The organism is Natrinema sp. LJW11 (genome assembly GCF_056135975.1).
Genome location: NZ_JBWBDM010000010.1, coordinates 1 through 56199, shown reverse-complemented (window position 1 = coordinate 56199; position 56199 = coordinate 1). Strand labels below are relative to the sequence as shown.

Sequence of the window (56199 nt, the reverse complement as noted above, 5' to 3'; positions counted from 1 at the left end):
CCCGATCGCGCGGAAGCTGTGCGAGGATCGCTTTCCCGACGCCCACACAGTGTAGATGTGTCCGATCACCGGCCTTGGTAGAAAACCGAATGTTGGGGTCTCCCTGCTTTCGATAGAGGTACACCGCCTCCCCGTTTTCCTCGGAACAGAGATTGACTAGGCCCTCGACCTCCTCCGCCAGGCTCTCGAGTTCCGGTCTGGCGAACTCGTACAGCGGCGTTCGGTATCGCGTTTCCTCGCCGATTTCCAGAAACCGGTAGCCGAGGTGATACTCGTCCTCGAGCTTGACAACGTATCCCCGTTGCCGGAGCGTGCTCAGGTGATTGTGAGCGGTGCTTTTCGTCGTCTCGACGTGTTTGGCGAGTTCGGTCAACTGCGCACCGTCGAGCTCCCGTAGCCCCTCGAGGAGATCCAATAGCATCAGATCCGACTGGATCGGATTTTTTGCCTCTTTGGCCATGATACTGAGTCTCGTACGACACCACTTAAAGATTTTCACGATGCGAAACGCGATGGGGGTGCACGGATCGTGGCAGGTGGAGTTATTGGTCCGGGTGGTTCACGCGATACCCGTGGATGCCATAATATTAATTACAGCGGTAACCGAAGCTCTTCATGCGATCTCAATACGACAACAAAGCAGTGCTGAGTACCTCGTCGACGGTGTACTTCCGCCAATTATTACCGCGTGCAATGACGACGAAACGATTAATTACGATGCGACGGCTGCTCATGCCCGATTCGTCGTCGATCGAGGTGTTCACGGCGTTTTTCCACTGGGTACCAACGGCGAGTTCCCGATGCTCAAACCCCGAGAGAGAGCGGACGTCATCGATGCAGTCGTCGACGAAGTGGGTAGCGACGTTCCCGTCATCGCGGGAGTGAGTACACCCAGTACACGAAACACCGTCTCGTACGCCGTCGACGCCGAAGACAACGGTGCCGATGCGGTCGTCGTCGGAATGCCGTACTACTATCCCATAGAGAGCCGAGCCATCGTCGACCACTATCAACGGGTCGTCGATGCCGTCTCTATTCCTGTGTTCATCTACCACTACCCCGCTAGGATTGGGAATAAACTCGAGATCGGGATGCTCGATCGATTAGCCGACATCGACGGTATCGTCGGCGTCAAAGACTCGAGCGGCGACGTCGGGTGGCTCTTTCGGGCGATCGATCGGAACCCCGACCTCGAGTTCTTGGCCGGAGTCGATACGCTCCTCTTCGCCGAGTTAGAGATCGGTTGTACAGGATTCGTCAGTACGGTTTCGAACGTGCCCCCGGAGATCGCGGTCGAGCTGTACGAGGCGTTCGCGGACGGTAACGACGAGCGAGTCCGCGAGCTACAGAGCACAATGCTGGATATCTGGACGGCGCTCGACGAAGGCCCCTACCTCGGCGGTGTCAAATCCGCTCTCAGCATTCATCCCGACGTATCATTTCGGCCCGGGCCCATGCGGAGTCCGCTCCATCGAATGGACGCGTCCAGTGAGGAACGCCTTCGAGAGACGCTGGCAGAACTCGGGCTGTTCTGAGACGACCAATACGGACGGATGTGGCGGATCGAAGGACGCTCTCGCGTACCCGATCGGGCGGCTTCGCCGTCGATGGCTCGATCGTCGGAGCACTCGATCTCGGGTTTTCTGAATCGGCATTCACTCCAGCGAAAACAGGTGATCGGGAGACAGCAAAACTGACTCGATATGACCGCTCACGACCGACTCTTTGACGAGAGCGTGGAAGCGATTGACACGTTCTGTCGAGGCGAACGAGCGCTCGCGTTCGAATTCGCTCCGAATCGGTTCGCGTCTATTCACTCCGACACAGCGGACGAGCGGGCGCTTACGGCTCCACGACGATGTTCCCGACGTAATCGCTCCGGGTGAAGTGACGTTGCGCTTCGTGGATTTCGGAGAGCGGGTACGTCTCGGCGAGTAACGGCTCGACGTCGCCGTCCTCGATGTAGCGGACCAAGTCCTGGAACTCGCTTCGCGTCCCCATTGTCGACCCGACGACGTCGACTTGCTTCAGATACACCGTCCGAAGGTCTATCTCGGTGACGGGGCCGGCGACGGCACCGGCGGTCACTACGCTGCCGCCCGGCCGAAGCGACTCGAGGAACTCCTGAAACGATTCGCCGCCGACGACGTCGGCCACGACGTCGACGCGTCCGTCCTCGGTCCAGCCCTTGAGTACCGTCGAGAGCTCCTCTTCGTCGCGTGCGACGATCTGGTCCGCGCCGATCTCGCGAATCGAGTCCGCCTTCCCGCTGCTCGTTAGTCCGAGCACGCGTGCGCCGCGTCGTCGCGCGAGTTGGACGAGTCCCGTTCCGACGCCTCCCGAGGCGCCGGTGACGAGGACGTCGTCGCCGGCGCCGACGCCCGCCCGATTCAGCATCCGTTCTGCCGTCACGTACGCCGTCGGGAAGGTCGCGAGTTCGGCGGCAGAGAGGGAACTGTCTATCCGGTGTGCGTTTTCGGCCGGGACGGCCGCGTACTCCGCGTACCCTCCGTCTCGTTCGCTTCCGATGAGGTCCGCGTCCACGAGCGCCTGAAACTCGTTCGGGGCGTCGGCGTAGAGCGCGTTATCGACGAGGACCCGCTCGCCGATTCGGCCCTCCGAAACGTTCGAACCGACGTCGACGATCTCTCCCGTAATGTCCGCTCCCTGGATGATCGGAAAGTCGAGTTCTCCCTTCCAGCCGGTATCGTCGTCGCCGTACGCCGCCTTCCGGGTCCAGATGTCCGTGTTGTTCAATCCGCACGCTTCGACCGCGACGAGCACGTCGTCGGCTCCGGGTTCCGGAACCGGGACGTCTTCTCGATACGCTAACTCGTCCAGCCCACCGTGTCCGGTGAGTAATACTGCTTCCATGGTCTCTGGTACCATACGTGTCGGCTAACGCGGACGGGAGTTATTAAAATTATGATGGAGGAAGAACGCGTTCTCCGTCGGATGGGCACATCACCGAGGCGAAATTCGACGCCCGATGGTGGTCTACGAGTACGACGCCACCGGATCACCGAGAACGTCTCGGTCGACGCGTAGTCCCAGGCCGGGCGTGTCGGACAGCGTAACCTCGCCGTTGGAGACGTCAGCGTCGAACTCCGCGGTCTGTGTGGTAACCATCTCACTCGAGTCGAGAACGCACCGAAGCAATTCCGGTGGAACGGTCTGACCCAGATGAGCGAGCGCGGCGAACGCGATCTCCGACCCCGTCGTCGCCTGAACGCTGAGAGGGATGCCCGCGGTGAGACACATGTCCCGGTGTCGACACCCGCGCGTCAGTCCGCCGCTCGTCGATATCTTCAATCCGATGCCGTCGACCGCGTCGTCGGCGACCGCCCGCAGTACCGACTCGTCGCCGTCCGCCAGCTCGTCGAAGTACATCGGAACGTCGCTGCGCCTTCGGAGCGAGAGGTTTTCACGCCACGTTTCGCAGGGGTTCTCCAGGACGAAATCGAGATTCGACGGCAGGAGATTGAGTACGCGTAGCGCGTGTTCGGACGTCAGTCCACCGTTGCCGTCGACGATGAAGAACTCGTCGCGTTCGGCATCCGCTAACGCTCGCTCGATGCGAGCTGCGTCCAAACCGGGACCGCCTTCCGATCTCGATGCACCGATCTTGACCGAGTGGCCCTTGTATCCTCTGTCACGGTATTCGGCAACCCGCTGGCGCATCGCTTCCGGGTCATCGGCGTGGATCGAGGAGATGAGGGGCTGACTCGTATCCGTGCCGCCACCCAGGAGATCGTACACCGGCATGTCGGTCGCTTTTCCGAACAGGTCCCAGCACGCCACGTCGATCGCGGTCTTCGCGTGATTGTGCCCCGCTAACGACCGGTCCATCGTCTCGTTCACGCGATCGACCTGACGAGGGTCGCAGCCGAGTACCGCGTCCGCCATCTCTTCGATACCGGCCCGGACGCCGCGCGCGTGAGCGGCGACGTAGTTCGGACCAAACGGCGTCGACTCTCCCCACCCTTCCAGACCGTCGTCGGTCGTGAGTCGAACGATCGTCGCGTCGAACTCGGAGTACGTCCGGCCGCCGGAGAGGTGGTAGACACCACCCGAGTAGGGGAGATCGACCTGATAGACGTCGATCGATTCTATCTGCATACACGGCCTCCCACTCGAGCGCTATTGGAGGTGTTCATCTGAATGCTTCGTCTCTTCGTCGAATTCGTGGTATACGTTTTCATCATCTTCGTGTCTCTGGCTTCGCTCGATACAAGGGGCTTCTGCCCTTATCGAGTCGACCGTTACCAGCCTACACGATTCGTATCGGAGAGGCTCGTATTAAATCCTCGGCCAGTTTCCATCGCACCGTGTTCGAGCAACGAATCGGAAGTACAAGCTTCGAGTCACACGTATCACCGCTTCTCATCAACGTTCGCTGTACTTCGCGATCTCGCTCGATCCCCGTAACCTGATTCACGCAATAGCAGATTCAAAGCGGGATTTTCACGGCGCCGATCACCTTCCGGAGAGCGAATAATTATTGTGCGAGGATAGTAACGGTGTAACGTGAGAACTGATAGCGACTTCCAGGTGGGTATCGGAACCTGGTATCCCGACCAGCGAGAGAAGTGCGTCGACAGCATTCTGTCGGCGCTAGAGCGCGGCTACCGCCACGTCGACACCGCACAGCAGTACGGGACGGAAGCGTACGTCGGCGAAGCGATCGACCGCTCTGACGTCCCGCGCGAGGACGTCTGCGTCGCGACGAAGGTACTGCCGCAAAACCTCGAGTACGACCGCGTCATAGAGACGACGAAGGAGAGCCTCGACGAACTGGGCCTCGAAACGATCGACCTTCTATACGTCCACTTTCCGCTGAAGGCCTACGACGCCGAGGAGACGCTGGCCGCGTTCGAGGAACTCCATGAACAGGGCTATGTCGAACACGTCGGTCTGAGCAACTACACGGTGGAATTGCTGGACGAGGCGCTCGATATTCTGGATGTTCCCCTGTTCGCTCACCAGGTCGAGATGCATCCGCTGCTCCAGCAGGATCACCTACTGGAACACGCGCAGGAACACGACTACTGGCTGGCCGCCTATCGGCCGCTCGTCGGCGGGAAGGTGACGGAAATCGAGCCAATAGTCGAGATAGCCGAAGAACACGACGCTACGCCAGGACAGGTGACGCTGGCGTGGCTGCTGAGCAAAGACCGGGTCGCGGTGATTCCGAAGGCCACCGGCGACCACGTCATGGAGAACTGGGCCGCGCGGGACTTGGAACTCACGACCGAAGACGTCGCCAGAATCGACGCCATCGATCAGGAGGAACGGACCGTCACTCGCGAGTCGAGTCTGATGATTCACGACGAACCGATGCCGTGGGAAGAGGTATAGCGGAATCCAGCGGCAGTTACAACATTCAGTGACAGCGCTCACTATCCACAATCTCTCTCCGAAGAGCGTATGGCCGTGTTTAGCTGTGAACGGACCGAGTTGAGAGCGAACCCACTCGAGAGAGACAGTCCGTACCGACGGTTCTAACAGTCAGAACCTGGAAGGTAGTGGAACGCCCGGTCGAGATCAATCCGCTTGAAGTCTTGCTCGAGCGGTTGATTCGCGAGTTGGTTCCGCCAGTAGTGGGCGCGCTCGTCCCGCACGCCGTCGGGGTCAGCGTCGACGGTCGCCTCGATCCACTCCTCGAGGGAGTCCGTTTCGATCCGGATGGACGTGTCCGGATCGTCGAGATCGCCGTCCGGCGAGTACAGATAGCAGCTCTCGATTCGTCGCGCCGCGCTTTCCCGTGTTTCTGGGTGCAGTGACGGCGGCGACGGCGATTCGTTCGGTACCAGCAGCGTGGTGGTCGCTCGGTCGTTTATCGCGCGGAGCGCGGGTTCCGGGTCCGTCTCGACGCGAACCTGCTTGTGGTCAGGCCAGATATCGAACCAGCGGTAATCGACCGGTTCCGCTGCGGCTTGAAACGTGTAGAAGTCCGGATACGCGTAGAATCCGTTCTCCTCCAGGTACTCAGCTACTCTCGTATCGTCGTCGTCGATGGTGTCCGCGACGACCGACGCGGTCGAAACACGATCCTGCCGATACAGATCGTAAAATGCGCCGACACAGGAGCAGACGAAGGCGATCGCTCCGAGCGCGTCGAACTGCCGCCGTTCGACGACACCGAGACGGCTGTGCGCGTCGATCGACGGCATGACGTCCGCCCGTCGAACGGATCGACCGTTCTGGACGTAGTCGAACGATTCGTCGTCTAGTTCTGCACTGCTGTGCATGATACTGTCACACTAGTCCTCTCGAAGCGTAACGCTTGTGGTGTCTCGAATCGCTCCCGATAATCGCCTTTCGTATGGAGGATGAGAGCACGAAGCGTCGTGCCGGGGAGTTCCATAGAGACGCTGTCTCCGGTGTCTGAACGGGTCCAATAAACCTATAGACAGAGGGCCGTGGGAGGTGCGGTCAGTAGTTCATGTAGACGGTTTTCGTGCTGGTGAAGAAATCGATTGCGGCGTCGCCCTGTTCCCGGTACGTGTTCGTCGACGAGTTCTTGTAGCCGCCGAATGGGACGTGGAGTTCGAGTCCCGTCGTTTTCTCGTTGACCTTCGCGACGCCCGCTTCGACGTCGTCGACGAATCGGTTCGCTTCGGTGAGATCCTGCGTGACGATACTCGCGGAGAGACCAAACTCGACGTCGTTGGCGACCTCGACGCCCTCCTCGAAGTCGCTCACCTTCAAGACTGCGAGCACCGGACCGAAGACCTCCTCCTGAGCGATTCGCATCTCGCTCTCGACGTCGCTGAAGACGGTCGGCTCGACGTAGTAGCCGTCGTCGAACGCTGCGCCGTCGACCTCGCTTCCGCCCGTTTGCAGCGTCGCCCCGTCCTCGCGAGCGATGTCGACGTACTCGAGCGTGCTCTCGAGTTCCGATTTACTGACGTGCGGGCCCATATCGGGATCGTCGAGCCCCGCACCGACCTCGAGCGATTCCGCGTAGTCGCTGATCGCGTCGACGAACTCGTCGTAGATCTCTTCGTGGACGATCGCTCGAGAGCAGGCGGTACACGACTGGCCTGTGGTTCCGAACGCCCCGACGCCGACGATGTCGACAGCCTCGTCGACGTCGGCGCTGGGCATGACGACCGTCGGATTCTTCCCGCCCATCTCACACTGGACGCGTTTGAGGTCGTCCGCCGCGGACTGAGCGACCGCCGTTCCCACCGACGTGCTGCCGGTGAACGAGACGCCGTCGATGTCGTCGTGGGACGCCAACGGGGCTCCGACCTCGCTGCCGGATCCCGTAACAAAGTTCGCAACGCCGTCGGGCAGCCCCGCGTCGTCGAGGCATTCGAAAATAACTCGCGTCATATTCGGCGCCTGGGTGGCCGGCTTGATGACCAGTGTGTTTCCGGTGACGAGTGCCGGTGCGAGTTTCCAGGCCGGAATCGCGATGGGGTAGTTCCAGGGCGTGATGAGCCCGACCGTCCCGAGCGGTTCACGCTTCGTGTGGAGTTCCTTTCCGGACGCGCTCGGCGCCTTCGACGTTCCGCCGATATCGCGGGCCTTCTCCGCGTAGTAGTAGAAAATGTCGATTGCGCGTTGGACTTCGCCGGCGGCCTCGCTCCGGGTCTTTCCTTCCTCGCGAACGAGCGTCTCCGTTACGTCGTCCTTCCGCGTGTCGAGGCGCTCTCCGGCCTCCTTGAGGATCTGACCGCGGCTCGGTCCAGGGGTGCCGGCCCAGTTGTCCTGAGCGGCGACCGCAGCGTCGATCGCGGTTTCGACGTCGTCGCGCGTCGATGCCTGATACCGTGCGACGATCTCGGCGGCGTTCGCAGGGTTTCGAACCTCGAACGTGTCGCCGCTTTCCGATTCGTTCCACTGTCCGTCGATATAATTCTCGTGCTCTGTTGCCATTCCATCTGTGTGTTCTCTCTGCTGGTATACGTTAGTTGCGGTGCCGCGGGTATTCGCCCCTTCTGACGCCGGTGAATCGCTAGACTACCGTGTTCGGGCGCGTTCGAAACGCTCGCCGCCGCCGATACAGCGACATGAGCGTTCCCGTCGATCACCGTCCGCTCCAGAACGCTCACAGCAGTCGACTCGGCTGCCAACTCTCCTGTCGCAATATGGATGATGAGTACTGAGCCGTCGGTACCGCCACGAAGCTGTCTGTGATCGCCGTTTCGGCGCTCGAGCGCACGCTCGGTGTCGCCGTGCGCGAAGCAGAGATTCTGTGAAAATGTCCTGCCGTGTCCTGTCTCTAACAACTGCAATGGCCTAGCTGCATCCGTGTCGGACGGCGATTCGCAACGGCCTCCCGCCGCGACTCGTATTCGCCTCTAATTCGCCTCAGTCTGCGCTATGGGGCGGCATGAATCCGCAACTCGGACAGCCATTATGCTTCGTGGTCTTGTAATCCAGCTCTGTGCCGCAGTTCGTGCACTCGTAATGGGACGCTGCCATCAGACGCCTGTTGGTCGATTCCACATATATACGTTTTGCAGGCTTTCCCGCGAAAAACGGCACTGTGTGTGTTAGTAATCGCGGATATTCACTTCGATTCGGTTCTTCGTTGCACGTAATCGGTCCGGAAGGGTTTCCCGATACCACTCCCCTTTCATGTCGGCTGCGGGTCCCGAGAGACTAATCGCGCCGATTACCGCGTCGTCGGAACCGAACACCGGAACCCCGACGCACCGGAGCCCGGGGCCGTACTCCTCTTCGTCGAACGCGACGCCGCGATCACGGATCCGGTCGAGTTCGTCCAGCAACTCTCCCTTCTCGGTGATCGTGTTCTCGGTGTGACCGACCAGTTCCATCCGTTCGAGGAGCGTCTCGAGCCGATCCGACGACGCGTGAGCGAGAATCGATTTTCCGGTAGCCGTACTGTGTAAGTCGTGTCTCTCGCCGGCCCGCGTCGAAAATCGGATGTCGTCGCTTCCGCGGGATCGGTACAGGTAGACGCCTTCTCCCTGCTCTTCGACGGTGAGATTACCTACTAAGTCCAGCCCCTCGACAAGGGCTTCGATCTGCGGTCGCACGATATCGAACAGGTCCGTCTGCATCCGCGTCGTCTCGCCGATGCGAAGGAAACGGAGCCCAAGTCGATATCGACCGTCCTCGTTCACGACGTAGCCTTTTTCGCGAAGCGTCGTCAGATGGTTGTGCACGGTGCTTTTCGAAACGCCGACTGAATCGGAAATCTCGGTCACACCCGCCTCGTCTGCCTGCTCGAGGTATTCTACCACCGATAAGAGGGTGGTAATTGATTCAACTGGAGCGTTCGTGCGGTCCATGGTTGAAGCGTAATCACCGGGTGCACTTGTAGTTGGCTCCAAAGCGTTCTGCATTACAGAACACTTACCTCATTTTTCGTTTCCGCTACCGTAGTGCCGTCAGTATTTCTCTCTCCAATTAGCTGCGAGTCCCAGAACAGTCGCTCGTATGGAGAACAGTACTATCCGACCGTTCCGTTCTGTTGGTCAGTACCGTTTCTATCGTTCTTTCTTTCGCGCGAGTCGCCCTCTGGCTGAGCTATCCTCTGTGCGGAATTTGAGTATTGGATTACGGTAGTATGATTGTAATTCAAATGGCTTCCACAGCAACGGGCGTTCCCTCGTTCTGCCAGACAGAACTACTGTTTTAGGAATCAGCACACGGTCTACTGCGGAGCCACTCGAGAGGATCACTCTCGGTAACAGAAAATCGACTTGAAAGTAATTTGAACGACGAGAGCCTGAACCGCCTGTTCGGTGGCTGTGCTGAAGGACGGTAGAGATCGCGGAACGACCGATCATTGGGACGATCACGGGGACTATTTCCGGCGGTTTTGACTCAATTTAGGTGGTCGCATCACTCGAACTGTAATTCAGTTCGATTATGTTTCTGGCCGAGAGGAGTTCTTTTTGGAGTTTCTCCTCAACACCGGGCTCTCGCAACTGATGTGCAGGACCAGTAATACTGAGGCCGCCTAGCGCGGTTCCGGCCGAATCCTCGATAGCCGTCGAGATCGATGCCATCCCCATCCTGTATTCTTCGCGGTCGAACGAGACGTCTCCCTCGCGGATTTGCTCGAACTCCGCCTCGAGTTCATCACGGTCCGTAATCGTGTTTTCCGTGTGTGCGGGCATTCCATGTCTGTCAAGTATTTCGGTTACGCGGTCGTCAGGGTGCTGCGCGAGAATCGCTTTTCCGACGGCCGATGAGTGCATGTGAAAGTGCGTCCCGTCGGTGAAGTCGTACGAGATGCTGAGATCGTTCTGGACGACGTCGAGCGCGACGCACATTCCGTTTTGTTCGACGGACAGCGTGACGAATTCGCTGCTGGTTTTTTCGGCGAGGGTGTTCACCTCCGGCTTCGCCACGTTGTACAGCGTTACGTCGTCGCGGACGCATCCCCCGAGCTCCAGGTATCGGAAACTAAGTTCGTACGCACCGTTGTCGTCGTCTTGTACCACGTACCCCAATTGCCGAAGCGTGCTCAGGTAGTCGTGGACGATACTAGGCGGTCTGTTGATCGCCTCGGCGATCGCTGTGACACCCCGCTCACCGTCTTCCTCGAGCGTCGTCACGATATCATCCATCGTCAACAAGGCCTTGATCGGACGATTTGCTTCGTCAACCATATCCCGTCTAGCGGCGGCACCACACATATACATTCGGAATTGTCGAATATAGTGATCAGAGGATCGGCTTTCACCCAGGATCTATCGTTACAATTATGATTGATAACTATGTTCTCGCCGATTCATTCGATAATACCGAATGTAGCGGCTATTTTTAAGTAGGATCTGAATCGCTCTTCTGACGAATCTCCTCTATTGAAGCGTTCATACGACTGATTTCACCATCTAAAATAGGGAAAGGCTTATCTGGGGTCGTGATGGTATGTATACTTGGATCATGGCACAGGATACCCAGGGAGCGAGAACGGACTGTCGCTCAGAGTCGGAGCTAACGTTGGTCGATGCAGACATCCACCAGCGGTGGGCGGACGACGAAGCAATCGCCCAATACCTCCCGGAACGCTACAGAGACGATGGCCTTGTACTGCCGGAGTTGTTATACCGAAACCCCGGTGAGTTTCTTCGCCAAGACGAGAAAACGGAGGACGGGAATAAACCGGGAACGGATCTCCAAAAGATCTGCGACGATCATCTGGATACGCATGATATCGACTACGCGATGCTGACCGGGAATTCGTGGTTCAATCTCGCGGCACTGCCACACCGCGATTACGCTAACGAACTAGCGCGAGCGTTCAACGAGTGGTTGGTGAACGACGTCCTTCCGGTCGACAACCGGTTTATCGGGTCGATGTACGTCGCGCCGAAGGCACCGGAGAAAGCCGCGGATCTCATCCGCGAATACGGCGATCATCCACAGATTCGTCAGGTGATGCTGCCCGGCGGAGCCGAAGTACCGTACGGTCGGCCCCAGTACTGGCCGATGTATGAGGCCGCCGAAGAACAGAACCTCGCAATGGCGGTCCACCCGTTCTCAGAGGGACACGGAACGAGCAATCCGCCGACCGGTGCCGGTCACCCGAACAGCTACATCGAGTGGCACACGCTCCTCGGCGCGTACTACATGGGACAGCTCGCCTCGCTCGTCACCGAGGGCGTCCTCGTCGAGTATCCCGACCTGCGATGGGCGTTTCTCGAGGGTGGCTACGGGTGGGTCCCTCACTTCATGTGGCGACTCGATAAGAACTGGAAGGGGCTCCGTTCGCAGGTACCGTGGCTAGAAGAGAAACCGAGCCACTACATCCGAAACAACGTCTGGTTCGCCAGCCAGCCCGTCGAGGAGCCCGAACGGCCGGAATTCCACGACCAGATCCTCGAGATGATGCACGCGGACGAGATGCTCATCTACGCGTCGGACTATCCGCACTGGGACGGCGACGACCCCACGTGGGGGCTGCCGCCGATGGACGACGACATGGAGAAAGCGATCAAACACGAGAACGCGGCCGAGCTGTGGGACCTCCCGACGGACGGAAGTAAACTGAAGTGATTCCAATGACGAAAAAGCGATTCGAGATCTGTCCGGCTGCCGAATTCGACGCCGGCGAGCGGCGTATCGTCGACCTTGACGGATTCTCGGTCGGGGTTTTCAACGTCGACGGGGAGTACTATGCGATTAAAAACGACTGTCCACACCAGCGCGCACCGCTCTGCGAGGGGAAACTCGGCGGCACCACGGAATCGACCAGCCCCGGTGAGTACGAGTGGGTCCGTCCGGGACGGGTCGTTCGCTGTCCGTGGCACGGGTGGGAATTCGACGTCACGACGGGCGAATCGGTCTTCAATCCGCACGAAGTGAAAGCCAAGACGTTCGAGACACGAGTCGAACCGTCTGAAGACGAGGATACCGTCGCCGACGGCGGCTGTGAGGGCTGTAGTGCCGACTTGGATGGAGACGAACCGCCGGTCGAGACGTACGACGTGGAAGTCGAACAGGGAACAGTTGTGGTGTACCTATGAGTACCGATTCAGACAGCGCCATCGCTGCCCTCCGCGACGAGATCGATCCGTTCGTCTTCCTCGGCGGAGCGATCGCTACCTTCCTCGCCATCGGCTACATCGCCGCCCGACCGGGAGCAGCAGGGGAGTTCCTCACGAACGCGAATAACTTCCTCTGGAGCGAACTCGGCTGGGTGTTCCTCTGGGCGATGTTTCTCGCCGTCGCGTTCTGCCTGTGGCTGCTGGTCGGACCGTGGGGCAAAATCAAGCTCGGCGGACCCGACGAGGAGCCGGAATTCTCGTATTCCTCGTTCCTCGCGATGCTGTTCTCCGCGGGGCTCTCGACCGGGTTGGTCTTCTACGGCCCGGCCGAAGCGCTGTTCCACTACTCTTCGGGACCGCCGTATTTCGGTTCCGAGGCGGAGAGCGCTGCGATCGTCCCCGACGCGATCCAGTACACGATGCTCCACTGGGGTATCTCCCCGTGGTCGGCGTACCTGATCGTCGGCGTGACGATCGCCTACTACGTCCACCGCAAGGGTGCCCCGATCAAACCGTCGACCGTGTTCGCACCCTTCATCGGCGTCGAGAACCTCGATAAGAAATGGGTGAAACCACTCGACCTCCTGATGGTGATCGTCTCGGTGGGCGGCGTCGCCGTCTCGCTCGGGTTCGTCGTCACCCAGTTCCTCGGCGGGATCTCCTACAACTACGGCGTCGAGGTCGGAAACGTCGGAACGATACTGGTGACCGTCGGCCTTACCGTCGGGTTTACTATTTCTGCGGCTTTAGGTGTCAAACGCGGTATTCGTCGCGTCTCGACGTTCAATATGTACCTTTTCGCGTTCCTCCTCCTGGTGGCGTTCGTGTTCGGTCCGACGTCGTTCTTGCTCAACACCGGATCGGAGGCACTCGGCGGGTACGTCAACAGCTTCATCGATATGAGTCTCTATTCGAACTCGGCGAACGGCGGCGAGTGGGTCGGTAGCTGGACCATCTTCTACTGGGCCTGGTGGTTCTCGTTCGCGCCGATGATCGGTATCTTCATCACGCGGATCTGTCGCGGTCGAACGATCCGGCAAGTCGTCTTCGCGGGGCTTATCGGAACCACCGCTGCCTCGTTCCCCTGGTTCATCGTCATGGGCGGGTCGTCGCTGTGGGTGCAGACGAGAGGCTCCGTCGATCTGCTCTCCATCGTGTTCGCGCAAGGCCGCGAAGTCGCTGCGTTCCCGCTGTTCGAGACGCTCATTCCCTTCGGAGGCGTCTTCTCCGCCGCCTACCTGCTGCTCGTGCTCACGTTCCTCATCACGACTGTCGACTCGACGACGCTGAGCCTCGCGATGTTCACCACCGACGGGAGCGAGCATCCCTCGACGATCAACCGCGTCATCTGGGGCGGACTCGTGGGCTTGCTCTCCTCGCTTCTGCTCATCACCGGCGGTCTCGACGCACTCCAGAACTTCGTCGTCCTGCTCGGGTTCCCGATCGCGTTCATCATCGGACTGTGTTTCGTCGGACTCACCATCGAACTCGAGCGGACTCACCCCGTCTTGTTGACCGAACGCTACAAGAAAGCCGACCGCGAGAACGAGGATCAGCAAACGGTCGTCGATTATCTCTCGAATCGCCGTCCTGGCTGGATGGGTGGTTCCGACGACTGAGGTTCGGTTCACTCAGCGGTCTTTCCCGTTCCGTTCTCGAGACTACGGGTCGACAGTATCCTCCCTCGGTACGACCGCCTCACCGGAGATAGTGCGTGAACTCCGCAGCTGTTCCGCGAGAATCAGTCGAGGGCGACGTTAACGACCGGCGCAGGCGATTCGAATATCACCTTCTGTGTCACGCTTCCGAACAGAGCCTTCCCGGTCGGCGACCGCTGCCGTCCACCGATGACGACGTATCGTGCATCCTGCTCCTCGGCGTATGCCGTGATCTCGGCCGCGGGATCTCCGACGCGTACCGATACGGTTGGTTCTGGTAGCGTCGAATCTTCCGTCGCCCGGGACACGATATTCTCCCCAATTTGTTGAACCTCGTAATTATCGGTCAGGTCCTGTCCGTCGACGTCTTTCTCGAGGACTTTGACAAGTTCTGAGCGTTGGAGGACGTGAACCGCGTGTACCGCTTCGTCGAAATTGGCCGCTATCGTCTGGGCCTCCTGGAGAACGGGTGCTACTCTCTCCGAATCGTCGATTGCTGCTACGATCGCCATACACTGATGCCGTAGTCGATTGATAAAGAGATTTCGGGAGAAGATGCCCGCGAGTAGCGCCTCACGGATACGCGGCAGGTAGCGACCGAACAGCTCTGCGTCTCCCCCTAGTTTTAAGCCAGTCCGGGTCGGTTGTTAAATCGCTATATGAGTAGCAAGACTGTCGTACTAGGCGGTTCAGGAGCGATGGCAGCGGGCTGCGTCTACGACCTCCATCAGACGAGCGACTTCGACGAAATCGTCGTGGCGGACGCCGACGAAGAAAACGCGCGTCGCCTCCTCGAGGTCATCGACGACGATCGATTTCGGTTCGAATCCGTCGACGCGACCGACACGGACGATATCGCGCGAGTTCTCGAGGGCGCCGACTACGTCGTCAACGGCTTGCCCTATCCGTTCGAAGAGAACGTCCTCGATGCGATGCAAGAGGTGGGCGACCTCACGGGCGTCGATCTGAACGCGTTCGACTTCGAGGAGGTACTCGACCGATCCGAGGAGTTCGCCGAGGCGGGGAACTCCCTCTGGTTCGCTAACGGAGGTCTCGTAAGCACTATCGCGCTCGGAATGGCCGCCTGCGAACGGTTCGACGACGTCGAAGACGTCAATTTCTACTGGGGGATGTGGCGTCTCCTCACCCAGACGACGCCCGGACTCACGGACACGGTCACCTACGAACACGACCCCGACGTCGACGAACGAGCGAAGTGGGAAAACGGCGAGGTCATCAACGATCTCCCGGCGTTCAGCGAGCAGCGGACGTTCGAGTTCCCGGATCCGATCGGCGAAGCAGAGACGTACGTCATCTCTCACCCCGAGCCGGTCACCTTCCCGGAGGCGCCGATCGCTCAGGAAAAGAACGTCGACAGCATCATTACGCGCGGTGCGTGGCACGAGGAATGGAAGAGCTACGAGCGGACCCTTCACGCGTCGAACGCGTTCGAGACGGACAGCGTCGAGGTCGACGGAGCGGAGGTCGATCCCGTCGAAGTCATGCAACAGCAGGTGAAGAACCAGGGACTGGAGCTCGAAACGCAGTGGAAGCCGCCAGAAGAACTGTCACCCGAGACGGAGTGGACGCCCCAGACCATCCTTTCGGCGGAGGTAACCGGAACCGTAGACGGTCAGGACGACCGTGCCGTTTTCCACTTGGAGCAGCCGTCCCCGTTCTTCGACGTGGACGAGATCACCGTGATGCGCGAGTACGGCTGCTACGTCGGCGTCCCGCTGTCCGTCACGCTCCAGCTCATGGCCGACGGTGCCGTCGACGAGGACGGCATCTTCATTACCGAGACTAGTGGTCTCGACACGGAACGGTACCTCGAGGAGATGGAGGAGCGAGGCTTTGACTTCGTAACTGAAGAAACGCCCAGCAAGTCGATCGCAGCACAGAACCAGTAATTGATAGGACTTCGAACCCCAATAAGTGGAGAGTTCAGAAGATAGTTAGACGGAGAACGGCCTGACGCGCGTCGCTGTCCGCTCGCACTCTGAGACCCTTCTCAATCCCATAGCGTTTTCTGAGCAGAGCCGCGAGTATCCGCTAGACGCAGTTTCGTGACGGCTCTCGTTTAAAATGACCTCAGCCGGTAAGTAACGGAGTGGACAGTCCGTGCCACCATTGAGCTATGATATCACAGGCTCCGCAAACTGTTTATTTGAGCCACTGATAGGAACGGCGTCGACTGTGAAACCAGCTACACACTGCGCACTGACACGATGACAGATCTAGAAGACGCGTTGCTGTTCGGCGCGCTCGCACTCGTCTGGGGAACCGCTTTTACGGCGATCGAGGTCGGGCTAGAAACCCTGCCGCCGCTCCTCTTCGCAGCGGGCCGATTAGACGTCGCTGCGTTCATCTTCGCCGGAATCGTGCTGCTCAGGCGGCTCCAGTGGATCCCCCAGTCGAAAGCGGACGTCGCTCTCATCCTCTCGAACGGAATCCTCGTCATTGGTGCTCAGTTCGCGTTCGCCTTTCTCGGCCAGAGCTACGTTACCAGCGGTGTCGCCGCGATCGTCATCAGTTTCACACCGATCATTACCCCCATTATCGCGATCCATATCCTCCCAACGGAACGCATCTACATCACGGACGTTATCGGCCTCTGTACGGGGCTCGCGGGCGTAATCGCTATCGCAATTGCCGGCGGGTCCTTCGACGGACAACTCCTCGGCGTCGGACTGCTGTTGGCGGCCGCAGTCGTCTTCGCGCTCGGGTCTGTACTAACGGAACGCTGGACAGCGGTTCTCCCACCAATGTCTCTCTACGCGTGGTCAATGGGTACCGGCGCGGTATTGCTTCACGCCACGACCTACGCCTATTCAGGGGCATCATTCCGAGATGTGACGTGGACGCCATCGTCAGCCGTCGCAGTCGTATATCTCGGTATCTTCGCTACAGCCGGAGGATACCTGCTCTACTTTACCTTGCTGAGTCGAATCGGTGCAACGAGTGTTACCCTCATCAACTACGCATCGCCCGTTGTGGCGACGATATTCGGTGCGACCCTCCTCGGCGAACAAATCACCGCGACGACTGTCATCGGATTCGCGCTCATCATTGTCGGATTCGCGCTTTGCAATATCCGACCGCTCTGGCAGCTTTTCCGGTCCATCTGGAACGCAGACGCCCGCAATCAGTCGCTTGAACGCGATGAAGTTTCCGTCCGAGGTAGTGTGTACAAGAAAAAGACTGAGTCACAGGACTACCAGCTGCCAAATGATTAATCGCTTCCTAGACGACGTCAGTTCGTTTAGGAGTGACGCAAGCCCCAAGATTCTCAAACGAATGGAGCCGAGGAAACGTCCTCGAAGCGAGGAGAGACGACGTCGATCGAGGGCAGGGCCGATCGGATTGCTCGGAAGTACAGGGACGCCGTTCAACGAGACGGAGAAAAACAGCGATGAGTGACGACAGAGAGTCGTCTCTTTTTGATGTTTCGATCCTGAACGATCTTCAGATCGAGAACAGCTACCCGCCGAACAGACGCTTATCGAGGACAAGACGCCACCCTCACAGCACTAATCTCTCTCCAAGCGCAACCGACTGAACGCGAAGAGAGGACGCTCTCGTGGTCGTATACGTCGCCACGGCTATCGGATCGGACACGGACGTCGCCATTGAGGCCACCGACATCATCCTGATGTGCGACGATCTGGTTGACGTCGTGAAGGCGGTTCGCATCTCGGCCGCGACGCTCATGAAGGTCAAACAGAATTCCGTGTGGGCGCTGGGGTACAACACGGCGATGATCCCGCTGGCCTCGTCGGCCTACTCCAGTCCGTGTTCGCCGACGTCGCGATGGCGTTCTCGAGCGTGTCGGTGCTGTCGAACAGCCTGCTGTTCCACTGGTACACTCCCGACCACGACTACACGCTGCTCGGCCGCCTCCGCATACAGAGTACAGAGCGGGGACAGTCACTCCATTGCGGGGATACCCGAGACAGGGTGAAGCAGAATAACAGTACCCTTTTGCCGTTCCTTTTGTAAGTTCGATTAATGACGGAGCAGGACTCGTCGGAGACTGAAGACCGAAAAGATGATCATATCCAGATCGTTCAGGAGCGAGACGTTGAAACCACAGGAACGGCTTCGAAGACGTACAACTCGTCCACGAAGCACTTCCGGAACTCAATTACGACGCTATTGATCCGTCCATCGAATTTCTGGGACAGGAGTTATCTGCTCCGATCTTCATTGAGAGCATGACTGGTGGGCATCATAACACCACAGAAATCAATCGAGCACTGGCCCACGCTGCCAGCGAAACGGGCATCGCTATGGGAATTGGAAGTCAGCGGGCCGGCCTCGAACTCGACGATGACGGCGTCCTCAGATCATATACTGTTGTCCGTGATGCCGCGCCTGACGCATTCATCTACGGAAATCTCGGCGCTGCACAGCTTCGGAAGTACGACATTGGAATGGTCGAGCGCGCAGTTGAGATGATCGATGCAGACGCACTCGCAGTCCACTTAAACTTCCTCCAAGAAGCCGTTCAACCTGAAGGCGATGTTGATGGCCGCGACTGTCTAACTGCGATCGAACGCGTAGCTGCGGATCTCTCGGTTCCGATCATTGTCAAAGAAACGGGCAACGGGATTTCTGGGGAAACTGCCAGAAAGCTGTCCGCGGCAGGGGTTAGCGCGATCGATGTCGCTGGAAAAGGCGGCACAACGTGGTCCGGGATTGAAGCCTACCGTGCCGCTACCGCGAACGCACCGCGCCAGCAACGAATTGGCACCCTGTTCCGAGACTGGGGAATACCAACCGCTGCAAGCACGATCGAGTGTGTAGCCGAACACGACTGCGTGATTTCGAATGGCGGTGTGCGGACGGGATTAGACGTGGCAAAGGCGATCGCGTTGGGTGCCTGTGCCGGCGGGCTGGCGAAACCGTTCCTGAAACCGGCCATAAACGGACCAGATGTCGTTATCGAACGAGTCGAGGATCTAATCGCCGAACTACAGACAGCAATGTTCGTCACTGGTTCGAATTCGGTTGAAGACCTTCAACAGGCAGAATACGTATTACATGGAGAAACACGCGAATATGTTGAACAACGGACCAGTAGCGAGCAATAATAATAATTATATTGTAAGCTATAGATGGAATTGTTTTATACCGTGTCTTCCAATGGTAGAATATGAGTATCGGGATGCTGCTTGTCTCTTTGGTAATCGGTGGTCTAATTGGATATTACTCACCGTTTTATCGAACTCAGAAGATCGGTGACGGCATCAACTTTACCGGCCTCGCTATCCTCCTCATTTCGATCGGTGCACAACTCGGTAGTGATGACCAAATCCTTCAAGATTTGAACACGATTGGTGGATCTGCACTTGTGCTGTGTGTCGGAAGTGTCATCGGAAGTATCATGTGCGTTTACCTGCTCACCGCGATCACGTCGATTGTCGATCCGCTATTCGCCTCGCCCGATGAGAGTACAATCGCTCGTCAAGGCTCACCGTCGGAACTAGGAGCTGATGGCTTTGATTGGCAGATCATTATTCTCATTTTCATCTCGCTCGTGGTTGGTCTTGGACTCTCAACCATCGGGCTTCCAGAGCACTTCGTCATGGGTGTTGTATCCCTCTCTGATTATGCTCTCTTGGCGCTGCTATTCGGCGTTGGCGTTACAGTCGGAGGCGATACTGAGGCTTTGAGCCATATCGTACATTTCGGATGGGGCGTACTCCTAATTCCATTGGCTGTGGCTGTCGGGAGTATTCTTGGTAGCGTGCTGTTTGGAGTAGTTATCGATATGCCAGTCACCCACGCCGCAGCAGTCGCAGCAGGGTTTGGGTGGTACAGTTATGCGGGGGTTGTCGTGTTTGATCTCGGCGGGATGAGACTGGGCACGATTGCGTTTCTTGCGAACCTCTTTCGAGAGATTGTTACTTTCTTCGTGCTGCCAGTCGTCGCCAAGTACTTCGGTGGGGTAACAAGTATCGCGCCGGGTGGCGCAACGACAATGGACGTAACGCTTCCTTTGATTCAGCGTGTTTCTGGTGAGGAGTTTGTGATTCCAGCGCTCATTAACGGTCTCGTGCTAGCGGTAGCTGCGACTGTTCTCATTCCGTCCATTCTGGGAATATAGGCGCTGCTAAATCATGGCTGAAGGTGAGGGAGTCATCTGGTTAGTGTTATGCTTGAAGAACTCCCGTTCGAAACACGTCGGTAGTCGCATTCGCCGGTATATGTGCGCTCTTTTTCGGGCATTACTACTGGAGCTACTGGCGATAAGTCTACGACCTCTACTGGTCAGATGATTCATACATAGATATGTCGTAAATAAGCCACGCATCAAAATCATCCTCCGAGGTTGTGGCGACCCACAGTTTCGGATCTCAAATTCTGATCTTTGTGTTTCGCGCGCACGCGCGAGCGAGTACGAGCTCTGAGCAGAATCAGATTCCGTACCTAATTCTCACACGAAATGAATTTTAAAGATGCCCATACCCTTTGCGTTCGAGTTCTGCTTCCAGTTCGACATGCATCGCTTCGACAGTCTCCTCGTCGAAGTGCTGTCCCGTCACTGCACCAGAGATCTCCGCGATTTCAGCGTGCCACTCACGCACTGCATCCGCAAGGGCTGCTAGAAGTTCTTCCTCAGTCTTGTCTACTCCATCAACTTCCTCAACGATCTGCCATCCCGGCTGAAAGTTTTCGATGACGTACCCTGTGTCCTCAAACTGAATTGCGAACCGCTCGCAGACTGTCCCAAACCCAGTTTCAAGACTGAGTAGTAGAATAACGTGGACGACACGATCGCGCTCTTCCAGCTCACGAAGATCCGCAACAGGGACAGCGGTTTCGGGGAGAACTGAATAGAGTGGTTCAGGAAGGGGAGGATCGCTCTCACCGGTTTCCGGCGGATTGTACTGGTCATTGATCGGATCGCCTTTCTCTTTCACGATGGCCGGCTCTTTGTCACTCGGCTCGTCGCTGAGGACCTCTTTCAAAATGGCGTAGAACCGCCATTCATCGCCGTAGTCATACAGATAGCATATGCGATCGTACTGTTCGAGCCCAAGTTGGCGGGTCATCTCGCCGATCGTCACGTCTCCAGCGTTCTCGATCCGCTCGGTACGCAACAGTGGGTCGCCACTGAGTGACTCCTCGTATTCCTGCGGACACTGGTATTTGACAGCACTGTCCCAGTAGTCCTCATCCTCTCCAACGAACCAGAGATGGCCCTGATCAAGTCCGACTGCGGGGTTGATCGCCGACTGCAACTCGGTGATCGTTCTGTCTGCGCCGACGACGATATCCCGCCACAGCGATGTAGGATCCGGATTGAATTTGATGCGAAAGCGGTAGGCAGTCATCCTTGGAACTCTGTTCCTGTGTGGAAACTGGTGAGATCATCGATACACTGTTCTGAGTCTGCGATTTCATCAGAGAGCGTGTGCCAACTGATAGTGAAAGACATATGACGTAGTTGTACAGCATCTGGACTAAACCTTGCTCACGGAGCCATCGGTACAGATACTATTGGGTAGTGATTTATGAATAGGCATTCTGATAGATAACCTCTGTCAACTACAGATATGGCTGAAACATATACACTCTGTATTCAGATTGAGTCACATGAGTACTATGGCGAGTTCTATTTCGTAGGCGAGGGATATGGAACCCCAGCAGAGGTGCTGGACAACATCGCTGCCGATCACCTCTTGCGAATCTCGAGCGCGTCGCGTATCGAAGAATACCTGCTTGATGTGCTGAAGCAAGGAGAGAACGCAAGTGAGGGCGAGTATGACTCGACAGACGCTGACATCGAATGCTGGATTCACGTCGATGTCTCCTACCAGAGATACGTCTTCGGTGTAGGCGATAGAGTTGTCGAGTTTACCGACGAGCCCACCAAAAGCGAAATCGCCTCAACTGCCACGCAACTCCAGTCATAGATCGATCACTATTACTTATGGATCGAAATGGTAGATGAAGGATAGGCAGCCTTCCCTGTGTGAATAATTTCCTAATCGTGTTCTCAGGAAGGCATTCGATTAGACTAGTTGGTTAGGCCATTTCAATAGTCCATCCAGATGGTTTTTCTTTTTTAGGATTATGGTAACATAGAAGCAAACCATTCAGATAGGATAATCGGTTAGGCCAACTCATTAGCCCATCTATAAAACTTCATTTTTAGCAGAGGCGTGTTAGTCAGTTCCAGATGCAGTCTGTTCTACATATGAGTGCTCAAAGAGGCAGTAGAAGCAGTCTTGGAACAATATTCGGGGAGTCAGTTGGACAGAGACCCGTCAATTGAAGCCATTATCTATGCCGGCGTCTGAGTAAAGAGGTATATTTAGATAGACTAATCGGTTAGGCCAATCAATAAGCTCAGCTAGGAGGACTAGCGAAAAACTATAATCAATCAGTTCATCCGATAATACATGCTTACTTATGCCACGTATTCGGAGGCTGGCGGTGTTGGAAAGACAACACTTGCTGCATCGCTCGCTGACGAACACACCCGCGTCGGTCGCAACGTCCTGACAGTTGACCTTGATCCACAGTACGGATCGCTGACTCACTTGCTCGGCGTCGATGCCCCACGAGACAATGGCGGCGCAGACAACTTGGCTCGCCATCTGATTGACCGGTCGAAAGGCGACTTCAACGAACTCATCTTCGAGACTGATTTCGGATTCGATGTCGTCCCAAGCCACAACATGATGGAGCGACTCGGTGATCTCCTGACTCGAGCTGAGCAGATGGCCGCCGATCTCGATGAGGACTTTGATCCAACCGACCAGTTGCGGCGTGTCCTCCTCGAAGCTGGGGTCCCCAACGAGTATGACACAATCATCATTGATCCGCCAGCAACTGCGGGACCTCACCTCTACAACGCAGTGAACGCGACGCGATCGCTAGTGATCCCAATCGAACCGACGGGGAAAGGGATGCAAAGTATCTACGGCCTCGAAGAGCTCGTCGACGGCCTTGAAGGCACCATCTCGAACAGCGATGAACAGGTCGAGATCGGAGTTCTTGCAGGAGTCCCGAACGGCATCGGTCGAACAAGTGACCAACAGGAGTACCTCGAGGAAATCCGTAACCGCGGCTATCCAGCACCGGTCGCGATTCGTACACGGGAGTCGCTATTCCAAGGCTGCTGGAAAGAGCAGTGTACTCCTCGCTACTACGTTGAGCACCACCGTGATCGGAAACGCGACCATGAGATGGAGACGCTCGAGAAGTTAGAGCAACTGGCTGTAGAGATCACAGAGGTCGGTGAACGATGAAGAAAGGTGCTGGCAGCGATCCGTTCAGCGATAACGTCGACGACACGGATGACCAGAACGTGGAGGAGGACATCGACGACGTTGTCGATGATGCCCTTGAAGAGGAGCCTGAGGACGAAGCCTCCTCTAACGATATCGCTATCGAAGAAGTAGTCGAGACTGGTAACGACGGGGTCGCACCAGAACTCCCTCAATCAGGCCGTGACGATGGCGGCGTTCCTTGGGTCTATACGCGGGACAACGTCAAGCAAGACCGAGACATGGTCCAGTTCTATCTTCGCAGCGGCATCCAGGATGTCGAGGAGAAACTCGTTGACGCGGTCGAAGACGAACTCGGGACCAGTGTCTCGAAGACGGACGTTCGAGAGGCAGCGTATGTCGCTGCGATGCGGCGGCCAGAGATCGTTGCTGAGGAGCTCGAACGCTGGGGTTTCGAGACCGAGTGAGGGTTTGGAGAGTTAGCCAGCACAGCGTTAGTTTTTCGCGACGGACCGAGCCATCGCTATCCCATCTTCGCGCTCTCAAGATTCGCGTATCGTTTGTTAGTCTAACCTCGTGGTTCAAGAGGGAACATCTCGAGTTCGACGCCGCACGAATCAGTAGCCGTTCCCAGGAGCAGCCATAGTGAAACCCATACGGATTTTATTCGGGTACTGGACTTTGTAATCCCACTTGAGGCTATCCCCCTTACGACTGACAACGTACTTGTACGGACCATGCAGCCCGCCACGCTGGCATTTGCAGTTGTCTTTGCCACAGCTTACCTTCTTGATCACTACGGTCCCTTCGCTCGATTCTTTGGCGGCTTCGATCGACTCGTCCTCTCCGGCGTCAATGTCCTCGGTGGCGATGTCCCGTCGATATGCGAGCAGTTCGTTGATCCAGTCTTGGAGAGCCTGCAAACTTTCGTCGTCTTGCTTCGGGACACCGTCGGCGAGATACTGCGGAAGTGAATTGGGAGCAACGGGGAGTTGGCATTGTCTTACCAAACAACAGAGTCAGAACCAGAATAAATGCTTGGTAAGACTGCGTTTTGCTCCTCCGCTGTTTCCGAAGCAATCGCCACTAAGATCTCCTCTAGCCAGGGTTATTGGAGAATCAGATTGCACCGGAGATCGTGGTTTGTCTATAATACACACCATTGTTTCCGAAGCTATAGACAGAGGTATCTCCACCAGTTCCGAAGCTTCGTGCAAGTTGTCGTGAGAATCTGTAAGGTCAAAGTCGAACGTCAGCGGTGGCGGTAAGAGTGCTACATCCTCGCCCTCAAGGAGCCGCTGAAGGCAGTGAGTAGGCAGGGTAGTTCACTTAGCGATACTCATTGAGAAGATCGGAACAGATCTGCAGTGTTACGGGAGTGATGGCGAATGGTACGGTGAAGGAGAGACGACAACCCTCCACCGTTTCCGGAGCTTTTGCTAATGGCGCGTTCCGAGAACCCTCACTCCACCGTTTCCGGAGCTATCTCAAACAAAGGAGGAGGTGGTCTTAGAAGAGAGGTCTATATCACCGGAAGATCTCATGAATCGCATAGCGTAAACCACTAAAAAATAACATATAATATATCCATAATTGAGTTGCTCCTGCAGTGCGTTTACTGTTTTACTCACTTTTATTTAAAACTTTGTCTTTCACTAGACCATCGTCGAAAAGAGGAAGTACCTTTTCAAACGAAAGCTCCGGAAACAGTGGGGTGAGGGTGTATTATAAAGAACAGGAGCTTAAGAAATGGTGGTGTGGGGTTGGTTTATAAACATCTGAGCTTAGGACGCTTCGGAAGCTAAGGAAGCGGTGGCTTTATCATGTCATGTTGTATTGTAATCTCTCATAGGAATGTTCCAGCGGGATCGTCAAGTGTTCGCGGATGCCGAACCACTTGACGACTCGTATGAGCCTGAGGATATCCGTGAACGGGACGTGGAACTCGAGAAATACCAACGAGCTCTCCAACCCATCATCGATAACCGCCCGACATCGAACATTTTCCTGTACGGGAAGACGGGAACAGGAAAAACCGTCGCGACCAAATTTATGCTATCGCACTTGGAGAACGATGCTGCCGAGTACGATGACGTTGATCTCTCAACCGTCTGGGTCAGCTGTGAGAACCTTTCCTCGTCTTACCAGGTCGCAGTCGCACTCGTAAACGAGCTTCGTGAAAGCCAGAACAGAGATCGCATCAGTACCACCGGCTATTCCCAGCAACGTGTATTCGATATCCTCTATGAAGAACTCGATGCACTCAGTGGTACTGTTGTGATTGTCCTTGACGAGATCGACAACATCGGTGACTCCGATGATATTCTCTATGGACTTCCTCGAGCGCGGTCGAACGGTTATGTCGGCAACGTTCGCCCAGTTATCGTCGGTATCAGCAATGACTTCCAGTTCCGAGATAATCTTTCGCCAAAGGTCAAGGACACACTCGCTGAAAAAGAAATCCTCTTTCCGCCATACGACGCGAACCAACTGCGCTCGATTCTCGAACCACGTGCTGAAAAAGCGTTCTATGATGACATCCTCGATGGAGACGTGGTTCCGCTTTGTGCGGCCTTTGCCGCTCAGGACACTGGATCGGCCCGACAGGCGATCCGTCTGCTCCGCGAAGCTGGAGAACTAGCTCAGGCTGAAGATGCCGATATCGTGACCGAGGAGCATGTCCGGGATGCTCAAGATGAACTCGAAAAGAACCAACTCTATGAAGGAATGCAGGAACTCACAACACAGGGGCACGCAGTCCTCTGTACACTTGCTTATCGCCAAGCGCTCAACGAAGTTCCTGTTCGATCTCGCGATCTTTACAAGCGGTATGTAAAGATCTGTGATAGACTTGATGCTGATAGTGTGAGCGAACGGCGTGTTCGTGATCACCTTTCAGATATGAACATGCTTGGGCTCATCAACGTCTATGAACGGAACGAAGGGCTCTCAGCTGGCCGTTATCACGAGTACGAGCTTGATGTCCCGTTAAACGCAGTTCTTGAGGTTCTTCTCTCGACGAACCGGTTTGAAGAGGTGGCGAACATCATTCAGTCGATGGCTAATGACAACAATCTCCTTCAGGCAGATATCTCTGATTATTGAGTCCAGTGCTTCGGTGATTTGAACAGCTCAGTGATCACTGAAAGCTCCGGAAACGACGGAGGGTCCGAACTCGTTCAAGAGCTCCGGAAATTCCAGAGAAAGATTTGTTACTAATTGGTATGGTTCACAAAAGCTGTCCACGTATATCTGTGCCGTATCTAAGAGCACTATCATCGACAACATTGGTGATTATTCTGTTCAGAAAACTCAACCACCACTGATATCGGTGCAGTCTCGCGACTATTGAAGAAATAGATTGCATCGGAAATTGTTGGTTCGTCTAGGATACCTCCCTCCACCGTTTCCGAAGCTATGGACGGAGAAGCTTCAACTTGTCACCAGTTCTGATCCCTCAACTGTGTTTTTCGCCGTTTCACTTGAACGACGTGGTGTGGGTGTTTATAAACAAGATACCTCACTTGAACGGGTGGTCCTTCCAAAATAATCCTTCCATCTGATATCAAAGACCGTGACTTAGTATATTTATGCGTATGAGTTAACTTCCAAATAATTCGCAACATGCCTTCGCACGCTCGAGCTCACGGATCTCTCACTGAGCCTGCCGTTCGAGCAGTTCGGCTCGCCGACACCGTTCACGAGCGACGTCGTCGACAACGTCCTCGTCATCGATCGTGAAACGCTTGCCACGGTGATCGATCTGCTCGAGCATCAGTACCGATCCTCGGCTTCGTCCACTGCGGCATCTCGAGCGTCCGCTTGGAGGTGCTCGTAGCGGACCTCGCAACTATCCGAACAGAACCGACCAGAATACCCTGTCCGATCGCGGGCAGGTTCCGAACATGTCGGCATTCGTCGCGGTCAATCATCTGGCGATCCCTCGATGTAGGAACCGAGTTGTTTCAATGCCTGTCGATACGATTGCTGTTTCTCTTTGTCTCATGGGTTGCTACGGTGGGCTCCTTTCGAGCCCCCGCACCCCTTTCGGGGGTTACAAACCGTCTCGCGTGACGAGATCACTCGACAGTCAGCGGCTGAACGTGCCATCTGGCACAGGGACAAGTCCAGTGCGGATCTCGAGGTCGACACGGCGAAGATGTTTACAGCCGTCATCTGGCTGACGCTGCTCGAAATCAGGACAGGTACACGTTGTTGCCTCGATATCGACCTTGTAAGTGTTCCCGCTCTCACTATGGACCTCGTAGACCGGGCCCACTGTTGCAAAGTGGACGTCCAACTTCTCGTTCAGTGCACGGCGAGTTCGTGGGTCGTCGATCGAGTAGCCACCTGCCTCGAGGGCAGTCGCCGGCTGGGGGTTGTTGCAGGGGACGGTGAACTCGTCGCGGTGGTTGCGTTCTTGACCGCACTTCCTGCACCGCCAGTACCGTGTCCGATACTCGTAGCCATCAGTGAGATCGAGTTCGTACGGTGTTGGCTCTGTGCCCGGCAGCCATTCATCGATCGCGACAAGCTCATGTCCGTTTAGTCGGGCAATGTCTCCTGGATAGCTGCGATCGCGGTCGCTCGTGTACTCGTCTGTCAGTCGATCTCGATGCGGATTGCTCTCGGGTGGTCGATCTGTACTCATTCGTGGCCTCGAGGCACACAAGTATGCGCCTCACTCCTACTGGCGCACAAAGATAACCGGCGTAAGCAGATTAGGAGAACAGATCAAGCTCTCGGCTATCTGGCTGGTCTTTCACAATGCTTTCGGGCCGCTAGCGACAATACTCGCAAACGCGACGTTCTTCTGAACCTGCTCGATTTTGACGGTAGGCTCGTCACCAGGTTGGGCGTCAGGGACGATCACGACGTACCCACGTTCGACTTTTGCAATGCCGTCGCCCTGATCGCCGACAGTCTCGATTGTTACAGTACGTACCTCACCTTCCTCGACAGGGGGGTCCCGATGGGGCACGGTTCACGGTTTCCCGAGAAGGAGATTGCTGTGACTCTTGTTGCATCGATGACTCTGTCGAAGCTGGTGACTCAAGAATCGCTACACGATATGTTTCGTCAGCTGACACCGCTTCATGATCAAATTCACTCAAGGGAACTTCAACAACGTATGTTCCATTTCGTTTTTCGATTGGGGCGCTGAACAGAGAGCAAAGGGAATCGGGAATCTCGACCATTGAATTTCTAGTGTTCAGTTCCCACGGGACAAGTAAGTTTCAGTACTTCACAAAGCTGGTCCTCGTAGATGTGGATTGCATCGTCTGCTTGCTCAATAGTAGACACACCCCGCTTAAAAAGTTAATAAAGAAGGAGATTAGAAATTGACCTTCTTGTAATTCTGTTCGAATTGTGCAGTATTGACATCGATCTCTGCCATGGACATGATGACTTGGTACTCTTCGAGGATGCTCGAAAGCTCGGTAGATGCTCGGAAGCTCGGTAAGGAAATCTGCTAAGTCGCTCTTGTTGCGTGATGTCAAATTTGAAGGAAGCTGTCAACGAACTTGAGACCGGCCTGTAGTGACGCTTTGCTGCGTTCAGGAATACCTTCGACATCTGTCTCTCTGCGCCGCTCAACAACGTGGTAGAAATAGTCAGTTCAATCCAACAAGGAAGTACACTGTCCCTGTGAGAGAAGTGGATTCGACGGATACTGTTAAACGCCTGTCCATCAAAACTGCCATACAGAACTACGATGGCTGGCATTACAGATCCACGGCCACCACTTCCGGAGTGGATTCTCGAGTGCTACGACCGGCTGTGTACGCAGGCATGTCGGCCAGATCACGGAGAAGTCAGCGTTCCGCTGGTCGATTACGACGATGCCACTGACATCTTGGTCGCCGATGCAGAGTTAGCACTCGAGCAACGGGACGTCGAGCACGCACTTACTCGGCTCCTCGAACGGGGCTACTTCTACGAAGTCGAGGATGAACTTCGGATCACATCACCAGAAGAACAGTGCTAACGACTCCTCGAAGAGTTGCCTTGCATGCCGATAGATCGCGACACTACGCTGCTCGAGTCGATCTTCCACCTCGCCGCTCCATTACCGGAATTGTCCAGAAGTGATGGCCGCGTTCTGCTAGAGCCCCACTTCATACTCGTCGAACACAGACTTGAATCCCTCGTCGACGGCCTGCTGGACAAGCTCCGCGAACGCACTTCGATTCCCTGGATTCTCAACGAGCGATCGAAATGTACTCTCGAAGTGGTGTCCGTGCGAGGGCCGATCCCGACTTGAGGTTTCGTGAGCGGCTTCGTGCAACACCACGAGATACAGGTCGTGCATCCAGACCGCACGCTGGCGACTCGTCACGGCTGAGTCGGTGATCACGATGTACGTCCTGCCGTCAGTCCAAGCATCGGCACTCGCCTTGCCGTAGTACACGCCCCGCTCAATCTCAAGTTCCTTTACAAGTACTCGCGCAAAGCGGAGATAGCGCCGCTGATCAGCGTTCAACTGCGATTCGTCCTCGATGCGATGATAGCCTGTCCACACACCTTCTGACTCTGCTTGTTCGCCAACATCGAACGTCTCCGGCACCGCTATCGATGTATCTTCGTCAGTGGCGAGGTCGCGAAGCCGTTGCGTTGCCGCATCACTCGTATCGAGGACGACGTAACCACGTTCGACGAGTTTGTCCGCGCCTTTCTGGGCACTGTCGACCCACCCGATTTTCGGGGCCGCTTGGATCTCCTCGAGGCTAATGCGGGACTCGGTCGCCAGCTGGAATAGCTTGCGCTCGGCCCACTGCTCGTCCGATGACTCGGACGCCATCGCCTCGATCATTACCTCCCGGCTCTCGGCGGTCAGCCGATCGTCTCGTCATCAGCTCGCTGCTTGCTTCCCGCACCAAGCACCGAAAGGTTGCGTCGTCCCTCGGTCGACTCGAGGTCAACACCAGCGCCATCATCGAGGATGAGCGATCGCTCAGGTGAGATGCTAACCAGAACCCGAGTTGATCCAGGACTGTCAATTCCGTTCTGGACGGCCTCACGGATCGCGTCTGTGAGATCTGCCATCTGATCTTCGATAAGGTACATTGCAACTCGCTCGTCAGCCGTCATCGTCACGGTCTTCTCGGTCGATGGCTGACTGGTCGGCCTCGAGTCAGTCGCTTGGTTCGTGGTGAACTCCGATAACGTCGGATGATCTGTCATGGTGTGCGCCCATCTGGCACCACAGAAACCGAACCGAGCGGTCACTTAGAAATTGGAATGAAATTTGGTTCGATTTGACGTAGTCTTCCAGTGTTCTCGATGAATGAGCCGAATTGTCGAAGCGAAACGACCTATAGTGTCTACTTCGAAGAAGTACTACAGACCGTGAGCACCGCAAAAGAACGGCTCGAGGACTTGCCACCGAGTGCGAAGTTGGTCCACAAGACGCTGGAATTCGAGGGAGAGTGTACACAGAAAGAACTAGTCACGGAAACTAGACTTTCATCTCGGACTGTTCGCTATGCGATCTCTCGGCTTGAGGAAAAAGAGTTAGTTGAGCAACGAGTGTCCTTTCGAGACGCCCGTCAGAAGCTCTATTCGCTTGTGGAGTAGTCCATAGTCCTCGTGGACTTCTGGGGATCCTTTGACGCCCTTGTCTTGGTAGCCTGTTCTACGAAGTCTCAAGTACGGCCACATCGGATGGTGTCACTACCACGCGGAACTCACTAACCGAGAACCGAATCTCGAGATCAGTCTGTGGGCCTGTCGAATCCACGACCCGCTCGAGGGCTTCGACGTCGATCATCCGCTGTAGTTGGTACTCGCCTCGATCGAGGCCCTGTTCCTCGAGTGCAGTGATGATCTCGAGCAAAAGTGGTCGATCACTCATTGTCGGTCATCTCGCTGACGACGGCGATGATCTCCTGGGCGGTTGAACTGATCCGGCCGAGACGATCCTGGATCACCTCCGAGTTGTCGTCCTGCCACGCGGCCAGGTAGAACGCGGACCCGCTCGTATCCAACTCGAAATACCGCCCGACGATGTACGCGACTGCCTCGGCCTCAACCTCGCGTTTCGATCGCTCAGTCTCGTCGGTGACATCGGCGTGGAGTAGGGCGTGAGCGAACTCGTGGATGAGTGTCACGGCGAGGTCGGCTTGATTCGTGCGGGCTTTCGCCTCGACGACTGGTTGGAGATCACGCTGACTCCGGTATTTGCAGATGCCCTTGGCGTCGCCATGCTCCCACTCGGCCGCGTCGACGATACGGACTGTTACGCCGATATCAGCGGCTGCATCATCAAGCCCGGGCACCAGGTCGTCGGCATCGCCAGTCGCCTCGGTTTCTAGCTCGGGGAGCGGCTCACCCTCCGTCTGAGATACATCGAAGACAGCTGTTGGTTTGAATCCGACGAGCCCTTCCGACCACTCGTCGGGCGCCGTCTCATCGTACTCACAGTTGCTTTGTTCGTGGTAGCTCGGCGAATTCTCGCATTCCGGGCACTGCGTGGTGATGATCGGGGCCCAGATCCAGATGGCCTGCTCGCCCTCCTGGACGTGCCGGTCGAACTCATTCCGCCAGGTGTTGTAGCCCGCGACCCGCGTTGCTTCGGGGCACTGGAGGTTGATGAGCAGCGTGTTTCGATGGGAATAGTTGTGGAAGCGACTCTGGACGTCGAGCCACTCCTGGAACTCCGCGTTGACCTGTGCGTCGTCGACGTCGTCGACGAGCTCGTCGATCCAGGTTTCGATGGTACTGTGCATCTCGTCGCGTCGGGCGTCGGTCTCCTCGAACGAGACCGACGAGTCACTGGTCGTAGCCATAATGTTCACCGAATCGAGTTCACGGCGATTGCGTCAGTTCAGGACGCGCCGCACCCCTTCGGGGCGCACAAAAAACTCACTACGGCAGTCACCGGAGGGCTGCTTTCTCGTCCGCGAAGCCGACCGCGACGAGGTACTCGAGGAACTCGTCGAACCGCTCGACATCGCTGGGTGTGTCAGTCGCGAGGTGCCGTGCCCATTCGATGGCCCACCGGAAGGCTGGATCGTACCCTCCCTTCCCGTGTAGGTACCACCAGCGCGCGGCTTTGAGAACGACGAGCGGATTCGTCGGCGGCTGTTCGCTCGCCAGTCCGTGGGTGACCGACTCGATCTCCGCAGGTATCTCGGCTGGCTCGATCTCACCGGACTGCGTGTTCGAAATATCGATTGGGATCTCGTCGACTGAGACATCGTTCGTGTACTGTTGCTGACTCACGAAGATCACCTGACTTTGAGAGCGTTCGATGAGGCCCTCGCCCTCTCTGAGGGCTTGAAAAACCAGACAGTGAGACACCCAACACCTTCGAGTCGGCATATTTCTCGACCTAAACACCACGCGCAAATCGGTCACCAGCCGGCGACGAAAGCAGGAACGTACGTCAACGCGTTCATACCCCTTTCCACGCTATAGAACAGTATGCGCGAGCTCGTCTTCGCCCTCGAATACGCTCCGGACACCAACGCCGTTGCCGATATCCTCGCCGACAATCCCGAGACGAAAATTCGGTCTCTCTCCTGCCACGTCTCCCCCGACAACCTCTGGCGCGTCGATTACGTAACTGGGAGAGAAAGCGCCCTCGACGATATTGCTGAGACCGTCGCCAACGCAGAGTACTACACTGACTGTCTGGCTCGTCGCGACTGCGAAGCCGATTGAGAAACCCAGATCCTCGACCGCACTAACGACGCGCTTGTCCTCTACTCCTACTGGTCGCGCACCCCGTCCTGCACCTCCATCCCGCACCTCGCACTCGATCACTTCGGCGACGGCCTCATCTTCAAGACGACGTGGGTCGGCCGCCGCTACGAGTGGCGCATCATCGCCCCTGACGATACTGCCTACCACGCCTTCCGCGGCGCCATCGAGAGCGAAATCGACGACACCACTGGCGTCACCTTCGTCCGCGTCGGCGACGCGGACGAGGCCACCCCGGACGACAGCGCCCCTTACTGACGCCCGAGCAGGACGCTGCCGTGCGGGCCGCCGTCGAACACGGCTACTACCAGACTCCTCGCGAGATCGAGACCTACGAACTTGCTGAGAAACTCGATATCCCCGGCTCGACGCTCTCCTATCGGCTCCGCCGTGCTGAAGCCCAATTGGCCGGAGCGTACGTTACTGACCGCTCCTCGTCCACCCACCTCTCTTCCCCCGACGCCTAACGGGAGTTGGTACACACCAACCAAACGGGCTTGTCATCTGGACCCGTCTCTACGCACAATGACTACAGATGCGGCTGGTTCGGACGGTCTCGACTCCTGAACCGTCACACTTGACGTACCCGGGATGGATTGCCCCTCCTGCGCCGAGAAGATCGTCAATAGCGTCTCGAAACTCGACGGCGTCGTCACCGTCGAGCCGCAGGTGATGAACGGCACCGTCCACGTCGAATATCTCCCCGAGACGGTTGGGGTGGACGCCCTCGTCGAACGCGTGCAGGCCGCCGGCTACGACGTTGAGTCACGCGATGATCTCCAGACCGAACGGTTCGACGTGCCCACGATGGACTGTGCGTCCTGTGCGGGCAAAATCGAGAACGCACTCGACACTATTGCGGGCGTTCAGGACCGCGAGACGCTGCCGACGACCGGGACCGTCATCGTGACCTACGACCCAGAGCAGACCTCGCGTGCCGACCTCGTCGCCGCCATCGAGAGTGCGGGCTACGATGTCGAAGAAGCCGATTCGGACACAGCGGAGGAAGACCTCGTTGAGGAGAGCCGAGCGAAAGACGTGTGGCTGAGTTCACGCGCCCTCAAGACGTGGCTCGGCGGCGGATTGCTGTTCGTCGGCCTCGTACTGGAGTTCCTGTTGTCAGGACTCGATGTAACGCTCCTCAGTCTCCTCGGACGAGAGTTCGCCACCGCCGAACTGTTCTACTTGCTCGGCGCACTGATCAGCGGCGAGCAGATTCTCCGGAACGGCTACTACTCCGCTCGCACGCGCTCGCTGGACATCGATCTCTTGATGAGCCTCGGCATCCTCGGCGCGATCACTGCGAGCCTCGTCTTCGCCGAGGCGCTCTATCTCGAAGCGGGGATGCTGGCGGTGCTGTTCAGCGTTGCCGAGTTGATGGAGGAGTACGCGATGGATCGCGCCCGGTCCTCGCTCCGCGAACTCGTGGACCTATCACCGACGACCGCGACCGTCCGCAGAGGCGGCGAGGAAACGACCGTCCCGGTGGAGGATCTGCGCGTGGGCGACCGCGTTATCGTGCGTCCCGGCGACCGCATCCCCGCTGACGGCACCGTTGTCGAAGGTGAGAGCGCGGTCAATCAGGCCCTGATCACCGGCGAGAGTGTGCCCGTCGACAAGGCGGACGGCGACGAGGTGTACGCCGGCACCATCAACGAAGAGGGCTACCTGGAGGTTGAGGTCACGGCGGAAGCCGAGGACAGCACGCTCGCCCGTATCATCGAATTGGTCGAGGGCGCCCAGCGGGACAAGACTGACCACGAACAGTTCGTCGACCGATTCGCCGGCCAGTACACGCCGGTCGTCGTCATACTGGCGGTCCTGATCGCTGCGGTACCACCGCTGCTCATCAGTGAGAGTATCTCGCTCGGTCTCGGTGGCCAGACGCTCGTGTTCGCCGGCGACTGGGCGACGTGGTTCAAGCGCGGCCTCGCGCTCCTCGTCCTCGCGTGCCCGTGTGCACTGGTCATCAGCACGCCCGTCAGCGTCGTCTCCGGGATCACGAGCGCCGCGAAGAACGGCGTGCTGATCAAGGGCGGGACGCACCTCGAATCGGTCGGAACGGTCGGAGCGGTCGCGTTCGACAAGACGGGGACGCTCACACACGGCGAACTCACCGTCACCGATGTCGTCCCCGCGAGTGGCAAGTCCCGCGAATCGGTGCTGTCCGTGGCGGCGAGTCTGGAGGAGCGCAGTGAACACCCGATCGCGGAAGCGATCGTCGAGGCCGCTGACGAGTCGGCGGTCGACACGGATGACGTCTCGTCGTTCGAGAGTTTGACCGGAAAGGGCGTCCAGGCCGACCTGAACGGTGAGACGTACTTCGCCGGAAAGCCCGCGTTGTTCGAGGAGCTGGGGCTCACCTTCGATCCCGACCGTCCCGTGTCCGACGGCGGTGTCGCTGTCGAGGACTCCGGCGGCACCGATACCGCTGCCGCTAGCGCTGAGACGATCGAAGAGCTACAAGCTGATGGGAAGACTGTCATCCTCGTCGGAACCACGGAGCGAATCGTCGGCGTCGTCGCCGTGGCCGATGAGATACGGCCGGAAGCGAAGCGAACAGTCGAACGGCTCCACGACCTTGGCGTCGAGCGCGTCGTGATGCTGACCGGCGACAACGAGGTGACGGCACGCGCGGTCGGCGAGGCGGCGGGCGTCGACGACGTGCGTGCAGAGTTGCTGCCCGAGGACAAGGCCGAGACGGTGGCCGCACTCGACGAGGAGTTCGGTGGGGTGATGATGGTGGGTGACGGGGTCAACGACGCGCCAGCGCTTGCGTCGGCGACGGTCGGGGTCGCTATGGGCGCAGCTGGGACTGACACGGCAGTCGAGTCGGCGGACGTCGCGCTGATGGGAGACGAGCTGTCGAAGCTCCCGTATCTCTACGCGCTGTCGGGGAAAGCGAACGGCGTCATCCGGGAGAACATCTGGGCGAGCGTCGGCGTGAAGGCGCTGCTGGCTGTCGGAGTTCCCTTCGGTCTGGTGAACGTTGCGGTCGCTGTCATCGTCGGCGACATGGGGATGAGCCTCGGCGTGACGACGAACGCACTCCGGCTGGCGAGAATCAAACCCGACCGATTCGAGTGAAGACTCCGGTCAATTGACACTCGTCTCGCTGGCCGGTGGATCAGTCTCACGACGGCGGGACGTAGACGCTCTGCTCGCCGGCGATCTCCTCGAGGTTGTTTCGGTGGCGATGCGAGAAGTAGCACTCGTAGCTGCAGTAGCCACAGATCTCACCAGTGTCGTACTTGGCAACGTAGGGGCCGCGCTCGGTCGTCCAGACGTTCGCGCCACACTCGGTACAAGCTGCGCTCTGGATATCGCCCGGTGACGGGCCGCGATACGCGAGGTCGGTCCCGTCCTCCTGGAGCGTCGATTCGGGCCAGACACCCTGCGACGCCCAGAAGTCACGAACCCGGGCAAGGCCGTGGCGCACGGTCTTCCGTACTGTCATGTGCTCGGCGTCGCGACCACTGTCGTCCCAGCCGTCGGGCGTCCAGAACTCGCCGAACTGCGCCCCACGATGGACACCGTTCCAGTCGAGGCCGACGATATCGGCCGGCGGCTCATCCGTCAGCGTCGGACGAGTAAGCTGGTCGATCACGTCGAGTTGCTTAGGTGGACTCCCTCCGAGAATGTGGACGCGACGGCCACGCCAATCTACAGGGTCAGAAAACTCGTGGGCGAGTCGACCGGCGTAACCGCGCGAGTAGCCGACCACGAGGTCATCGGGGACCGCATGAATCGCTGCCCGGCATTTTGGGACAATCACGAGGCCCGCCGCTGGATAACTGCCCTGAATCTCGCGTGCAGCAGCGACATACTCGTCGACCTCGTCGACGTCGTAGGCGTCACCGATCACGCCGACCTGCGGTTCGTACTCGAAAAAGCGCTCGACATAGCGATCGAGATCAGGATTGCGGAAATCGTTATCGAGCATCCTGACCGGCAACTCCAGGTCTGTGTACTGCTTTTGTTGGTAGGTACAGTCCTCGCGAAAGCCCGTGAGAAAGCCGAGCCGGAATGCGTCAAGCGCAAATGGAACCCGGTGAAGGAACGCTACGTGGTCGGCCTGCCGAGCGGCTGTAATTTCAGTGGCGATGCTGCTGTTCGGACGTGCTGAAAGCGCCATCTCGAATCACCCAGAAGACGCGGGAATGATCGCCCCGCGCCCGCTCTCGGGGCGAGACAAAACCAGCAGTAGACGCCAATCTTAACCAACAACAGCGAGCGTGTCATACAATAGTTCTCAACAGACATTATTCACAGAAGTGGAACTGAATAAAATCTCATGACTGATGAGATCCACCGAGTCACCGCGAAATGGAGGCCATATAATCGCCAGGTAGAGCGTATGAGACGTATTCTATGACACGCTCAACAACAGCAGCTAAACACTCCTAATGTTGGTTAACTCACCGCTGATATCGCGCCTCTCGTGGTTCGATCTCTCCGGCGTGGACGAGACTGGTGTGTGAATCTGCCTCTTCGTGAAGTAGATCGACGAGTGCGAACTGCGCGCAGGCAGTGAACGAACACTCCTCGTCCTAACACCAGATGTCAGCGTAGGCGATATCGGTCTGTTCGCCTGCGTAGACGGGTTTCCCGATACCTAGCTGCGAGTTGCAGTCGTCGCGGGGGCAGATCGGTTCGATACGGGTGAACGTGGGCGTGTCTTCCATTGAATTCATCAGTAAGGGTCGTAACTCGGCGTGATATCGCCGGTCAGGACGCCGCTCTCGACGGCGTTGCTCTTGCCGCCTTCGAGGTCGATGATGCGATAAACGGCGTCGCCACTCCACTCGCAGTCCTCGTCGGAACACCTCGCGCTCGCGTACGCGCCGTTCTCGTCGTTCAGGTGCACGCTCAGGAGGTCGAGACCCTCGTTGCAGAGCGGGCATTCTGTCGGCACCTGTGCGTAGCGATAGCCCGTCGCGACGGTGATGTTGTCCTGGTCGACCTCGACGCCCTGGCTCTCTACGAGCAGATTTCGGAGCTCTGCGCGGAGATCTTCGAGGAATGTATGGCGTACGTCCTCGTTGACGGGGGGGGGTCGACGCTGTCGATGGTGATTGTGAGCCGATGCTCTACCGTTTCGTCGGTGTTTTCCATTGTGGTCACCTCTGGGGCACGTTCGCTCGCGCCCGCGCCCCTCTCGGGCGTTCACAAAACGACCGTCGCTCGACAGCTCTCGAATCACGCTGTTACGCGTCACTCCCAACGACTTATCTGGCCGCTTGGATCAGCCTACAGATGTGACTGACACGAACGTCGACGACTTCGACCATGACTCACATCTGCGCAGAACCTTCGAACTCGCTCGTGAGGCCGCCGATCGCGGCGACAAGCCGTTCGGCAGCGTGCTCGTCCGCGACGATGCGGTCGTCATGACCGACTCGAACCGTGAGGTCACGGAGAATGACATCCGCCGGCATCCCGAACTGCATCTCGCCTACCGCGCGTGTCGCGAACTCGACCCCGACGAACGTGCCGAGACGGTGATGTACACGAGTACGGAGCCGTGCCCGATGTGTGCCGGGGGAATGGCCACGGTCGGGTCCGACCGCGTCGTCTACAGCGTCGGCAGCGACGAGATCGCGGAATTCACGGGTAACGAGCCGTCGGTTCGATCGGCAGAAATCCTCGACGGCGTCAGCGACGTCGTCGGGCCCGTTCTAAACGACGAGGGTCGGCAGATTCACGAGGAGTTCGACTGGTGACCCAGCGACGACGAGCTAAGCCGCTATGGGGAAACATCTCTCGTCCGTCACCAGTGTGGTCGAAGACGAGTTAGCAGGTGTCGTCAGCCTCACCGTCCTCGAAGAGACACTGTTTGGTAGCCTGCTCGCCGGCGAGCGTCTGCTGATCATTGTCTGTATCGGCGAAGAGGGTCGACTGGTCGCCCTCGGCCGACCGTTCTACTTCGGGCCGGTCGTCGACGCCGAACTCACTCGCCGCTGGCCGATCGAGCCGTGAATCGCGGTCGCGGTGATCCACGTCCGCACCGAAGTCCTCGAGGGACGTTTCGACGCTCGCTTCGGTGACTTCGAGCTGGCCATCCTCGCCGAATGCAGTCTGCTGTTGAATCTCGATGTCCGGTCGATTGCTCATGTGAATCGAGCCTCCACCCATTGGAGGCTCCGAAAAACTGCCCGACGAGTGTCGTCTCAATCCTCCTCAGCGCGGATTTCGTTGGCCCGGTGTTCGAGCCGCCGAAGGATCTGGACTCGCTTCTGATTCGCGTTCTCGTAGGCGACGCAGGCCCGCAGCGTCTCCATGTCGTGGATCGTCACGATACCGGCGTTGAGAAACCCCGTATTTGGTGGCTCAAGCCGCTGCTCTGGTGACAGACCGCTCGATACCGTGGATTGCTCTGACGAGTTACTCACTGAGTGTCGCCTCCGCTCCTGCTGCGGCGACGAAAAAACAGCGCCGAGTTACTCGTCTTCTTCCTCGGGTTGAATTTGGCGGGCGTCCTCGGCGAGGTCGTGGATGTACGATCGAAGCGTTTCCATGTCCTCGCGGGCGTCCTCGAGGGTCTTGCCCTTCGACTTTGCGACTTGTCTTGGTCACGGGTGCCGGTTCCGGGAGTGAGCGTCACGGTGAGCGAGACACCGACGTCGCTGCGTTCGACGTACTCGGTTGGCGACGACCGTTCATTGTTTGCTGTCGATTCGACGTCCGTACGAGACGACTGAGTGTGTTCTGACATATGTGGCTCTCGGTGATCGGTGTTCAGAGAGACGGTGAGACCGCTTTGTTGGCCGTCTTGCGAAGGACGGCGTCGATGTCACTACCGGTGAGTCGCCAGCGCCCGTCGGGACCTGTGCAGTCCAGTTGGCTCACGATCTTGTTTTTGAACTCGGTGTAGCGCGCCAGCGCGACGTCTTCTTCGTCCGTATAGTCGACTATAGTAACCGTTAGAATTTTTCGCCCGTAGGTTGTCACTGTAGACAATGGACCATCTCGACGAAATCTCCGTCGAAGAACTCCAAGACGCCCTTGGCAAGGTTGAGGGAAACAAGCCGACACAACGGTTGTTAGCAGCGATTGCATATAAGAACGGCCTGACGCAGACCGAACTTGCAGAGTGGCACGACACTGGTCGAAGAACGATCTACAGCTGGCTCATGAGACTCGATACGGACGAACCGCTTGAGCAAGCTGTCTCTGATGCTCATCGACCCGGGAGAAAACGAAAACTCTCAGAAACACAGCAAGAAGAGTTTGAACGCACCGTTCACGAACCTCCCGAGAAAGTCGGTATCGACGCGCCGGCGCTCGTCCAGGAGTTTCTTGAAGAAACCTACGGCGTCGAGTACTCCTATCCGAGTTGCCGCCGGTTGCTCAAAGAAGCTGGATTAAGCTACCAAAAACCGTGCCGTACAGCCGCCGAAGCCGAGGAGTCAGATACAGAAGAGTTCCGCGAGGAACTCAAAAAAAGCGGCGGGAGATGGACGCCACAGTAGTCTGCATCGATCAGACCAAGAAATCCGTCCAGGTTGAGCCGCGTGCCGCGTGGTTTCCGCGCGGCACGCGGCCGAGCGTCGAACTTTCTGGCCAACGCGACCGGACGTGTCTGCTTGGCGCGATTACCGAAGACGGCGAGTGCTTCTTCTCACGGTTCACCGAGTACGTCACCGCCGATCACGCGAAACATTTCATTCTCGCGCTATGCAAAGAATTCGAAGAGGATTTAATCGTCGTGCTCGATGGAGCGCCGTATTTCCAGGCATCGGCTGTCACGGACCTGGCGGCCCGCGACGACCTCGCCTTCGTCATGTTACCAGCATATTCCCCGGAACTCAACCCAGTCGAAGAGTGCTGGAGACAGCTGCAATCAGCACTTAGCAACCGATTCTTCGACTTGCTTTCTGACCTGACATCAGCGATTGATACCGCTCTTGATCAACTCTCTATTCCTAAATTGGGCAATTATTTCTAACGTCTACTATAGCTGACAGCGGACACGACCCGCTGAGGCGCAGCCGAAGCGGGTCGCCGTTGACGAAACCGCTGTCAAGATTGACGGCGAATGGTCTTGGTTATACGCTGCAATAGACCCCGAGACAAAGTTGATTCTCGATGTTGCGTTATTTGGGCGGCATGGCACCAATCCGGCGGCTGCGTTTCTCCATCGACTCACCGAGAAACACGATCTCTCGGATAGTGAATTTCTCGTTGATCAATTCGGATACCGGACTGCCCTTGCTCGATTAGGATTGAGCGGTCTGGTCAATTATACCGACCGAAACATCATCGAAAAGTGATTTCACACCCTCAAAATGCGTATCGACCGCTTCCATAATTCGTGGGTGGGTAGTTGGTCGAGCGTCCGCGAGTGGCTTGAACAGTTTAGGCACTACCACAACTATCAGAGACCTCATCAAGCTCTCGATGGAAAGACGCCGATCGAGGAGGTTCAGAACTAGACAGTGCCCTTCGAGTCTATACTAATTATATCGGAAACACAATTCTATTCCCCCTCATTGTGACTATTTTTTATCAATGGAACCTCGCGACGACGCCGTCCATGTGGGCAGATAGCTCTGAGACGAGCTTCCGGTAGCCCAGCGAGCGGTTCTTGATATTCGAAATGGCTCGAGCTGGCGCGATATTCGCCTGCGAACAGAGCCTCGTCAGTACTCATCGCTCGGATGTGTTCTCGCGAATGAACTCGATCGTCTCCTCGACCGATGTCCCGGGGCCGAAGATTGCCGAAATGCCCGCTGCCTCGAGTTCGGCGCGATCCTCTTCGGGGATCACGCCGCCGACGAGGACGAGCGTGTCCTCCATTGCCCCGTACTCCTCGAGGCCGTCCATGATCTTTGGAACGAGCGTGTCGTGAGCGCCCGAGAGAATAGAGACTCCGAGGACATCGACGTCTTCTTGGACGGCAGCCTGGACGATCTCTTCGGGTGCTTTGTGCAGTCCGGAGTAGATGACTTCGAACCCGGCGTCACGAAAGGCGCGTGCAATAACGTGAGCTCCGCGGTCGTGACCGTCGAGCCCGACTTTTGCAACCATACACCGAGTACTTTGCTGATCGCTGCCAGCACTCATAGGTCTGTGTTTTACGTATTACCGTATGTTACTATCGGAATGCCGGATGAAACGCAGTAGATTTTCAAAAGTGAATTTGTATCGTCTCGACGGTACCGTCTCCAGAGCTGGTGAAGATGGTTACTTCCGCTACTCTCTGTGGTAGTATATGACGGTCCACGAAGCGGCCGTCGACAATATCGATGCAATTCAAAACGTAGCACAGGAGTCAGCGATCCACGATTGTCCCGGTATCTTAAATCGGGGATCATTCCAAGAAGTGGTTAGCAAGTGTGTGACTACAAGAAAGTCGAGCTCGACGAGATACCGATCGGTGGAGACACCTATCAGAAGTGCACCGTCTCGAACAGGAGTCGTACACAGAAGGGATCGACGAATGAGCGGAGTCGCCTCACTCAGACGGGTGAGAGTTCCTCCTGATATGCACCGTGGTGATCCTCGAACACCTGCATGATTTCGCCCATCGAGACGTACGCTTTCACCGCGTCAACGATGTACGGCATGACGTTTTCCTTGTTTTCGATGGCGTCAGACAGCGCCGACAGCGTCGCGTCGACTTCCTCGTTGTTGCGTTCGTCTTTGACACGCTCGAGCCGATCGAGTTGACGCTCACGAGTCGTTTCGTCGATCTGGAGGGTATCCGGCGAGGTGTCCTCCTCGATGGTGAACTTGTTGACGCCGACGACGACTTCCTCGCCGTGTTCGACGCGCTGTTGGTACTCGTAACTCGCCTCACCGATCTCGCGCTGGAAGTACCCCTGGTCGATGGCGGCGAGGACTCCGTCACGGATCGAGCCGTTGCCGATCTCCTCGATCTCCTCGATGTACGACAGTATTTCGGCTTCCATCTCGTTTGTGAGTTTCTCGATCGCGAAGCTGCCGCCCATCGGATCGACGATGTCGGCTGCGCCGGATTCGTCGGCGATGATCTGCTGTGTCCGCAGGGCGACGCGGACCGCCTTCTCGCTCGGAAGCGCCAGTGCCTCATCGAAGCTGTTGGTGTGCAGCGACTGGGTTCCGCCGAGGACGCCGCCCAGCGCCTGAATGGTGACGCGGACGATATTGTTCAGGGGCTGCTGGGCGGTCAGCGACTGGCCCGCCGTCTGTGTGTGGAATTTCAGCCGTTTCGATTCAGGTTGTTCTGCATCATACCGTTCGTCCATTATGCGGGCATAGATGCGACGTGAGGCCCGAAATTTTGCGATCTCTTCGAAGATGGAGTTGTGGGAGTTGAAGAAAAACGAGAGTAGCGGCGCGAACTTGTCGACCTCGAGTCCGCGTTCGAGGCAGTCCTCCACGTATGCGAACCCGTCTGCGAGCGTGAACGCGGCCTCCTGAGCGGCGGTCGATCCGGCTTCACGGATGTGATAGCCGGAGATGGAAATCGGGTGAAAATTCGGCGTTTCGTCGACGGCGAACTCGATCGTGTCCGTGACGATTTTGAGGGAGGGATCGGGGGGGATAACCCACTCCTTTTGAGCGATGAACTCTTTGAGCATGTCGTTCTGAAGGGTCCCCTTGACTTCGTCACGGGGGATACCCTGCTGGTCGGCCAGTGCAATGTACATCGCATAGATGACAGCCGCCGAAGGGTTGATCGTGAACGAGGTCGACACGTCGCTAATGTCGATCTCGTCGAAGAGGATTTCCATGTCACGAAGGGTATCGACGGCGACGCCTTCCTTGCCTACCTCGCCCTCGCCCATCGGATGGTCCGAGTCGATACCCATTAGCGACGGCATGTCGAAGGCAGTCGAGAGCCCCGTTTGCCCCTCGTCGATGAGGTAGTGAAACCGCTCGTTGGTCTCCTCGGCAGTCCCGAAACCCGCGAACTGTCGCATTGTCCACGTGCGTCCGCGGTACATGGTCGGATATGGTCCCCGAGTGTACGGCGGCTCGCCGGGGAAGCCAAGGTCCTCGTCGAAATCGAGATCGGCGATGTCGTTCGCCGTGTAGAGGCGATCGACCTCGTGGTTTGAAACCGTTGCGAACCGCTCTTTACGCTCGCCACGCTCCAGAAACGGCTCGAGCGTGTCTTCCTCCCACGACTCCTGTTGCTGGGAAATATCTGCCAGTTCTTGCTCGTCGAACATTGTCTACTGTATACAGACAACTATTCTAAAGTCTTGCCCTAGTCTAGTGTCTGACCGGTCACAACAGGGTCTACCGATCGCCGCTGGACTTGATGGTACGTCTCCGGAGACGCCCGTGACGGCAACCCTCGAGCGAGCGGTCATCTGTCTCGAGACGGCACGCTACGGCCAGGAGGGACAGTGTCGCATTTCGCTTCAGTCTGACTGTCAACCCAGGGGTCGCTCTCAGCACGGACCAGTTCCACGTTCTATGATACGGAATGCCACGAACAACAAAAGATTCAAGCCGGCGAGCTATGATTAGCCGAGTATGGGTGTAAATTACGACGCAGAAGTGGAGAGCTTCGAGTGGACCATCCCGGACTCGTACACGATCACGTCGGTCGTCGCCGACCACGCCGAGGAGTTCGGCGATCGAGTCGCCGTTCGGTTTCTGAACGAGGACGGCGATCGCGAGGAACGGACGTACGCCGACATCCGGGACGACACGAATCGGTTCGCGAACGGGCTCGAGGCGAGCGGTGTCGGCGAAGGCGACCGGATCATGCACCTCTTCCCCCGCCATCCCGACGCCTTTGCCGTGCAGCTCGGTGCGCTGGCGACCGGTTCGCTGTTAGTCCCCTGCTCGTCGATGCTTCGCTCGAAAGATATCGAATTCCGGGCGAACGACTGTAATGCAACGAGCATCGTCGTCCACGAGTCGCTGACTGACATGGTCGAGCCGATCCTCGACGAGACGCCCCTCGAGCGCGTAATCGTTCTCGATGGCACCGAGGCGGATCTACACGGCGAGAATTGGACGAGCACCACGGACGTTATGGCTGATGAATCGGCCGACTACGACGGCCCGGAGCTGACGGCTGACGATCCGATGACGATCAACTATACCAGCGGGACGACCGGTCAGCCGAAGCCGGTCTTACACAAACACCGCTGGCAGTACTGCTTCAATCGCATTAACGCGCCGTACTGGTGGGGTGTCGACGAGGAGACCGACCTCGAGGACGAACTGCTGTGGGCGACGACCGGGACTGGCTGGGCGAAGTGGTTCTGGAGCCCGGTCGGTGTCGGCCTGACGACCGGTGCGACCCAGCTCATCTACGACGGGGCGTTCGAGCCCGAAACGTTCCTCGAGATTCTCGAGGAAGAGGGCGTTACCAAGCTCTGTTCCGTCCCAACCCAGTACCGGATGTTCGCGAACGCTGACCTCGAGGCGTATGACGTCCAGCTGAACGACACGCTCTCGGCGGGCGAACCGCTCAACCGCGAACCGATCGAGCGTATCCGGGACGCATGGGGCGTCACTCCGCGCGACGGCTACGGCCAGACCGAAACCGTCGCACTCGTGACGAACTACCCCGGTATCGATATCAAATCCGGGAGTATGGGCAAGCCGACGCCCGGCGTCGGCGCGACGATAATCGACGTCGACGACGAAGAAGTGGTCAAAACCGGTGAAATCGGTGAGATTGCCGTCCCGGTCGATTCGCCGGCGATCTTCGACGGCTACTACGAGAAGCCGGAACTCGACGAGCAGAAGCTTTCCGGAGACTACTATCGTACCGGTGACCTCGCTTCTGCCGACGAGGACGGATACTTCTTCTTCGAGGGGCGAGCCGACGATATCATCATCTCCTCTGGCTACCGTATCGGTCCGTTCGAGGTCGAGGACGCGCTTGTTAGCCACGATGCCGTCGCCGAAGCCGCCGTGGTCGACAGCCCACACGAAGAACGCGGCAACGTCGTCAAGGCCTACGTGATCCTCTCCGAGGACTACGAGAGCAGCGACGAGCTGAAAGACGAGATCCAGGCGTTCATGAAAGAGGAGACGGCTCCCTACAAGTATCCCCGCCGGATCGAGTTCACGGACGAACTCCCGAAGACCTCGAGCGGGAAGATCCGCCGCGTCGAACTCCGGGAACAAGAACAGGAAAAACACAACCTGTAATCGGATCGCGAGGGCTCACTCGAGTGAGCCACTGATTCTCTGCTGCAGTATTCGATACCCGTTCCAGGGATAGAGTGTTCGTCAATTTTCGAGGCCGGCTCACTCAGTCGCGTCGCCGCGGTTACAGACGCAGTCGTGAAACGACTCGGGCAACGACGCCGGCTCGAAATCGGAATCGACGAAGACGAACGACACCTCGCCGTCGGCGGCCTCTTCGCCGCTCGAGCGGTGCGTGACCGAAAACGCCACCGTGAGCGAGGTGTCGCCGATCCGGACGACGGTCGTCTCGATGGTCGCGCCGTCGCCGGCTCGAAGCGGCGAGTGAAACGATGCCGACGCCTCGACTGCGGGAAGGAGATACCCGTCCGATCGGTAGGCCTCCATCGGATGGCCGCCGTCGACGGCCGGAGTGAAGTAGTCGTTCTGCCCGACGACCACGAAGTGGAAGAATCGCGGATAGTAGATCAGCCCGCCAGCGTCGGTATCTCCCCATTCGACGGTGATGTCGGTAGTGTGGGCCATTCGATTCGTATTACTGCGCTGGACGGAACGTGATCGTCCGATCGGCCGTTGTCTCGCTCGGTTCGACGGTTGCAGTGACCCGCTGTTCGATCGCGACGTCGTCACGGTTGACTCCGCGGACGATCCCCGTGAGCCGTACCTGTCCGAAGTCGACGATAGCAGTGACGTAGGGGGCATCGTCGTCGAACTGTGGCGTCGGAACGGAGACCGTCGTGTGGGTAACGATTTCACCCGTCTGTGGCAGTTCTCGGCGTGCTAACTCACGGTCGCCGCAGTGCGGACAGGCCTGCCGCGGCGGAAGCAGGCCGTGCTCATTCGAGCAAGCGTAGAAGTATCCCTCCCCGTCCGCGAGCGCCTCGAGGAACTCGTCGTACCCATCGTTGGTGGCATCAGTCATTCTCCCATCACCTCCAAGACGTGAACGGTCGCACTGGCAACCGTGCCGCCGGCGTTCTGGGCGACGCCGATCGTCGCGTCGTCGGCGACAGCCTCGGCGCGCGGATGGGTTCCGTCGAGCAGCGTGGCCACAGCAGCTACCTGTGCGGCCCCGGTCGCACCGACGGGGTGCCCCTTCGCTTTCAGCCCGCCGGAGAGATTTACCGGCAGTCCCCCGTCACGGCGCGTCTCGCCGCGGCGAGCCGCTCCGATCGCCTCGCCGTACCTATACATCCCAAGCGCCTCGAGGGCGAAGACCTCCGCGATCGTAAAGCAGTCGTGAACTTCGGCGATGGCGACATCATTCGGATCGATACTGGCCTCGTCGTAAGCCGCCTCGGCGGCCTCCCGAGTAGCGGGTGTCCGCGAGAGTGTCGGCCGATCGTGAAGCGCCATCGTATCTCCGCCGTGCCCAGCGCCGGTGATCGAGACGCTGGCTTCGAGGTCGTGCTCCGCAGCGTACGCCGGGGACGTCAACACGAGTGCGGCTGCACCGTCGCTGATCGGACAGGCGTCGTACAGGCCGAACGGGGCCGCAATCTCGGGCGCTTCGAGCGCCTCCGCGACCGTAATATCCTGCTGGAGGTGGGCGTGATCGTTGACGAGCGCGTTCTCGTGGTTTTTAACCGCGATATGGGCGAGGTCCTCGTGCGTACCGCCGTACTCGTCGAAGTACGCTCGCGCCATCAGCGCGTACGCTCCCGGGAAGGTGACGCCGGACCGGACCTCGTAGAGGTCGTCGGCCGCCCTGGCCAGCCCGTCGGTCGCACCGGCTGTTCCCATGTTCGTCATCCGCTCCATTCCGCCGGCGACGACGACATCGGCGTCGCCGCTTCCGATCGCCCGAACGGCGTCGTGGACCGCGAGCCCGCTCGAGGCACACGCGCTTTCGATGCGGCGTGACGGAACGGTCGTTCCGAGGGCCTCCGCCATGAGCGGGCCCTGGTGTCCCTGTCGTTCCGAGAGGGTGCCGACGAAGTTGCCGTAGAAGAGTTCGTCGACGTCCGCAGCCGGAACGCCGGCGTCTTCGAGGGCCTCGAGCCCGGCGCTCGCGAACATGTCCCTGCCCGTCCGATCGGGATGCGATCCAAACGAAGTCATGCCTGTTCCAGCGAGGCGTACCTGCGACATTAGCTACCACGCGTACGTACTGGCTCGTCCAGTATAGCTGTGTCGAACGGTGACCAGCAACAGGCGATCGGCGTCGCCGACATCGACGCGAGTCGGGACATTTACTACGACCGTCCGACCACCAACTAGTGATGGTTTTGCACGTAGAGACGATCGACCGTGTCGGCGTCGTCGGCGCGGGCACGATGGGAAGTGGCATCGCACAGGTCGCCGCAACTGCGAACTACGATGTCGTGATGCGCGACATCGAACGGGAGTACGTCGAAAGCGGCTTCGAGACGATCGAGGAGAGCCTCGGTCGGCTCGTCTCCAGAGACCGCTTGACCGAGGACGAAGCCGACGACACCCGTGACCGAATCACCGGCACGACCGCCCTCGAGGATCTCGAGGACTGTGATATCGTCATCGAAGCGGCCCTCGAGGATCTCGCGGTCAAACGCGACATCTTCGCTGACCTCGATTCGATCTGTCGCGACGACGCCGTCCTCGCGACGAACACGAGCACGCTTTCGATCACCTCGATCGCATCCGACCTCGAACACCCCGAGCACGTGGTCGGGTTGCACTTCATGAACCCGGTTCCGATCATGGAGGGCGTCGAGATCGTCGTCGGCGAGAAGACGGCTGACGATGTCACCGAACTGGCTCATACCTTCGCCGAAGACCTCGAGAAGACGACGTGGGAATCCGACGACAAGCCGGGGTTCGTCACAAATCGCATCCTGATGCCCTGGATCAACGAGGGGATCCGGGCCTACGACGAAGAGGTCGCCACGAAGGAGGACATCGATACGGGGATGGAACTCGGGACGAACGTCCCGATGGGGCCGCTGACGCTGGCCGACCACATCGGGCTCGACGTCTGCCTTCACGCCTCCAAGACGCTCCACGAGGAGCTGGGCGATCGGTACAAACCCGCCTACCTCCTCAAGCGAAAAGTCGAGGCCGGTGACCTCGGGAAGAAGACGGGCAACGGATTCTACGAGTACGAGTAAGTCACTCCGTCAGGTTCCGTGAGATAACCTCTTTCTGTATTTCCGAGGTGCCTTCGTAGATCGTGGTGATCTTGGCGTCCCGGTAGTAGCGTTCGACATCAAAATCCTTGGTGTACCCGTAGCCGCCGTGAACCTGGACCGCTTCGTTCGCGACGTCGACGGCCGTTTCGCTCGCAAAGTACTTCGCCATGCTCGCCGCTTGCGCGTCGAGACCGTCGTCGTTCTTCCGGGCGGCGTCGCGCGTCAGCAGGCGTGCAGCCTGAACATCCGTCTGCATGTCCGCGAGCTTGTGTGCAATCGCCTGGTGGTTGATGATCGGCTCGCCGAACTGCTCGCGTTCGTTGGCGTAACTCACGGCAGCGTCGAGGGCTGCCTGGGCGACTCCGACAGCCTGACTGGCGATTGCGATCCGACCGCCGGTCAGGATCGAGAACGCGGCTTTCAGCCCTTCGCCGACCTCGGTCAGGCGGTTCTCTTCGGGAATTCGCGCGTCATCGAAGAGCAGCGTCGTTGTGTCGCTCGCGCGCAGCCCAAGTTTGTCCTCTTTCTTGCCGACTTCCAGTCCTGGCGTGTCTTTGGGAACCAAGAACTGCGTCACGCTGTCCGGGTCGTCGCGATCGGTTTTCGCGAACAGAACGACAACGCCCGCTCGCTTTCCGTTCGTGATCCACTGTTTCTTCCCGTTGATCACGTACTCGCCGTCCTCGAGACGAGCCTCGGTGCTCATCTCCGCCGGGTTCGACCCGGCGTCCGGCTCCGAGAGCGCGAACGCTCCGACCGGCCGGCCGTCGACCATCTCCGGCAGCCACTGCTCTCTGTGCTCGTCTGAGCCGAACTGGCGGATACACGACGTCGCCAGACAGTGAACCGACAGCGCCGTTGCCACCGCCAGATGTCCGCGCGCTACTTCCTCGTTGACGATGCTGTAGGTCACTTCGTCGGCGTCGAACCCGCCGTACTCTTCCGGGACCGTCAGCCCGGTTAGATCGAGCTCCGCGAGCCCGTCCCAGACGTCTTCCGGAAACGTCTGCGCCTCGTCGTACTCGTCGACCGCATCGACGACTTCCTCCTCGACGAATTCTCGGACTGTCTCCTGTATCAGCTGCTGCTCGTTTGTCGGCTCCATACGCGGTGATTCGTGAGCGGGATAGTAAAGCGTACGATTCCATCGTTTGTTCCGACAGGCGATCCGAATTCGGCCGCTCGGTCGACGCGGTGAACGGCCACTCGAAGATAGGTAACTAAAAATAGCGCGTCTCTCGAGGCATACGTATGACAGTCCGCCAGTCCAGAGAGGCTGCTATCGAGTGCATCGACGACCGCGATACGATCGGAATCGGCGGCTTCGTCGCCGTCGGCATTCCCGAGTACGTCCTCGAGGCGCTGGGTGAGCGATACGCTGAAACCGGTACACCCCGCGATCTCACTCTCTATCATCCCGCTGCGGAGGGTGACCAACAGGGCCGTGGGATCTCGCATCTCGTTCAGGACGGCATGCTCGAGCGCACTATGGCGAGCCACTGGGGCTTTACGCCCGATCTGATGGAGAAAATCGTCTCAAACGAGATCGAGGCATACAACCTACCGTTCGGCGTGATGGATCACATGCTTCGCGATACTGCCGCGGGGAAGCCCGGTACGATCACCCACGTCGGCCTGGGAACGTTTGTGGATCCGCGCCAAGACGGCGCGAAGGCGAACAATGTCACCGAAGATGACATCGTCGAACTCGTGACCTTTGACGGCGAGGAGTACCTCTACTATCGCTCGGTCCCAATCGACGTCGCTATTATCCGGGGGACGACGGCCGACGAAGACGGCAACATAACCACGGAGCGAGAGGCGCTCGATTCGAACACGTTGGCGATGGCTCAGGCTGCACACAACTCCGGTGGCACGGTGATCGCACAGGTCGAGCGAATCACAGAGTCGGGAACGCTCACCGCACGCGACGTCACAGTCCCCGGCGTCCTGGTCGACACCGTGGTTGAGGCACCGCCGAGCCACCACCAGCAGACGTACGCGGAGGACTACAATCCCGCCTACAGCGGCGAAATAAAACGGCCGACCGACGACGGGAGTGACGGTATTCCGCTCGACGTCCGGACGATTATCGCTCGTCGCGCTGCGATGGAACTCGAGCCAAATTCGGTCATCAACCTTGGCGTGGGCGTCCCGGAACTCGTGCCAGTCGTCGCGGCCGAAGGCGGAATCGACGACGAGATCACGCAGACCGTCGAGTCGGGGCCGGTCGGCGGCGCCGCCTCCGGCGGGATCAGCTTCGGGACTGCGAGCAACCATCACGCGCTCGTGTCCTCGCCACAACAGTTCGACTTCTACGACGGCGGCGGTCTCGACATGGGCTTTCTGGGAATGGCACAGGCGGACGCCGCGGGCAACATTAACGTCAGCTGGTTCGGGTCACAGCTCCCCGGTTGTGGCGGTTTCATCAACATCACCCAGAACGCCGAGAAAGTAGTATTCTGTGGCACGCTGACGACCAATGGACTCGAGATTGAGACCGGAAGCGGAGCGCTCTCGATCGAACGCGAGGGGACGAATCCCAAGTTCATCGACTCGGTCGAACAGATCACCTTCAGCGGCGAGTACGCTGCCGATATCGAGCAGCCGATCGTCTACGTAACCGAGCGTGCCGTCTTCGAACTCACCGAGGCCGGACTCGAGCTCACGGAGGTCGCACCGGGTATCGACGTGGAAACCGACGTCATCAACGAGATGGGCTTCGAGCCGCTCGTGGCTGGCGACCTCGACGAGATGGATTCGCGACTGTTCGTTGACGAACGGTTTGATCTGACCGACGTGCTCTAGTTGGGACTTGAGGCTGAACGGGGATTCGTCGGCACCCGGAGTGACGAAGCACGAACCGTTAAGCGGGACCGCTCCAAACTCGTCTCCGATGGTTGCGTACGATAACCTCACGGTCGATCACGACGACGGCGTTGCAACGGTCACACTCGATAGCGCGGCCGGTCGAAACGCACTCACCCTCGAGATGGCGAATGAACTAGTGTCGGTGGCGACGACCCTCGGTGAAAATTCGGAAACTCGCTGTATCGTGCTCACGCACGCGGACGATTTCTTCGGGTCTGGTGCTGATCTCAGTGCCCTCTCCGGGGACGGCTCCGATGCGGCCCACATCCGGGAGTTGGCCGGACGGGCCCACGAAGCGATCGTCCAGTTCCACCGGGCGGAAACGCCGGTCGTAGGCGGCGTCAACGGTATTGCAGCCGGAATCGGGTTTAGCCTCGCGCTGTTTCCGGACCTGCTCGTCCTCGGCGAGGACGCGACGCTCAAATTTGCGTATCCGGGGATCGGGCTGACCGGTGACGGCGGTGCAACGTTCTTTCTACCGCGACTGATCGGCCTCCGGACCGCCAAGGAGATTGTCCTCCGGGACGAGCCAATCGACCCCGACGAAGCCCGCGAGTTGGGACTGGCCAACGAGGTCGTCCCTGTCGACGACTTCGACGACCGGCTGGCTACAGTCGCTGCCGAGCTGGCAGCCGGGCCAACTCGCGCGTTCGGGGCGACGACCCGACTGCTGACCGATAGCTACGATCGCTCGCTCGAGCGACAGCTCGCGGCGGAGACGGACGTCATCGCAGGTGCAACGCGAACGGAAGACTACGAGCGCGGGCTCGACGCGTTCTTCGGCGACGACGATCCCGACTTCGTCGGCCGGTAGCGTTGCCCAGCCCCCGGTAAGCACCGATCGATGCCACCGGTCGGATCGCGACCGGACCCGCCAGCCGTGGACAGTAACCACGGTAATTTATCACAGTATACGTCCAATCGAGCGGCATGCATCTCGGAGTAGTCATTCCGCGGACCGGAACGCACGATCCAACCGACCTCGCGATCAGCGCGGAAAAACGGGGATACGACTCCGTCTGGATGGGGGAGCTATGGGGCTCGAGCTCGGTCGTGAAACTCAGCGAAATCGCCGCAAAGACCGATAAAGTCGAGCTCGGAACCGCCATCGTCAACGTCTTTTCGAGAACGCCCGCCGTCCTCGCGGTGACCGCCGCGACCCTCGATCGAGTTTCCAACGGTCGTGCGTCCCTCGGGGTCGGGACGAGTACACCGACCGCCGTCGAGAACGTCCACGGAATGTCGTTCGACCGACCGGTCCGTCGGTCCCACGAAACTATCGAAGTGATTCAACGCATCCTGGGCGACGACGAATTGGTCACTTACGAAGGGGAACAAGTTAGCGTCTCAAGCGTTCCGCCACTGGACAGGGACGTTCCGGTCTACCACGCGGCGCTCGGGCCGGCGAACCGGCGTGTCGTCGGCCGGCTCTGTGACGGCTGGATGCCGCACAACATCCCATTTTCTGGGTTGAACGACGCGTTCGAGGTCGTTGCAACGAGTGCTCGAGAACGCGACCGCGACCCCGACAAAATCACGATCGCTCCGTACGTGCCGGCGGCCGTGAGCGAAGATCGCGACGAGGCCTACGACGCCGTACGTGGTCACGTCGCGTATTACGCGGGTAGTGCCGACGGATATCGGAACGCGATCGCCACCGAGTTCCCGGAGCAGGTCGATCGCGTTGCCGAGGCTTGGCGGGCGGGCGACCGGGAAGACGCGGCAACCCTGGTCACGGACGAAATGGTCCACGACCTCGGTGTGGCCGGGACGCCGTCGGAAGCTCGCGATCGGCTTCGCGAAATCGTGAGCGAAACGGTCATCGATCGGCCGCTCGTGACGATTCCGGAGCAGGCCGCCGACGGAATAGCCGAAGAGACTATCGAGGCGTTGGCAGCCGTTTCCGACGCCTGATGCACGCCTCAACACGTTGAACGTCGGTCACACGTAGTCGAGGTTGACCTGCGTCACATTCGCCGACCGTTTGACGATATCCGCGATTTCCTCGCGTCGTTCCTCGTCGATTCGGCTCTGCGGGCCACAGACGCAGATTGCGCCGCGGATGTGATCGCTCTTGTCGAGCACCGGAGCGGAGATACAGACCATTCCCGCGATGCGTTCGCCCTCGTCGATGGCGTGCCCCTGGTCCCTGATCCGCTTGAGTTGTTCGAAGAGAATGTCGGGGTCCGTGATGGTTCGGTTCGTCATCTCGATGAGTCCTTGCCGGTCGATGATCTCCTGCACGCGGTCGTCCGGCATGTGTGCAAGGATCGCTTTCCCGGGAGCTGCTGCGTGAAGTGGCATTCGTGCACCGGGATACGCGAACAGATTGACGGCGTCGGGCCCTTCTTGCACCGCGACGATTACGCACTGATCGTTTTCTTCGATCATCAACGTGACATGCTCGCCGGTCTCCGCCGCTATATCCTGGAGTTTGTCGCTGACGACTTTGAATATTTCCAGTCGGTGGCGCTGTTGGTTGCCCACCTCGAGAAACCGGGTTGTAGTCGAGTACTCTTTCTCTTCGACTGTGATGTATCCCGTCGCAACAAGCGCTTGGAGATAGTTATGAACGGTACTGACGGGCATATCGAGCCGTCCGGCGAGATCCGAAACACCCCCGGATCCGTTCTCCGCAAGTTCGTCGACGATCTTGAACGCCCGTTCGACCGACCGGTTTGATGTGTTCGTCATAATGGAAACCATTCCGTGGTAGTATAGGAGTCTTTCGGCTCTACCGAACGAAAATTCGAGTGTTAGGAGAATACCGCAAACGACCGAACGCGACCACCAATTCGAACAACTGGATCAGAACACGGTCAAATCCCCCACGCCACCGAATAGAAAGTATACAACAGATTCGATGAGAGCGTAGTATTTGCTTATTTCTGAACGATGGCAGCCTCGGTTTTCGAATCAGTCGAAATATATTTGCCGCTATTTCAGCGATTTCGAGCAAGAACCATGAGTTAGCGGAAGTCTGTTCGATGATGACGACGCATTCAGCGGTACTGAAAGAGACTCCCACAAAAACGCGGTCGTTGCTCTCACAGCAGGCTTCCCGATCCCGATTTTGCATCCGACCCTTTTTTCGAGAAAACTGGGACGATCCTTCGCTGTTGCTCGAATTTGCGATTCTCCGCCATACTATACGGACATAGGAATGTAAAGAGACCAGCGACTGGACGGTAGTTTCGGGCTGTCCTCTTCCAGGGGTATGGCCCTCTCAGTTCGGTCGTGTTTAGTTTGTAGCATTGTGCCAGACGGCGAGGGCTTGGAGCCACGACTCTGCTGTTGATGGTTTTGCGTGACTGAAGCAGTTTGAGAACGAAGAAGTACATCGTTTTATCTCATGAAAGACACGTTCAACAGCGTTCTGATTTCCATGTTTTTCGTATCGAAATCGGAGCCCAGCTCGACGGAGTGCAGTTTGGAGATGTTTTGCGCCATCGACGAGAAACACGGCATCGTCGAGATCGTGTTTCTCAGTGAGTTCCTGCAGGAACCGTTCTGTCAAAGCGGTCGTAGTTGTTGAATACAGCCGTATATGGAGATTTTCGTTCGTTTCTGGATCGACAGTAGTGTACAGCCAATACCGATGTTCGTCGAGTTGAATCACTGTCTCGTCGAGCGCGACGTGATTTGGGTTCTCGTCATCCGCTGGCTGTAGATTGAACGTGTGGACCCAATCGTGGACTGCCTTGTGACTCCGTTCGACACCAAACTTCTCTAATTCTCGAACGGTATTCGAAAGCGAGAGACCAGCAAGATGGAGTCGAATACCGAGCTCCATCAGCTGCCGCGGTGTCCGCTCTCGCTCCACAAAACCCAAATCGATCCAGTCGCCACACCCACTGAGGCGGTCAATATTTGGCATAGAGCACCACAAAATCGTACCGCCTCACTTTTCACGCTTAACGAAACAGCGCCGCTCAGTCGGTCTCGTGGTGTTTCACCCATCCGTTCTAGTTTAGCAGATCGGGGGATCCAGAGACACCAAGCTAGAATAGTCAGTAACTAGAAACGTGAGGGT

The 56199-nt window shown here is 58.1% G+C and carries 50 protein-coding genes and 8 pseudogenes (1 of these 58 only partly in view); 27 read left to right on the top strand and 31 right to left on the bottom strand.

Annotated elements, in window-relative coordinates:
* Nucleotides 1–460, bottom strand: partial view of an IclR family transcriptional regulator gene (locus AC0QDI_RS21890; protein WP_474671833.1) — the 5' portion only. The gene continues 305 nt to the left of window position 1, outside the view; the window shows 460 of its 765 coding nt (coding positions 1–460); it begins with the start codon at nucleotides 458–460; the stop codon falls past the left edge of the window.
* Nucleotides 461–572: 112 nt separating this feature from the next.
* Here AC0QDI_RS21890 and AC0QDI_RS21885 point away from each other — a divergent pair, with 112 nt between their 5' ends.
* On the top strand, nucleotides 573–1535 hold the full coding sequence (locus tag AC0QDI_RS21885) for a dihydrodipicolinate synthase family protein (protein ID WP_474671831.1): 963 nt from the start codon (nucleotides 573–575) through the stop codon (nucleotides 1533–1535).
* A 307-nt stretch (nucleotides 1536–1842) separates the two neighbouring features.
* On the opposite strand, the gene AC0QDI_RS21880 is transcribed toward AC0QDI_RS21885, so the two are convergent.
* Both AC0QDI_RS21880 and AC0QDI_RS21875 read right to left on the bottom strand, forming a co-directional pair.
* Complete coding sequence (locus AC0QDI_RS21880) at nucleotides 1843–2889, bottom strand: zinc-binding dehydrogenase (protein WP_474671829.1); 1047 nt, start codon at nucleotides 2887–2889, stop codon at nucleotides 1843–1845.
* A gap of 108 nt (nucleotides 2890–2997) precedes the next feature.
* Nucleotides 2998–4119, bottom strand: coding sequence for a mandelate racemase/muconate lactonizing enzyme family protein (locus AC0QDI_RS21875; RefSeq protein WP_474671827.1), 1122 nt, complete (start codon nucleotides 4117–4119; stop codon nucleotides 2998–3000).
* Nucleotides 4120–4527: 408 nt separating this feature from the next.
* Between AC0QDI_RS21875 and AC0QDI_RS21870 the strand changes: the two genes are divergently transcribed.
* Nucleotides 4528–5358 carry an aldo/keto reductase gene (locus AC0QDI_RS21870; protein WP_474671825.1) on the top strand — a complete coding sequence of 277 codons (831 nt, stop codon included), beginning with the start codon at nucleotides 4528–4530 and terminating at the stop codon, nucleotides 5356–5358.
* A gap of 143 nt (nucleotides 5359–5501) precedes the next feature.
* Here the strand turns inward: AC0QDI_RS21870 and AC0QDI_RS21865 are convergent, their stop codons facing one another.
* The 4 genes from AC0QDI_RS21865 to AC0QDI_RS21850 form a co-directional block, all read right to left on the bottom strand.
* Nucleotides 5502–6251 carry a hypothetical protein gene (locus tag AC0QDI_RS21865; RefSeq protein WP_474671823.1) on the bottom strand — a complete coding sequence of 250 codons (750 nt, stop codon included), beginning with the start codon at nucleotides 6249–6251 and terminating at the stop codon, nucleotides 5502–5504.
* Nucleotides 6252–6435: 184 nt separating this feature from the next.
* On the bottom strand, nucleotides 6436–7887 hold the full coding sequence (gene xacF, locus AC0QDI_RS21860) for a 2,5-dioxovalerate dehydrogenase (protein WP_474671821.1): 1452 nt from the start codon (nucleotides 7885–7887) through the stop codon (nucleotides 6436–6438).
* 620 nt (nucleotides 7888–8507) lie between these two features.
* Nucleotides 8508–9221 (bottom strand): IclR family transcriptional regulator, encoded by a 714-nt coding sequence (locus tag AC0QDI_RS21855; RefSeq protein WP_474671819.1) that lies wholly within the window; start codon nucleotides 9219–9221, stop codon nucleotides 8508–8510.
* 591 nt (nucleotides 9222–9812) lie between these two features.
* Nucleotides 9813–10598, bottom strand: a complete 786-nt coding sequence (locus AC0QDI_RS21850; protein WP_474671817.1) for an IclR family transcriptional regulator — start codon at nucleotides 10596–10598, stop codon at nucleotides 9813–9815.
* A gap of 277 nt (nucleotides 10599–10875) precedes the next feature.
* On the opposite strand from AC0QDI_RS21850, the gene AC0QDI_RS21845 reads away from it, so the two are divergent.
* The 3 genes from AC0QDI_RS21845 to AC0QDI_RS21835 are packed head-to-tail and all read left to right on the top strand — an operon-like array spanning nucleotide 10876 to nucleotide 14098.
* Nucleotides 10876–11988, top strand: coding sequence for an amidohydrolase family protein (locus AC0QDI_RS21845; protein WP_474671815.1), 1113 nt, complete (start codon nucleotides 10876–10878; stop codon nucleotides 11986–11988).
* 5 nt (nucleotides 11989–11993) lie between these two features.
* Nucleotides 11994–12458, top strand: a complete 465-nt coding sequence (locus AC0QDI_RS21840; RefSeq protein WP_474671813.1) for a Rieske (2Fe-2S) protein — start codon at nucleotides 11994–11996, stop codon at nucleotides 12456–12458.
* Entirely contained in the window at nucleotides 12455–14098 is a 1644-nt protein-coding gene (locus tag AC0QDI_RS21835) for a BCCT family transporter (protein ID WP_474671811.1), read from the top strand. Before AC0QDI_RS21840 ends, AC0QDI_RS21835 begins: the two co-directional genes overlap by 4 nt.
* A 122-nt stretch (nucleotides 14099–14220) precedes the next feature.
* Here AC0QDI_RS21835 and AC0QDI_RS21830 read toward each other — a convergent pair whose 3' ends face one another.
* Nucleotides 14221–14649, bottom strand: a complete 429-nt coding sequence (locus AC0QDI_RS21830; RefSeq protein WP_474671809.1) for a universal stress protein — start codon at nucleotides 14647–14649, stop codon at nucleotides 14221–14223.
* Nucleotides 14650–14796: 147 nt separating this feature from the next.
* Here AC0QDI_RS21830 and AC0QDI_RS21825 point away from each other — a divergent pair, with 147 nt between their 5' ends.
* The 5 genes and pseudogenes from AC0QDI_RS21825 (at nucleotide 14797) to AC0QDI_RS21805 (ending at nucleotide 20246) form a co-directional block, all read left to right on the top strand.
* On the top strand, nucleotides 14797–16047 hold the full coding sequence (locus tag AC0QDI_RS21825) for a saccharopine dehydrogenase family protein (RefSeq protein ID WP_474671807.1): 1251 nt from the start codon (nucleotides 14797–14799) through the stop codon (nucleotides 16045–16047).
* A gap of 318 nt (nucleotides 16048–16365) precedes the next feature.
* On the top strand, nucleotides 16366–17373 hold the full coding sequence (locus AC0QDI_RS21820; RefSeq protein WP_474671805.1) for a DMT family transporter: 1008 nt from the start codon (nucleotides 16366–16368) through the stop codon (nucleotides 17371–17373).
* A gap of 338 nt (nucleotides 17374–17711) precedes the next feature.
* A pseudogene (locus tag AC0QDI_RS21815) lies at nucleotides 17712–18040 on the top strand (heavy metal translocating P-type ATPase); the annotation flags it as partial.
* 105 nt (nucleotides 18041–18145) lie between these two features.
* Nucleotides 18146–19230 (top strand): annotated as a pseudogene (gene fni / locus AC0QDI_RS21810) (type 2 isopentenyl-diphosphate Delta-isomerase).
* Between the two features lie 62 nt (nucleotides 19231–19292).
* Nucleotides 19293–20246, top strand: a complete 954-nt coding sequence (locus AC0QDI_RS21805; protein ID WP_474671803.1) for a LysO family transporter — start codon at nucleotides 19293–19295, stop codon at nucleotides 20244–20246.
* 346 nt (nucleotides 20247–20592) lie between these two features.
* On the opposite strand, the gene AC0QDI_RS21800 is transcribed toward AC0QDI_RS21805, so the two are convergent.
* Nucleotides 20593–21477 carry a DUF7964 domain-containing protein gene (locus AC0QDI_RS21800; RefSeq protein WP_474671801.1) on the bottom strand — a complete coding sequence of 295 codons (885 nt, stop codon included), beginning with the start codon at nucleotides 21475–21477 and terminating at the stop codon, nucleotides 20593–20595.
* Nucleotides 21478–21699: 222 nt separating this feature from the next.
* On the opposite strand from AC0QDI_RS21800, the gene AC0QDI_RS21795 reads away from it, so the two are divergent.
* The 3 genes from AC0QDI_RS21795 to AC0QDI_RS21785 all read left to right on the top strand — a co-directional run bounded on the left by AC0QDI_RS21795 (nucleotide 21700) and on the right by AC0QDI_RS21785 (nucleotide 23846).
* The gene (locus AC0QDI_RS21795; RefSeq protein WP_474671799.1) at nucleotides 21700–22059 is read left to right on the top strand and encodes a hypothetical protein; all 360 of its coding nucleotides are present in this window, start codon (nucleotides 21700–21702) and stop codon (nucleotides 22057–22059) included.
* Between the two features lie 489 nt (nucleotides 22060–22548).
* Complete coding sequence (locus AC0QDI_RS21790) at nucleotides 22549–23400, top strand: ParA family protein (protein ID WP_474671797.1); 852 nt, start codon at nucleotides 22549–22551, stop codon at nucleotides 23398–23400.
* Nucleotides 23397–23846 (top strand): DUF7970 domain-containing protein, encoded by a 450-nt coding sequence (locus AC0QDI_RS21785; protein ID WP_474671795.1) that lies wholly within the window; start codon nucleotides 23397–23399, stop codon nucleotides 23844–23846. Before AC0QDI_RS21790 ends, AC0QDI_RS21785 begins: the two co-directional genes overlap by 4 nt.
* A 150-nt stretch (nucleotides 23847–23996) precedes the next feature.
* On the opposite strand, the gene AC0QDI_RS21780 is transcribed toward AC0QDI_RS21785, so the two are convergent.
* Nucleotides 23997–24176 (bottom strand): DUF6788 family protein, encoded by a 180-nt coding sequence (locus AC0QDI_RS21780; RefSeq protein WP_474671985.1) that lies wholly within the window; start codon nucleotides 24174–24176, stop codon nucleotides 23997–23999.
* Here AC0QDI_RS21780 and AC0QDI_RS21775 point away from each other — a divergent pair.
* The gene (locus tag AC0QDI_RS21775) at nucleotides 24117–24353 is read left to right on the top strand and encodes a hypothetical protein (RefSeq protein WP_474671998.1); all 237 of its coding nucleotides are present in this window, start codon (nucleotides 24117–24119) and stop codon (nucleotides 24351–24353) included. The genes AC0QDI_RS21780 and AC0QDI_RS21775 overlap by 60 nt on opposite strands.
* A gap of 874 nt (nucleotides 24354–25227) precedes the next feature.
* Nucleotides 25228–26484 carry an orc1/cdc6 family replication initiation protein gene (locus tag AC0QDI_RS21770; RefSeq protein WP_474671983.1) on the top strand — a complete coding sequence of 419 codons (1257 nt, stop codon included), beginning with the start codon at nucleotides 25228–25230 and terminating at the stop codon, nucleotides 26482–26484.
* A 985-nt stretch (nucleotides 26485–27469) separates the two neighbouring features.
* Here the strand turns inward: AC0QDI_RS21770 and AC0QDI_RS21765 are convergent.
* On the bottom strand, nucleotides 27470–28030 hold the full coding sequence (locus AC0QDI_RS21765; RefSeq protein ID WP_474671793.1) for a hypothetical protein: 561 nt from the start codon (nucleotides 28028–28030) through the stop codon (nucleotides 27470–27472).
* A gap of 111 nt (nucleotides 28031–28141) precedes the next feature.
* Nucleotides 28142–28577 (bottom strand): annotated as a pseudogene (locus AC0QDI_RS21760) (TRAM domain-containing protein).
* Between the two features lie 518 nt (nucleotides 28578–29095).
* Here AC0QDI_RS21760 and AC0QDI_RS21755 point away from each other — a divergent pair.
* Nucleotides 29096–29368 carry a hypothetical protein gene (locus AC0QDI_RS21755; protein WP_474671791.1) on the top strand — a complete coding sequence of 91 codons (273 nt, stop codon included), beginning with the start codon at nucleotides 29096–29098 and terminating at the stop codon, nucleotides 29366–29368.
* Nucleotides 29369–29485: 117 nt separating this feature from the next.
* On the opposite strand, the pseudogene AC0QDI_RS21750 reads toward AC0QDI_RS21755, so the two are convergent.
* A pseudogene (locus tag AC0QDI_RS21750) lies at nucleotides 29486–30564 on the bottom strand (hypothetical protein).
* A 99-nt stretch (nucleotides 30565–30663) separates the two neighbouring features.
* Between AC0QDI_RS21750 and AC0QDI_RS21745 the strand changes: the two are divergent.
* Nucleotides 30664–30957 (top strand): MarR family transcriptional regulator, encoded by a 294-nt coding sequence (locus AC0QDI_RS21745; RefSeq protein ID WP_474671789.1) that lies wholly within the window; start codon nucleotides 30664–30666, stop codon nucleotides 30955–30957.
* Nucleotides 30958–31015: 58 nt separating this feature from the next.
* On the opposite strand, the gene AC0QDI_RS21740 is transcribed toward AC0QDI_RS21745, so the two are convergent.
* From AC0QDI_RS21740 to AC0QDI_RS21730, 3 genes are all read right to left on the bottom strand, one after another.
* On the bottom strand, nucleotides 31016–31234 hold the full coding sequence (locus tag AC0QDI_RS21740) for a HalOD1 output domain-containing protein (RefSeq protein ID WP_098727679.1): 219 nt from the start codon (nucleotides 31232–31234) through the stop codon (nucleotides 31016–31018).
* On the bottom strand, nucleotides 31227–32168 hold the full coding sequence (locus AC0QDI_RS21735) for an ImmA/IrrE family metallo-endopeptidase (protein ID WP_474671787.1): 942 nt from the start codon (nucleotides 32166–32168) through the stop codon (nucleotides 31227–31229). The genes AC0QDI_RS21740 and AC0QDI_RS21735 overlap by 8 nt, the downstream gene beginning before the upstream one ends.
* A gap of 88 nt (nucleotides 32169–32256) precedes the next feature.
* Nucleotides 32257–32604, bottom strand: a complete 348-nt coding sequence (locus AC0QDI_RS21730; RefSeq protein ID WP_474671785.1) for a DUF8013 domain-containing protein — start codon at nucleotides 32602–32604, stop codon at nucleotides 32257–32259.
* 201 nt (nucleotides 32605–32805) lie between these two features.
* Between AC0QDI_RS21730 and AC0QDI_RS21725 the strand changes: the two are divergent.
* Nucleotides 32806–33551, top strand: a pseudogene (locus tag AC0QDI_RS21725) (helix-turn-helix domain-containing protein).
* A gap of 58 nt (nucleotides 33552–33609) precedes the next feature.
* Nucleotides 33610–36171 (top strand): annotated as a pseudogene (locus AC0QDI_RS21720) (heavy metal translocating P-type ATPase).
* A gap of 46 nt (nucleotides 36172–36217) precedes the next feature.
* Here AC0QDI_RS21720 and AC0QDI_RS21715 read toward each other — a convergent pair.
* From AC0QDI_RS21715 to AC0QDI_RS21705, 3 genes are all read right to left on the bottom strand, one after another.
* On the bottom strand, nucleotides 36218–37219 hold the full coding sequence (locus AC0QDI_RS21715) for a DUF6610 family protein (protein ID WP_474671783.1): 1002 nt from the start codon (nucleotides 37217–37219) through the stop codon (nucleotides 36218–36220).
* A 415-nt stretch (nucleotides 37220–37634) separates the two neighbouring features.
* The gene (locus AC0QDI_RS21710; RefSeq protein WP_474671781.1) at nucleotides 37635–37778 is read right to left on the bottom strand and encodes a hypothetical protein; all 144 of its coding nucleotides are present in this window, start codon (nucleotides 37776–37778) and stop codon (nucleotides 37635–37637) included.
* Nucleotides 37778–38254, bottom strand: a complete 477-nt coding sequence (locus tag AC0QDI_RS21705; RefSeq protein WP_474671779.1) for a hypothetical protein — start codon at nucleotides 38252–38254, stop codon at nucleotides 37778–37780. Before AC0QDI_RS21705 ends, AC0QDI_RS21710 begins: the two co-directional genes overlap by 1 nt.
* Nucleotides 38255–38324: 70 nt before the next feature.
* On the opposite strand from AC0QDI_RS21705, the gene AC0QDI_RS21700 reads away from it, so the two are divergent.
* Nucleotides 38325–38807: a nucleoside deaminase gene (locus AC0QDI_RS21700; RefSeq protein WP_474671777.1), complete on the top strand. Its 483-nt coding sequence runs from the start codon at nucleotides 38325–38327 to the stop codon at nucleotides 38805–38807.
* A 70-nt stretch (nucleotides 38808–38877) separates the two neighbouring features.
* Here AC0QDI_RS21700 and AC0QDI_RS21695 read toward each other — a convergent pair whose 3' ends face one another.
* From AC0QDI_RS21695 to AC0QDI_RS21680, 4 genes and pseudogenes are all read right to left on the bottom strand, one after another.
* Nucleotides 38878–39198, bottom strand: a complete 321-nt coding sequence (locus tag AC0QDI_RS21695; RefSeq protein WP_474671775.1) for a hypothetical protein — start codon at nucleotides 39196–39198, stop codon at nucleotides 38878–38880.
* A gap of 56 nt (nucleotides 39199–39254) precedes the next feature.
* The gene (locus tag AC0QDI_RS21690; RefSeq protein ID WP_474671773.1) at nucleotides 39255–39476 is read right to left on the bottom strand and encodes a DUF8129 domain-containing protein; all 222 of its coding nucleotides are present in this window, start codon (nucleotides 39474–39476) and stop codon (nucleotides 39255–39257) included.
* 48 nt (nucleotides 39477–39524) lie between these two features.
* A pseudogene (locus tag AC0QDI_RS21685) lies at nucleotides 39525–39799 on the bottom strand (DUF7389 domain-containing protein).
* A gap of 23 nt (nucleotides 39800–39822) precedes the next feature.
* Nucleotides 39823–40044 carry a hypothetical protein gene (locus AC0QDI_RS21680; protein ID WP_474671771.1) on the bottom strand — a complete coding sequence of 74 codons (222 nt, stop codon included), beginning with the start codon at nucleotides 40042–40044 and terminating at the stop codon, nucleotides 39823–39825.
* Here AC0QDI_RS21680 and AC0QDI_RS21675 point away from each other — a divergent pair.
* A protein-coding gene (locus AC0QDI_RS21675; protein WP_474671769.1) for an IS630 family transposase occupies nucleotides 40044–41032 on the top strand; the annotation gives its coding sequence in 2 pieces (ribosomal slippage) (nucleotides 40044–40524 and nucleotides 40524–41032; 990 coding nt in all). The two genes, AC0QDI_RS21680 and AC0QDI_RS21675, sit on opposite strands and share 1 nt — an antisense overlap.
* Nucleotides 41033–41060: 28 nt before the next feature.
* A pseudogene (locus AC0QDI_RS21670) lies at nucleotides 41061–41519 on the top strand (IS6 family transposase); the annotation flags it as partial.
* Nucleotides 41520–41733: 214 nt separating this feature from the next.
* Here AC0QDI_RS21670 and AC0QDI_RS21665 read toward each other — a convergent pair.
* Together AC0QDI_RS21665 and AC0QDI_RS21660 are read right to left on the bottom strand one after the other, a co-directional pair.
* Entirely contained in the window at nucleotides 41734–42150 is a 417-nt protein-coding gene (locus AC0QDI_RS21665) for a cobalamin B12-binding domain-containing protein (RefSeq protein WP_474671767.1), read from the bottom strand.
* Between the two features lie 395 nt (nucleotides 42151–42545).
* Nucleotides 42546–44243, bottom strand: coding sequence for an acyl-CoA mutase large subunit family protein (locus AC0QDI_RS21660; RefSeq protein ID WP_474671765.1), 1698 nt, complete (start codon nucleotides 44241–44243; stop codon nucleotides 42546–42548).
* A 310-nt stretch (nucleotides 44244–44553) separates the two neighbouring features.
* Here AC0QDI_RS21660 and AC0QDI_RS21655 point away from each other — a divergent pair, with 310 nt between their 5' ends.
* Entirely contained in the window at nucleotides 44554–46191 is a 1638-nt protein-coding gene (locus AC0QDI_RS21655; RefSeq protein ID WP_474671763.1) for an acetate--CoA ligase, read from the top strand.
* Between the two features lie 99 nt (nucleotides 46192–46290).
* Here the strand turns inward: AC0QDI_RS21655 and AC0QDI_RS21650 are convergent, their stop codons facing one another.
* The 3 genes from AC0QDI_RS21650 to AC0QDI_RS21640 are packed head-to-tail and all read right to left on the bottom strand — an operon-like array spanning nucleotide 46291 to nucleotide 48279.
* Entirely contained in the window at nucleotides 46291–46713 is a 423-nt protein-coding gene (locus AC0QDI_RS21650; protein WP_474671761.1) for an acyl-CoA thioesterase, read from the bottom strand.
* A gap of 10 nt (nucleotides 46714–46723) precedes the next feature.
* Complete coding sequence (locus AC0QDI_RS21645; protein WP_474671759.1) at nucleotides 46724–47110, bottom strand: Zn-ribbon domain-containing OB-fold protein; 387 nt, start codon at nucleotides 47108–47110, stop codon at nucleotides 46724–46726.
* Nucleotides 47107–48279 (bottom strand): thiolase C-terminal domain-containing protein, encoded by a 1173-nt coding sequence (locus AC0QDI_RS21640; RefSeq protein WP_098728175.1) that lies wholly within the window; start codon nucleotides 48277–48279, stop codon nucleotides 47107–47109. Before AC0QDI_RS21640 ends, AC0QDI_RS21645 begins: the two co-directional genes overlap by 4 nt.
* A gap of 131 nt (nucleotides 48280–48410) precedes the next feature.
* Here AC0QDI_RS21640 and AC0QDI_RS21635 point away from each other — a divergent pair, with 131 nt between their 5' ends.
* Nucleotides 48411–49274 carry a 3-hydroxyacyl-CoA dehydrogenase family protein gene (locus AC0QDI_RS21635; RefSeq protein WP_474671756.1) on the top strand — a complete coding sequence of 288 codons (864 nt, stop codon included), beginning with the start codon at nucleotides 48411–48413 and terminating at the stop codon, nucleotides 49272–49274.
* A gap of 1 nt (nucleotide 49275) precedes the next feature.
* On the opposite strand, the gene AC0QDI_RS21630 is transcribed toward AC0QDI_RS21635, so the two are convergent.
* Nucleotides 49276–50400 carry an acyl-CoA dehydrogenase family protein gene (locus AC0QDI_RS21630; RefSeq protein ID WP_474671754.1) on the bottom strand — a complete coding sequence of 375 codons (1125 nt, stop codon included), beginning with the start codon at nucleotides 50398–50400 and terminating at the stop codon, nucleotides 49276–49278.
* Nucleotides 50401–50546: 146 nt separating this feature from the next.
* Between AC0QDI_RS21630 and AC0QDI_RS21625 the strand changes: the two genes are divergently transcribed.
* The 3 genes from AC0QDI_RS21625 to AC0QDI_RS21615 all read left to right on the top strand — a co-directional run bounded on the left by AC0QDI_RS21625 (nucleotide 50547) and on the right by AC0QDI_RS21615 (nucleotide 54080).
* Entirely contained in the window at nucleotides 50547–52103 is a 1557-nt protein-coding gene (locus tag AC0QDI_RS21625; RefSeq protein WP_474671753.1) for an acyl CoA:acetate/3-ketoacid CoA transferase, read from the top strand.
* A gap of 88 nt (nucleotides 52104–52191) precedes the next feature.
* Nucleotides 52192–52980 carry an enoyl-CoA hydratase/isomerase family protein gene (locus AC0QDI_RS21620; protein WP_474671751.1) on the top strand — a complete coding sequence of 263 codons (789 nt, stop codon included), beginning with the start codon at nucleotides 52192–52194 and terminating at the stop codon, nucleotides 52978–52980.
* Between the two features lie 116 nt (nucleotides 52981–53096).
* Nucleotides 53097–54080 (top strand): LLM class flavin-dependent oxidoreductase, encoded by a 984-nt coding sequence (locus AC0QDI_RS21615; protein ID WP_474671749.1) that lies wholly within the window; start codon nucleotides 53097–53099, stop codon nucleotides 54078–54080.
* Nucleotides 54081–54107: 27 nt separating this feature from the next.
* On the opposite strand, the gene AC0QDI_RS21610 is transcribed toward AC0QDI_RS21615, so the two are convergent.
* Nucleotides 54108–54860 carry an IclR family transcriptional regulator gene (locus AC0QDI_RS21610; RefSeq protein ID WP_474671747.1) on the bottom strand — a complete coding sequence of 251 codons (753 nt, stop codon included), beginning with the start codon at nucleotides 54858–54860 and terminating at the stop codon, nucleotides 54108–54110.
* Nucleotides 54861–55407: 547 nt separating this feature from the next.
* Nucleotides 55408–56043 (bottom strand): IS6 family transposase, encoded by a 636-nt coding sequence (locus AC0QDI_RS21605; protein WP_474671745.1) that lies wholly within the window; start codon nucleotides 56041–56043, stop codon nucleotides 55408–55410.
* Between the last annotated feature and the right edge of the window lie 156 nt (nucleotides 56044–56199).

What these genes read in the sequence shown, in the direction of transcription:
- AC0QDI_RS21845 (WP_474671815.1), top strand. Translation starts at nt 10,876, where the DNA reads ATGGCACAGGATACCCAGGGAGCGAGAACGGACTGTCGCTCAGAGTCG.
- AC0QDI_RS21635 (WP_474671756.1), top strand. Translation starts at nt 48,411, where the DNA reads ATGGTTTTGCACGTAGAGACGATCGACCGTGTCGGCGTCGTCGGCGCG.
- AC0QDI_RS21765 (WP_474671793.1), bottom strand. Translation starts at nt 28,030, where the DNA reads ATGAGTACAGATCGACCACCCGAGAGCAATCCGCATCGAGATCGACTG.
- AC0QDI_RS21665 (WP_474671767.1), bottom strand. Translation starts at nt 42,150, where the DNA reads ATGAGTGCTGGCAGCGATCAGCAAAGTACTCGGTGTATGGTTGCAAAA.
- AC0QDI_RS21655 (WP_474671763.1), top strand. Translation starts at nt 44,554, where the DNA reads ATGGGTGTAAATTACGACGCAGAAGTGGAGAGCTTCGAGTGGACCATC.
- xacF (WP_474671821.1), bottom strand. Translation starts at nt 7,887, where the DNA reads ATGGCAACAGAGCACGAGAATTATATCGACGGACAGTGGAACGAATCG.
- AC0QDI_RS21710 (WP_474671781.1), bottom strand. Translation starts at nt 37,778, where the DNA reads ATGAATTCAATGGAAGACACGCCCACGTTCACCCGTATCGAACCGATC.
- AC0QDI_RS21650 (WP_474671761.1), bottom strand. Translation starts at nt 46,713, where the DNA reads ATGGCCCACACTACCGACATCACCGTCGAATGGGGAGATACCGACGCT.
- AC0QDI_RS21630 (WP_474671754.1), bottom strand. Translation starts at nt 50,400, where the DNA reads ATGGAGCCGACAAACGAGCAGCAGCTGATACAGGAGACAGTCCGAGAA.
- AC0QDI_RS21755 (WP_474671791.1), top strand. Translation starts at nt 29,096, where the DNA reads ATGGCTGGCATTACAGATCCACGGCCACCACTTCCGGAGTGGATTCTC.
- AC0QDI_RS21805 (WP_474671803.1), top strand. Translation starts at nt 19,293, where the DNA reads ATGAGTATCGGGATGCTGCTTGTCTCTTTGGTAATCGGTGGTCTAATT.
- AC0QDI_RS21695 (WP_474671775.1), bottom strand. Translation starts at nt 39,198, where the DNA reads ATGAGCAATCGACCGGACATCGAGATTCAACAGCAGACTGCATTCGGC.
- AC0QDI_RS21625 (WP_474671753.1), top strand. Translation starts at nt 50,547, where the DNA reads ATGACAGTCCGCCAGTCCAGAGAGGCTGCTATCGAGTGCATCGACGAC.
- AC0QDI_RS21745 (WP_474671789.1), top strand. Translation starts at nt 30,664, where the DNA reads ATGAATGAGCCGAATTGTCGAAGCGAAACGACCTATAGTGTCTACTTC.
- AC0QDI_RS21790 (WP_474671797.1), top strand. Translation starts at nt 22,549, where the DNA reads ATGCTTACTTATGCCACGTATTCGGAGGCTGGCGGTGTTGGAAAGACA.
- AC0QDI_RS21740 (WP_098727679.1), bottom strand. Translation starts at nt 31,234, where the DNA reads ATGAGTGATCGACCACTTTTGCTCGAGATCATCACTGCACTCGAGGAA.
- AC0QDI_RS21875 (WP_474671827.1), bottom strand. Translation starts at nt 4,119, where the DNA reads ATGCAGATAGAATCGATCGACGTCTATCAGGTCGATCTCCCCTACTCG.
- AC0QDI_RS21825 (WP_474671807.1), top strand. Translation starts at nt 14,797, where the DNA reads ATGAGTAGCAAGACTGTCGTACTAGGCGGTTCAGGAGCGATGGCAGCG.
- AC0QDI_RS21785 (WP_474671795.1), top strand. Translation starts at nt 23,397, where the DNA reads ATGAAGAAAGGTGCTGGCAGCGATCCGTTCAGCGATAACGTCGACGAC.
- AC0QDI_RS21660 (WP_474671765.1), bottom strand. Translation starts at nt 44,243, where the DNA reads ATGTTCGACGAGCAAGAACTGGCAGATATTTCCCAGCAACAGGAGTCG.
- AC0QDI_RS21800 (WP_474671801.1), bottom strand. Translation starts at nt 21,477, where the DNA reads ATGACTGCCTACCGCTTTCGCATCAAATTCAATCCGGATCCTACATCG.
- AC0QDI_RS21865 (WP_474671823.1), bottom strand. Translation starts at nt 6,251, where the DNA reads ATGCACAGCAGTGCAGAACTAGACGACGAATCGTTCGACTACGTCCAG.
- AC0QDI_RS21795 (WP_474671799.1), top strand. Translation starts at nt 21,700, where the DNA reads ATGGCTGAAACATATACACTCTGTATTCAGATTGAGTCACATGAGTAC.
- AC0QDI_RS21610 (WP_474671747.1), bottom strand. Translation starts at nt 54,860, where the DNA reads ATGACGAACACATCAAACCGGTCGGTCGAACGGGCGTTCAAGATCGTC.
- AC0QDI_RS21735 (WP_474671787.1), bottom strand. Translation starts at nt 32,168, where the DNA reads ATGGCTACGACCAGTGACTCGTCGGTCTCGTTCGAGGAGACCGACGCC.
- AC0QDI_RS21820 (WP_474671805.1), top strand. Translation starts at nt 16,366, where the DNA reads ATGACAGATCTAGAAGACGCGTTGCTGTTCGGCGCGCTCGCACTCGTC.
- AC0QDI_RS21640 (WP_098728175.1), bottom strand. Translation starts at nt 48,279, where the DNA reads ATGTCGCAGGTACGCCTCGCTGGAACAGGCATGACTTCGTTTGGATCG.
- AC0QDI_RS21850 (WP_474671817.1), bottom strand. Translation starts at nt 10,598, where the DNA reads ATGGTTGACGAAGCAAATCGTCCGATCAAGGCCTTGTTGACGATGGAT.
- AC0QDI_RS21615 (WP_474671749.1), top strand. Translation starts at nt 53,097, where the DNA reads ATGCATCTCGGAGTAGTCATTCCGCGGACCGGAACGCACGATCCAACC.
- AC0QDI_RS21620 (WP_474671751.1), top strand. Translation starts at nt 52,192, where the DNA reads ATGGTTGCGTACGATAACCTCACGGTCGATCACGACGACGGCGTTGCA.
- AC0QDI_RS21830 (WP_474671809.1), bottom strand. Translation starts at nt 14,649, where the DNA reads ATGGCGATCGTAGCAGCAATCGACGATTCGGAGAGAGTAGCACCCGTT.
- AC0QDI_RS21715 (WP_474671783.1), bottom strand. Translation starts at nt 37,219, where the DNA reads ATGGCGCTTTCAGCACGTCCGAACAGCAGCATCGCCACTGAAATTACA.
- AC0QDI_RS21880 (WP_474671829.1), bottom strand. Translation starts at nt 2,889, where the DNA reads ATGGTACCAGAGACCATGGAAGCAGTATTACTCACCGGACACGGTGGG.
- AC0QDI_RS21645 (WP_474671759.1), bottom strand. Translation starts at nt 47,110, where the DNA reads ATGACTGATGCCACCAACGATGGGTACGACGAGTTCCTCGAGGCGCTC.
- AC0QDI_RS21605 (WP_474671745.1), bottom strand. Translation starts at nt 56,043, where the DNA reads ATGCCAAATATTGACCGCCTCAGTGGGTGTGGCGACTGGATCGATTTG.
- AC0QDI_RS21775 (WP_474671998.1), top strand. Translation starts at nt 24,117, where the DNA reads ATGCAGCCCGCCACGCTGGCATTTGCAGTTGTCTTTGCCACAGCTTAC.
- AC0QDI_RS21840 (WP_474671813.1), top strand. Translation starts at nt 11,994, where the DNA reads ATGACGAAAAAGCGATTCGAGATCTGTCCGGCTGCCGAATTCGACGCC.
- AC0QDI_RS21835 (WP_474671811.1), top strand. Translation starts at nt 12,455, where the DNA reads ATGAGTACCGATTCAGACAGCGCCATCGCTGCCCTCCGCGACGAGATC.